Raw genomic sequence first — 49754 nt, 5'->3', positions numbered from 1 at the left:
GGCTTCCGTTCTAGTGGCAAGAGGTTTTTCAGTTTTTCCCATTGATCGTCACGTATCTCGTATCTTCTTCTCATGTGAGAAGTTTACCAAATTATAGGGCCTTTTGATAGTTTGAATACACGCCCTAACGAGACTCTTTGAATCCAGAAAATATAAAACAATGGGCGACTTGGGGAAATCGCTTTAGCATCAGTTCTTAAGCATGCTGGCGGATGTGGCTGAACAGGAACGGAAGAAAAACCGGCAGCGACAAGCGGAGGGAATTGAGGTTGCTAAGGCAGATGGGGTTAAGTTTGGACGCACGAAGGTCGAGATCGGTACATCTGAATGACCGCTTCCTCCAGCCAACCGTCACGTCGCTGGTACGGTTGAAACACTCGGTCTGAAACTCGCCGTTTCGGTCCCTCAGTACCTCCATATCCTCAATTGGACCGGGAGGGATCGATTGTAGTACCCGTTGCGACTGTTGTTTGCCGAGGAAGCGTTGTGTTCCAGAATGCTTTGGATTTCAGCTTTCATCATGCGTTCCAAGTGATCTCGGACAGATTGGGTGACAAGATTTTCAAATAGATCTTGTCAGCTTTCGTCCTCACCGGCTTCGCTCAATGGCGGCCTGGCGCAGCGCCGGGCTTGCCCCAAAACGTAAAAATAGCCGCGCAGGCAAGCAAACTGGCCCCGCCCGAGAAGCCTAGAATGATTGGAGCGTAGCCCAGATACCAGGTTCCGATCACGACGGTCAGCGCGCCCAGCCATACGGCCAAATGGACGAGCTCGCGGCCGAGACTCACGCCGACATATAAATAGAAGCCAGCCAGCAGCAAGGAACGCAGCAATTCGGTATACAAGGGAGGAATAAGTCCGAGCCTTACAAGCTGTACGATGATGACGAGCAGCACGATCGCCGCCGCCACCGCAGGAACGCCAGTTTTGACGCTCCAGCGTCTTTCCTTCGCCGCATAACTTCTGGCATCGCGGATCAAGTAAACTGCGCTCACCGCAGCCGCCGCGATCAGCAGCACCTTGCGGAACGCTCCGCTCGGGTCGATCATCCATATATATTGCAGCAGCGAATCGGCCATCCACTGAATGCCCCATATCGTCAAATAAGGAATCGTCCAATACGTTTCGGCCTTGGCCTGCTTCATGCGTTTCACCTCAAATCAACGCCTAGCTTACTATTCCTTCCGGGAGAAGTCAAACTTGCCTCAGGCCGCCCGCCCTCACTTGACGGGATCGCCCCGGTTGCGCTTGGCGTATTCGCGCGGCGAGAGGCCTACGACTTTTTTGAACATGCGGCTGAAATAAAACTCGTCCCCATAACCGACGCTTTGGGCGATTGATTTCAAGCGGTAATCGGATAAGACGAGCAGTTCTTTGGCGCGGTCCATGCGCAGATGAGTCAAATAATCGATCGGGCTGTAGCCGATCACCTTTTTGAACAGCCGGGAATAATGGCTGACGCTGAGGCCGGCCATCTGGGCCAGCGATTCGAGCGTCAGCGGCTCTTTGTAATGCTGCACCATGTAGTCCTGCGTCAGTTCGATGGCGGCCGTCGTATCGCCCGCCATTTTTTGGACGCGGAAATCGTGCAAAAGGGCAAGCCAAAACTCCTGCAGCAGCAGCTTGCGCCGCATGGCTGTCATATGTCCCCGGCGCTGCCATAGAACGAATAGCTGTTCCATATAGTAGATGAACTGCGGCGTATTTTGCAGCGAGTACATGCCTTGCAGCGGAAACGGGCTCTCCGCCGAGCTTCGGCAAATCCACTGTTCCTTCTCCTCGTACGTTTCCGTATAATGAAAACGTAAAAAGTAATATTCAAGGGACTGATCGGGGTCGCTTCTTCGTTCCACCAGCATACCTGGGGCGAAAAAAAACAGCTTGCCCGGCTCGGCTGGATAATGCGTGCCGCCGATCGTGAACGTTCCTTTTCCTTTTACGATCAGCCACAGCGAGTGATGCCGGATCGTGCGCAGCGGCTGAACCCAGGCCGGCTCGCACTTCCGGTGGCCGGTCAGGACGATCGAGAATACCAGTTTGTTGAGCTGGGCGGCAATTTGCCCCGGGGTCAGCATCGCTCGGATTCGCTCCTTTCACTACTCGGGTGCGATCCCTCAAAAAATGGACCGGCATTTTCTGGATCGCGCCTCATACATCATAACAGAAACGGGAAACGAAATGACAGATAGGGAGATGGCGATGGTGGGCGCGAACGAAGCCAAATTATATTTTTCCACAGAACTGCTCAACTGGTATAACACGCATAAACGGGATTTGCCTTGGCGGCGAAGCCGCAATCCTTATTATATATGGATATCCGAAGTGATGCTTCAGCAAACCCGCGTGGAGACGGTTATTCCGTATTATCATCGGTTTATCGAGCAGTTCCCGACGGTCGAGGCGCTGGCCGACGCGCCCGAGGAACAGGTGCTGAAGGCATGGGAAGGGCTTGGCTACTATTCTCGCGCGCGCAACCTGCAGGCAGCCGTGAGGGAGGTTAAGACAAGCTACGGCGGCCAGGTGCCCGATTCCAAGGAGGACATCTCGTCGCTGAAAGGAGTGGGGCCGTACACGGCCGGTGCGGTGCTGAGCATCGCCTATAACAAGCCCGAACCGGCGGTGGACGGCAATGTGATGCGGGTGCTGTCCCGCTATTTCCTGCTCCGAGACGATATTGCCAAGCCCTCGACCCGGATCGGTATGGAGAAGCTCGCCAAGGAGCTGATCCCGGAAGGGAAGGCCGGCGACTTCAATCAGGCGCTGATGGAGCTCGGAGCGACGGTATGCACGCCGAAATCGCCGCACTGCCTCACTTGCCCGGTGATGGAGCTGTGCGCCGGGAGACTGGAGGGGGCGGCGGACGAGCTGCCCGTGAAAACAAAGGCGAAGCCTCCTCGGCCGGAGCGGCGAGCTGTCGCTTATATCGAGGGCGCGGGAACGGAAAGCGGCCGCGTGCTTATCCGGCAGCGCCCGAAGGAAGGGCTGCTCGCCCGGATGTGGGAGCTGCCGCATGTGCAGCTGCCGGAGACGCTGCAGGCGTCTGCGGGACGGGCTGGTGCTGACGCTGATGCTGGCGCCGACGCGGCGGCAATGCGTTTCCTGCGCGAGAAGCTGGAGGCCGAATACGGCCTGCTTGTCGAGCCGGTGGAGCCGATGATGGATACCGAGCATACGTTCAGTCATATCGAGTGGCGTATGCGGGTATACCGGTGCCGCTTCGCCGGTTTTACGGAAGGTGCGGCGGCTGCGGGCGATCGTGGCGGTGACGCCGGGCAAGCGTCCGGGGAGCAGCAGGAGAAAACAACGTTTCTATGGTTTGGCGAGGAGGAGCTGCGGCAATATGCGCTCCCGAACGTTTTCGTGCGGATCTTGCAGCAGGCGCCGCCGGCCGATTCGCCGAAAAGCTAGGCGCCGGGGCGGCACCGTTTGCAAACTTTGGCTTTTACACCGTCCTCGAGCGTTCGGGTGTACAGCAGCTTAATGCGGGTCGAGCCGCAGACGGGACATGTTCCTCTTCCCCTGGAGGGCAGCTTCCATAGCGCTTTTCCGCGATTTGATTTCGACATGGCTCGTTCGTCCTTTCGTCGGTCGATTCGCTTCCATTGTATTCGCCTCTCCAGCGAAACATGCGAAGGGACGAGCTGCTTCCGAAAGGCGAACGGGACAAAAAAATCCCCGCCGAAATCGTCTTGAAGGACGGTCCCGGGCGGGGATTGTAGGTTTTTATTACTTGGCGGCGTCGTACAGCTTGCCGACTTCGTTCCAGTTGACTACGTTCCAGAAAGCGCCGATGTAGTCAGGGCGTTTGTTTTGATATTTCAGGTAGTAAGCATGCTCCCATACGTCCAGACCGAGGAGCGGCGTATCGCCTTCCATGATCGGGCTGTCTTGGTTAGGCAGGCTGTACACTTTCAGCTTGCCGTCCTTCGAAACGGCGAGCCATGCCCAGCCGCTGCCGAAGCGGGTTGTTGCCGCTGCCGCGAAAGCTTGCTTGAACGCGTCAAAACCGCCCAGCTCGCTGTCGATTGCCGCAGCAAGTGCGCCGGTAGGAGCGCCGCCGGCGTTAGGGCCGATCGTCGTCCAGAACAAGGAGTGGTTAGCGTGACCGCCACCGTTGTTGCGAACCGCGGTGCGGATATCTTCAGGGACGGCATTCAAGTCGGCGATCAAAGCTTCGAGCGACTTGTCGTGCAATTCCGGATGTTTGTCGAGCGCTGCGTTCAGGTTCGTCACGTACGTATTGTGGTGACGGTCGTGATGGATTTCCATCGTTTGAGCGTCGATATGAGGCTCAAGAGCGTTGTTGGCGTAGGCCAGTGGCGGAAGTTGATGTGCCATGAAAGAAATACCTCCCTAAATAATGGATTTGTACACGTCTATTATCCCTCATTTGCGGAGATAAATCAACATGTGCAATACTTATGTTTGAAAAGTTCCCCCGGCGTCAGCCGGAAGCGGGTTCGGGATCAGGATCGGACTTAAGTGAAAACGATCATAAACAGTATGCTTGATTTTTATCATCTTATACTTTCGTTACTCATAGAATGCAGGGAAGGCCTTTAGCAGGTAAACGGTGACGAAAAATGTTGTATGAAAATGTAAAATATTTTTTAGATTTCCTATTCAGGGGCTGAAACCGATTGCAATGAAGCGTTTTCAGGAGATAATTGAAAGTTTTTAAGGATTTATTAAGATTTAAGCAGGATTCCCTCGGTTTTTGTCGTATTTATTAACGTTAGGAAGATAGGAATCCGGGACTCCCCTCATATGCTTCGAAGGCGTGCGGGGAATATGACTTGCTAACAGTTAGAAACGACAGGGGATAGCTTATGGGGCCGAAGTCCTACCGAATAGAGGGACGATGGTCGCCATTTTGCTTTTTCCGCCAATCAGATGACCGGCCTGCCCGAGCGCGGGTATCCGGCCGGGAGCTGTAAAAACCAAAACGGGGAGAGACCAAGATGTTCGTTCGGCCCTTTCAATTGTCCGATTATGCGTCGATTACGAAACTTTTCCGCGAAGTGCTGTCCGAAGAATGCTACGAGGAAACGATCGAAGCGTTCGCCAAGCAGCTTACCCTGGACCCGGAGCTCGTGCTCGTATCCGTACTGAACGAGGAGATCGCCGGAATTATCATCGGCACCATCGACCAGCGCAATCAGGGGTATTATTACCGTATCGCCGTAGCGCCGGAATGTCAGCGGAAGGGGATCGGCAAGGCGCTGATCGCCAGCCTGAAGATGAAGTTTACGCAGCGCAAGGTAAGCAAAATTTTGGTCACTGTAGATGTGCATAATGAGCCTATTCTTCCCGTTTATGAAGCGGCGGGATATACCGACAACAATTTCTCCCGCTCGTTCCGTCATTTGCGAATTGTCAGCGGTCGCTGATTGGCGAAGCCGGCCGTTTATCTGAAGGGCATATCTTGAAGCTATTGCAATGAGCTACATTTGCAATTGGCGTAGAGGTATGCTTTTGTATTCTTGTAAGGGCTTTTTTGGGGCTTTACGCAGTCCCGGACAGGCAAGCACTTACTTCGATAATTATTTTTGTATATAATAGAACCAGTTGCCAGAAAGGGCCCCGCGTATGAACTCATTCACCAAATACCAAATCAAGAGTTTCAAGCATGACGGCCATCTTCATCGCATGTGGCTGAAAAATTGGCGCATTGCCGACGAACTGCTCGTCCCCGAGCATCGGCTGGAGTCGATGATTGTGCTCATTAACAGCCAGACGCCCATTCGGGAGCGGGACGGCAAGGAGTGGACGAGCAAAATTCCGTCGGTCACCTTTTTTATTCCGGGTGAATGGTTCAATGTCGTGTCGCTGCTGGAGGACCAGGGAATCCGCTACTATTGCAATATCGCCTCTCCTCCTTATGTGAACGGCGGCGTCATCACGTACATCGATTACGATCTCGACGTCATTCGCACGCCGGACGGCAGTACGCAGGTAGTCGACCAGGAGGAATACGAACAGCATAAGCATAATTATCATTACTCGGACATGGTCGATCGCAAGGTGAAGCGGGGGCTGGGTTCGCTGCTCGAGAGGCTTGGGCGGGGAGATTCGCCGTTTCGGAGCGAGCAGGTGCTCGCTTATTACGAGCTATGGAAAAAAGAAGGGCCGGAGGGCTGACATGGACACTTACAAAGGCCAGGACGACCGCCGCGCCGCTGCGGCCATGACCGCGGAGCCGGAGCAGCCGCCTAGCCGCAGCATGGCCGCAGAGCTGTGGGATTGGACGAAGTCGATTGCCGTGGCGCTTTTTATCGTCATATTGCTCAATATGTTTGTGTTCAATCTGTCTACGGTTAAAGGACACTCGATGGAGCCGACGCTCCGCGAGAAGGAATGGCTGTATGTGAACAAAATCGCCCTGCTGATCGGACATCCGAAGCGGGGAGACGTAGTGATCCTGAAGGACCCCGATATGCGCTCGGCCGAGCGGCAATATTTGGTCAAGCGGGTTGTGGCGATTCCGGGGGACAAGGTGGAAATCAAGGGCGGCAAGCTGTTCGTAAACGGAGAGCCGGTTGCCGAACCGTATACCGATATCAAAATCGAAGACGGCGACCGCAGCCCGGTCGTTGTCGAGGAAGGCCGCTATTTCGTCATGGGCGACAACCGGCATCAGGGGGCGAGCAAGGACAGCCGCATTTTCGGAACGGTCGAGGAGAAGCTGATACAAGGCCGGGCCGACTTCATTTTGTGGCCGCCTCGTCAAATGGGAGGATTGTAAGTGAAAGATGTGACGATCTACACGGACGGCGCCTGTTCGGGCAATCCCGGTCCCGGCGGCTGGGGAGCGATCCTGTTCTACGGCGGGAATCGCAAGGAGATGTCCGGCGGCGAGAAGCATACGACCAACAACCGGATGGAGCTGGTCGCGGCCATCGAAGCGCTGGGCGTGCTCAAGGAGCCGTGTCAGGTAAAGCTGCACAGCGATTCCGCCTATTTGGTCAATTGTTTCCAGCAAGGCTGGTTCCGGGGCTGGATGAGAAACGGCTGGAAAAACAGCAAAGGGCAGCCCGTCGAAAATCAGGATCTGTGGAAATCGCTGCTGCAGCTGATGGACAAGCACCGGGTCGAGTATGTAAAGGTTAAGGGACATAGCGACAACGAATTCAATAACCATTGCGACTTATTGGCCCGGGAAGCGATCAAGCGGCTGACCTGAGGTGATAGAGATGGAGAAGGCAGCGTACGACAGCAAGGACTATTATGCGCAGCTGAAGGAAGACATTCGCGCGGCCGCGCCGGAGCTGGGCATCGACAAGATTGGCTTCGCTTCAGCCGAGCCTTTCGTGGAATTAAAGCAAATCCTCATACAGCATCGGGAGCGAGGCTATGAATCCGGCTTCGAGGAGCCCGATCTCGAGAAGCGGACGGATCCGGCGCTCAGCCTGGAACGTCCGCAATCGCTTGTATCGATTGCGATCGCATACCCGTCGAAGCTGAAGGATGCGCCCAAGTCGGCGCCCGGCGCTTACAGGGGGATCATCTCTAGATCGTCCTGGGGCGAGGACTACCATAAGGTGCTGCGAAAACGAATCGCCGCCCTGGAAGAATACATCAAGGAGCGCGTACCGGAGGCAAGAATCGAAAGCATGGTCGACACCGGATCGCTGTCCGACCGTGCCGTCGCGCAGCGGGCGGGCATCGGCTGGAGCGGCAAAAATTGCGCGATTATTACTCCCGAATGGGGCTCGTGGGTATATTTGGGCGAGCTGATCACAAGCATTCCGTTTCCCCCGGATAGGCCGATTACCGACCAGTGCGGCGACTGCACGATATGCATCGACGCTTGTCCGACCGGCGCCCTCGTTGGGCCGGGCCAGCTCAACTCGAGCCGGTGCATCTCCTTCGTCACGCAAACGAAAGGGTTCGTCTCGGAGGAGATGATGCGCAAAATCGGCAACCGTTTGTACGGCTGCGATACGTGTCAGGTCGTATGTCCGGTTAACAAGGGGAAAAACTGGACGCACCAGCCCGACCTGCAGCCCGAGCCCGAGAAGGTGAAGCCGCTGCTGAAGCCGCTGCTGTCGCTGTCGAACAAGCAGTTTCGCGAATTGTACGGCCATCTAGCCGCCTCCTGGCGCGGCCGCAAGCCGATTCAGCGCAATGCGCTTATCGCGCTCGGCAACTTTCGGGACGAGACCGCCGTTCCGCTGCTGTCCGATGTGATGCGGACCGACGAGAGACCCGAACTGCGTGCGGCGGCCGCCTGGGCGCTGGGACGGATCGGCGGAGACGAAGCGCGGTCTGCTCTGGAGCAAGCGAAACGGACCGAGGCTCATCCCGTGGCGGCGGAGTACATGGAAACGGCGCTGAAGGCTATTGCCGGGGTGGACGGTGGCGCTTCGGACATGTATCCTTAAGGTACCGACAAATTATACTCATCCGATATGTTAAGGGGCGCCAGCTGCATGAAATATGTAAGCATCGAGCAGGTCGAGCCCGGACAATTTTTGGGCAAGACGATTTTTGCCAGCAACGGCACCGTGCTGCTGTCCGAAGGCGTGCAGCTTACCGTATACATGATCAACACGCTTAACCGGATCGGCGCCACGATGCTTTACATCAAGGACCCTCAGTTCGAAGACGTGGACATCCCCGAGGTGCTGTCGGAGGAAACGAAGCGTTCCGTCATGAAGCGGATGACCGAGACGTTCCAGACGATCAAATCCGGCAAGTCGTTCGATCCGCGGGCGGTGAGCATCAGCATCGATCAACTGTTGGATGACGTGATGCGGAACAAGGAAGTGCTGATCCAGTTGTCCGATATCCGGACGAAGGATAACGAGATGTACGTGCATGCTCTGAACGTATGCATGATGTCTACGATGATCGGCATCAATATGAATCTGAACCACGGGCAGATCAAGGAGCTCGCGATCGGATCGCTGCTGCACGACGTAGGCAAAGTCGAAAGGCTGACCGACGACGAATCGCCCGATCTGAAGCGCCATCATACTTGGCGCGGCTTCGATCTGCTGAAGCAGAAGCAGGAGCTGAACTTGCTGATCGCCCATGTGGCGCTTCAGCATCACGAGGCACCGAACGGGGAAGGGGTTCCGCGCGGGCTAAGCGGCGATCAGATCCATATCTACGCACAGATCGTAAGCGTGGCGAATATGTTCGACAATTTGCTAAGCGGCCTGGCCGGTGTCGGCAAGCCGATGCTGCCCCATGAAGCGTGCGAACATATGATGGCCCTCGCGGGGAACAAGCTCGACCGGGACGTGCTGATCCATTTTCTGCGAACCGTATCCATATATCCGAACGGGGCGTCGGTCCGGCTGTCGACGAAGGAAACCGGAGTCGTCGTTGGCCAGCATCGCGGCTTGCCGGGAAGGCCGGTCGTTCGCATCGTCCGCCAGGTCGGGGAAGAGATCGAGGTCAAGGAAGTCGACCTTGCGAAGCATACGACCGTATTTATCGAAAGCGTGCTTTTGTAACCGCGCTTTCGGACTGTCCCCCAAGACAACGGTCCAGTCATCGAGCGTCCTGTACCGGATTGGCGCGGTGGGGCTTTTTCCTATTTGAAGTCGAGTTGGCAAAATGCTATGATGAAATGGTTTCGACATCCATTTTCAAACAATTGCCAGAGGTGAATAACGAGAATGTGGAGCTGGATCATCCCTATACTGACACTGATCGCCGGTCTCGTAGGCGGCTTTTTTATCGGTGTCTTCTACTTGCGCAAGCAGCTCGAATCGATGCAATCGAATCCGGAAATGCTTCAACAGATGGCCAAGAAGATGGGGTACAATTTGAATAAGAAGCAGATGCAGCAAATGCAGAGCATGATGAAAAACCAGAAGTGGAAGTAAAGGCTGCATCTCCCTCGGCAGCGAGGAGGAGGGTAACGAATGGCTGGACTTAAAGACTACAGCAACGAACACGTAGGACGGAACCGGGATAAGATCGAAGAGCATATCCGGGAAATTTTGCGCCTGATGGGCGAAGACGTGGAGCGGGAAGGCTTGATCGAAACGCCGGCCAGGGTCACGCGCATGTACGAGGAAATTTTCGCGGGCTATTCAGTGGACCCGCGCGAAGTGCTGGGCGTCACGTTTGATGAGAGGCACGAAGAACTCGTCATCATTAAAGATATCGTCTATTACAGCCAGTGCGAGCATCATATGGCGCCCTTCTTCGGCAAAATCCACGTCGGCTACTTGCCCAGCGGCAAAATCGCCGGCCTCAGCAAATTCGCCCGGCTCGTCGAAGCGGTCACGCGCCGTCTTCAGGTGCAGGAGCGGATCACATCGGAAATCGCCGATATTCTCGTCGAAGTGCTGCACCCGCAAGGGGTGATGGTCATCGTCGAGGGCGAGCATCTGTGCATGTGCTCGCGCGGCGTGAAGAAGCCGGGAAGCAAGACGGTCACGTCCGCCGTTCGGGGGCGTTTTACTTCCGACTCCGCGCTGCGTGCGGAATTTTTATCGCTGGTGAAAGAGTGAACCGGACAGCGGGATATAAAACCTTCAAGTCACTTCGGTGGCCTTGAAGGTTTTTTTGTTAACGGTAGCGGTCGATTAACCTGTCGGCACAATTGGATTGATAATCATTATCAATATAATGAACGTGTGAAGATGGAAGGAGTGAAGTCCGATGGAAAATCCAGCATTTCGGCTATGGAATCGGATGTTTCCGTACGTATCGTCCGTTGCAGCCGGCTCCGATGGCATGTTATACGCTTCTTCGCTCGGACACGGGGTCTACCGGATCGGCCCGAATGGGGACTGGAAGGCAATGGACGAGATGTGGCCCGAAAACGTTACCGTCAATCGGCTCATTTGCAGCGGAAGCGAAGTAACGGCTTGTACGAATTCGGGCCTGTTTACATACAAGAGCGACACATGCTGAAAGGCGGCGGAAGTTGCGGTGCCCGCTTATCGGCTTCGCCAAGGGGAAAGCGGCCGGCTGCTGGCGGCGACCGAATACGGCATCTGGTGCAATATGGGCAGCGGCTGGTTCAATTGGGCTTATCCCGACTGCATCGTGTATGATATTTTATATTTGCCCGGGTATGTAGTGATCGGCTGCGATCGCGGAATCGCTTATTACGACAGGCTTACCGGCGAATGGGCCGAATTCGCGCTGAAGACGGCGGTAACGAGTCTCGCAGTATTTCGCGGGCGTCTGGTCGGCACGGGCGAATGCGGGCAGCTCGTGTACGGGAATGGACGGGGCGGCTTCAACGTGTGCCGGTTTGACGGCCTGTTCCTGGTGAGCGTCATTCAACGGGGGAGCGACATCTACCTTTGTTCCGACAGAGGGCTGTTCCGTCTCGCAGAGTGGCAGGGGCGCTTCATGGTGCTGCCGGTGCGGCTTGGATTTCCGGTTTCCGACGCGGCCTGGATCGGCGATACGATGATCGTGGCCACGTTATCCCGGGGCATCGAATTTGTGCGTTAAAAAAGAAGCGCCGGAAGTCAGGAAGATCCCGACCCCACGACGCTGTTTAGAAAAGCCATCGTCCGCCGCAAATACTCTTTTTTGTTCGCTTTATAGATCAGCTCGTGTCTGGCGTTCGGCAGCAGCCACAGCCTCGAGTTCGGATTGGATTGATTGCCGGCTATCTCTTGCGCGACCTCGTAAGGAGCCTTGACGTCCTTCTCGCCGTGAATGAAGAAGATCGGCATCGGATAGTCCGTCTCCTTGACGGTTCGATACGGAATCTGATCCATGCTGGTGCCGTTCAGAATCGGGAAAAACAGGCGGATCAGCGGCAGGGAAGGAAATTTCGGCAAATCGATCTGGTTCTTAATGTTATGAAACATCGTGTCCGGCTCAAGCAGGAACATGCTGTCCAGAATCATCGCCTCGATCTGTTTGTTTTGCAGCGCCGTTTGCAGGGCGGTTCCGGCCCCCATCGAGAAGCCCCATACGTACGTATGCTTCATGCCCTTCTCCTTGACAAACTTGAGCGCGCCTTCCAGCTCGAGCGACTCCCGCACCCCGCCGGTCACGGACAGATCCGGCTGCACGTAGCCGTAGTCGAACAGCAGCACATTGTAATGCTGCCTGTTCAGCTCCTGCGCCAGGGAGTAAAACGGCACCCACAGCTCTTCCCGGTTGCCGCCATAGCCGTGGGAGAATACGACGACCTTGTCGGAGTCCTCGGCGGGGATAAACCATCCTTCGAGCGAACTGGCGCCGTCGCTGCTGGCGAAACGGACATCCTCGTAAGCGAGTCCTGCGGCAAGCTGCGGATTGGAGCTGAGGGGAGCGATAGCCGGTCTGGCCAGCATCCAGGCGATATAGCCGTGGAAAGCGAGCACCGCGCATAAGGCCAGCGAGAGCAGACTGAGGACGGGGAGTAGGATCCACCATTTTTTGCGGGATATTACTGGATTGATAGCGCTTCCATAAGAGGTTGAAGCATAGGGGGCGGCCGAAGCTGGTGTTGGTTCCATAGCTGATCCCTCCAATCTCGTAGCTGTAATGAAACGTTGTGGAAAAGGGATATCGACAGGGCGGCGATTGTATCTGTATATGAAAGTTGTACAGTCAATGGGAAAACGAGAACGGGACCGGTAAGATTCCTTTATATTCATAATAGAGCGACAGGAGTATTTTGGTCAATAGCTGCGGGAAAGGTAAACAATAGCAAAAAACGATTTGCTCCAAACAACCCGCGGCACTTTACGTCGGCTCGAAGAATGGCTATACTAGAGTAAAACTGAGTTTCATATAATGAAACTATTGGGGCGAAACGAAGATGGACGATAGTAAGCTGACTGTACGCGCCGTCGAACGGGCGCTTGATATTTTATCCGTATTTACCGATGAAACGGAGCTCAGCCTGACTGAAATTTCCGTGAGGACGAAGCTGCACAAAAGCACGGTGCACCGGCTGCTCGCATCGCTCGAGGGCAAAGATTTCATTACCCGCAACGCGGAAACGGAAAAATACCGGCTCGGCTTCCGCATCTGGGAGCTTGCGGCCCATTTGTCTCAAAACGACGACCTGGGTCTCCTGCTCCAGCCGGAGATGGAGCGGCTGCGGGATGCCATCGGAGAAACGGTCAGTTTGTACGTCAGGGATGGCGGGGAACGGATTCGCATCCAGGCGGTGCAGAGCAATCAGGCGATCCGCAGAGTCGCTCCGATCGGTGCCCGGCTGCCGCTGAACGTGGGGGCGTCGAGCAAGGTGCTTATCGCCTTCGCAGGCGCCGATGTGCAGAAGGAAGTGCTGGAAACGCTCGAATGGTCCGGCCTTGCGGAGAAGGAGGCGTTTATACGCCAACTGGACGAAATCCGGCTGCTCGGCTATGCGACGAGCGTGGAGGAGCGAGAGCCCGGAGCGGCCGCGGTATCGGCGCCCATTTTCAACCGGTCACATAAGCTGGTTGCGGCTTTGGCCGCCTCGGGACCGTCGAACCGGCTTACGCTGGAGAGCATGAGAGACCATGCGGCGCTAGTGATCGAGTCCGCCGGGCGAATGGGCAAAATGCTGATGAAGTAATTGAAGCTTTAGAAACAGGGAAAGGACCTCAGCTTCCGCTTTGCGGTGGACCCCGAGGTCCTTTTGTTATGGCTGCCGTTTCAGGCCGGCCGGCGGAGGGTATATATTCCGTAAGGCGGCCTATCCAAGAAAGGAGGCGACCCGCGATGGGACTGCTAATCAGTATTCTGATGGCTGTGCTGATCGGATCGATCGGCGGCGCTCTTGTGAGAAACGGCATGCCCGGCGGATTTTTCGGTGCTATGCTCGCCGGTTTTGCCGGGGCGTGGCTCGGATCGCTCCTGTTCGGGAGCTTCGGACCGGTCATCGGCGGCTTTGCCGTCATTCCGGCCATTGTCGGCAGCGCCCTGTTCGTTTTTATGCTGGGGCTGTTGTCGCAAGCGTTGCGGAAGTCGGTCTAACCTTGGCATCGACGAGGCGGAAATGCCTGCATAATCGATACCGGTCAAGAAACCAAAAATAAGAGGTGGTAGCGATGAAAATAACAAGTGGATGGAAAGGCGTATTGCTCGGAGGGGCGGCAGGCGCTACGGCGGCTTTGCTGCTCTCCCCCGTATCCGGGAAGAAGCTGCGGCAGAGCTTGAGGAAACACGCAGATAGCGCTCTGGAGCGAGGCGCCAATGCGGTGCAGAGCGTACGGGACAAGACGGCTGAACTCGCAGGGGATCTGCGCGACAAAGCCGGGGAGCTTCAGCAGGAAGTCAAGGACAAGGCGGTTCAGCTCGCGGACGATGCGGCGGAGATGGCGCATAAGGCGGCAGGCAAGTAAACGCGGGCATTATGAGCGGTAACGATGGAAAAAACGGAGGAGGCGAACGAAAATGGAAAGCTGGAGAATGAACAGGACGATGCCGAACGATTTTTTTGCCCGGGCCATCATACGGCTCGGGTTCATCCCGGCGGAAGAAGGAGGGCGCAAGCTCGTTCAACTGTCGTTATTTTCACCCGAGCAAAATGACAGCTTCCTGTTCCGGGTTCCTTACGTTTCGGACGAATCCGAGCGAATCACGCTGCTTGCGCATGACGCTACGTTTTTCGGCGGAATCGACGGAAGCAAGCCGGTGCCGGACGAGATTCGGGAGGCGGGGCTGCGCAAGCTGGCCGAGCTGTGCGGCGACGAGCTCGTGCCGCTGAGCGGGTGGCCGGAAGAGGAAGCGGACGTATACACAGCAGCCGGTCAAGACCCGGAGGAGGAAGAGGAGGAGAGTCGTCCATTGAACGGAGTAATGGCCCCCGAGGAGGAGGACCTGGTTCGGCTTGGCAAAGAAATGAAGATGATGAAAACGAATTCGGAGCTGGAGCGGGAAGGATTGATACCCGATCCGATCCAAAATTGACGCCGCTTATGCGGCGTCCGTTTTTTTGTAAATCGTTTGTTGGGAACGAAAAGCACGCCCTCGGCCTGGCCTTCCCGGCCATGCTGAGGGCGTGCTTTTGGATTTTACACGGCCGCCGCGCGACTCGCGATCAGCTCGCACCACTCCTGCTCAGTGAAGCGCCTTTCGAGCAGCCATTGTACGGCTATAGGTTTCCCTTCATGCCGGACGAGCTCGTCATTTTTCAAGTAGTAGCCGTGCTCTTTCGCAATTCGGTAGACGAGGCAGAAGTGCTCCGCCCCTTCAATCGCTTCCTCCAGCGTATCGAACGTGCCTAGAGCTTGACCGAAGCCAAGCGGATTCGTAAGCGCCTGAATCGTAAGCTGATATGAACGGCCATCTTCGCAAACCAATACGTCGCTTCCGGAACAACGAATTTGATGTTTGATTTCCATAACGATCACCGCCTATCGAGGATTACTTATCATTACACGTTATATCGGCGTTTGAAACAAGCTGCCGAAACGAACGGCAAGCGCGCAGCCGATCGGAATCGGTGCGCGCTAGGGCTGGGTGCTATGGGCTGAGCTGCGCTTGAGAAGACGTTTAGGGCTCGTCCTCTACCAGCAGCGTTTTCAATTTGGCGGTCGCCCGTTTCAGGATGCGCGATACGCTCATCTGCGAGACGGATAGCTCGGCTGCAATTACGCGCTGGGACAAACCCTGCTCGAATACGAGAGAGAGCACCTGACGCTCCTCCGGCTTCAGCTTGTCCATGGCTTCGATCAGATCCATCCGTTCGACGATGGAGTCGTAGTCCTCGTTCGGAGCGCCGATCATGTCGCCGAGCGTCGAGGCGGAGTCCTCCTCCGACACCGGAGTATCCAGCGACACGTAATGGTACAGCTCCCGTCCGGCGAACACCTCCATCGTCTCCTCGTAGGACAGTCCGAGATGGCCGGCGATTTCCTCCACGTTTGGAGAACGCTCCAGCCGAACGGTAAGCTCGTCGATCGCCTGGCGGAGCGAAGCGCCTTTTTCCTTGATCCGCCTCGGCACCTGAATGTACCAGGACTTGTCCCGCAAAAAATTTTTCATATGCCCGATGATGCTTTTCATTGCGTAAGGCTCGAAAGGGCTGCCTTTCCCGGCATCGAACTGGTCGAATAAACGGAGCAGGGCCATATGGCCCACCTGGAGCAAATCTTCGTACAAGTCGGGACGGCTTCGGGCCATTTTGCCTGCAGCCATTTTGACCATAGGTTCGTACTGCCGGATCAGCTCTGTCGCCAAGTCATCCGTCGGGTTGCGCTGGTATTCGATAATACCGGCGACGGAATCGTTCGGAGAAGGCCATACCGGGTTTGTACTCATGCCGTTTCCTCATTCCTTGCAAGACGCTTCGTCATGACGACCTCCGTACCGATGCCGCCAAGCACGTCGACTTCGTCCATCAGCGCCTGCATCAAGTATAGGCCGAGCCCTCCGGCTTCGATCTGATCGATCGTTTTGCCGTGCAGGGACGGGACCGCCTGCTTATCGGGAGAGACCTCGAAGCTTTTGCCTTCGTCTTTGACGGCAATCGTCAGCGCGTCTCCCGCCATCGTAAACCGGATTTCCATCATGCCTGCTACATCATAGGCATGCAAAACCGCGTTGTTGCACGCTTCGGATACGGCTACTTTCATATCTTCGATATCTTCGTAGAGGAATCCTTGCTTCGAGGCGATTCCGTATAACGTCAGGCGGACGAGGTCGATATATTCCGCCGCAGCCGGGACACGAAGAGTTACAGTAGGATAAGTTGGTTTCATCTCGCTACTCTCTTTCCTTTCTCATTGTGCTTGTGCGGCCGATGGACCGGCAAGGTTCAAAAAAGGGGTAATGCCCGTCATGTCGAACAGCTTTCGGATATGCGCCGGTACCGCCTCGATCGTAAAGGGGCCGCCGCGGGCGTGGCGGGCTTTGAGCACCGAGATGAGAATGCCGATCCCCGTGCTGTCTATATATCGCAAATCTTGCAGATTCAAGGTGAGGATTCGGTCGCACAGCTCCACCAGAGGCTCCATGACGGCGCGCATCTGCGCGGCCGCTTCAAGATCAAGCTCACCGTTTATGTACACGGTGCACTGTCCCTCCTTCGTGTCGGTGCGCATGCGAAATTTGGAAGATTGCATAAACAGATCATCTCCTTTGCAGAGGGTCTACCTGCCATATAACCACAATCGGCGCATTTGAAACAGGCGGAATCATGGTTTGAAAAAAATTATATAACTCAAGCATTACGGTTCAGTGCCGTTCTCCAGGCCTGCAATGTCAAGGGAGGATACAGGACGGCAAACGGTTCGTTGTTGTCCGGGCCAGGAGCCATATTCTCTGCACAGTCGGCGGCAAGCACAACCATCGCGGTCGTGGCGGCCATGCTCAGCTCTTCGGCCGCGCTCTGCATGTCGGGAAGGGAGGCAGCTGTACACACATATAGCGCCAAGGGCTTGTCATTTGCGTCCGGCTGCAGCGGAAAAGCTTCGTCGCCGGATGCGAGACGCACGGCGTACCCGAGCTGACGCAGCTGAGCTGACGCGAGCCAAGCCCGATACGACTCGACTCCGGCTACGAGGGCTTGTCCGGAATGCTGTGCAGCGGAAGCATCCTGTGCCGCAGCCGAGCACTCGCTATAAGCCGGGTCGTCGTTCGGACAATCCGGGTCCGGCATCCCGACTTGTATGGTGAATACGAACATGGCCCCTTGTCCGTCTCCCGGCACGACCCGGATCGAGCCGCCCATTAATTGTACGAGCGATTTGCAGATGGCGAGGCCGAGGCCGGTGCCGCCATATTTGCGCGACATGGATGCGTCAAGCTGGGAGAACGGCTGGAACAGCATATTGCGCTTGTCTTCGGGAATGCCGATGCCGGTATCTTTCACGGCGAATTCCAGCTCAAGCATGCCCGCAGGAAGCGAAGCCGCTTCCGGGCGTTCCGCCTCGCGAACCAGCACGTACACGCCGCCGGTCTGCGTAAACTTGACAGCATTGCCGATCAGGTTGGCAAGCACTTGCCGCAGACGGGTCGGATCGCCGATGACGAGCGGAGGGATGCCGGGGGCGATGTCGGCTGTCAGCTCCAGCCCGCGCTTTGCCGCCTCGGCCCGAAACAGATCGGCGGCGTCAAGGATGCACGCTTCGAGCAGAAACGGCTGCTCCTCCAGTTCCATTCTGCCGGACTCCATCTTCGTAAAGTCGAGAATATCGTTCATGACTGTCAGCAGGGCGTCCATACTTTTGCGGATTACCGCGGCGTACTCCTTCTGCTCCGGGTTCAGCTCGGATTCGAGCAGCAGATCGGCCATGCCGGTGACACCGTTCATCGGCGTACGGATTTCGTGGCTCATAATCGCAAGAAATTCGCTTTTCGCCCGGGAAGCGAGCTCCGCCGCTTCCTTCGCCTCGAGCAGTTGCAGGCTTTGCTTCTGAAGCAGCTCCTCGGAGCGCTGAAGCTGCCGCGTATGTTCCTCCAGCAGCTCGTTGGCGCGCTGCCGATTGCGCGACTGTTCCTCCATCTCCGCCGCCAGCGCCTGCGACTCCTTCAGCAGCTGCTCGACGCGCATCCGGTCGTAGATCGTGTTCAGTATGGTGCCGAGCTTCTCGATCAGATGCTTCAGCAGCTCGCGCTGGATGTACGAGAACGGCTTCACGGCGGCCAGCTCGATCACGCCGACGACCTCGTCGCCGAACCGGATCGGATATACGATCAGCTGCGTGGGAGGCGCCTCGCCGATGCCGCTGCGGATGCGGACGTAGCCGGGCGGGACGTCGTCCACCGTCACGATGTTGCCGTCTTTGGCGCACTGGCCGACGAGTCCTTCGCCGAGGCGGAACGAGCTGGCAAAGGAGGCGTTCTCGTCTCCAGCCCCTTCGGCATAGACGCCGTACAGCCGGACCGAATCGGTCCGCTCCGGTTCGCTGCGCAAATAGATGGCTCCGTATTGGGCGCCGAGTACGGGAGCGAACTCACTGATGAACGTCTGCGCCACTTGCCTTACCGCGCCGAGGTCCTCGATCAGCTCGGTAATGCGGGCCATGTGGGTATTTACCCAGGCCTGCTCTTCCTTGGCCATGTTATACTTCGTTTCCATCTCGTTTTTGGCGTGCAGATCGAGCGCGACTTGCCGGAATACGCGCGCCAGCTCGGCCAGCTCGTCCTTCGAGGTGACCTCGATGCGCATGAGCGAGCGAAGCCGGTTTTGGCCGAATTTTTTGGCCATGCTGTCGAGCAGGTTCAGCCCCTTCGTAATGCTCGGGATGACCCACAGCATGACGCACAATCCGAGCAGCGTGCCGGCGACCGACAAGGCGGTGGTCATGCTGGCGGACTGCCGGTACAGCGCGCGCGCTTCGGCCATTTCCACATCCAGCGAACGCTGGTGATAGCGGGACAAGCTTTCAAGGCTGCCGAGAAAATCTTTTTGCGTCACGTTGCCTTCCGTGCGGCTGTATTCCAGCGCTTCCGCGGCTTTGCCCTCCTGAAGCTTCGTCAGCACGGCGCTCGTATAGTCGCGGAAATGCTCCGCCTCGCGGACGGCCGTATCGACCAACTGCTGCTCGCCGGGCTCCTGCACCCGGTTCTGCAATTCGCTGAGCTGCCGAATGACGGCGTCGACGGACCGGTTGATCGGGTCGATCCGATTCGGAAGGCTGTCGTTATCGAGCAGGACGTTCATAATCTCGCGTGCCGCCGTATTCACGTCGCCGTGAATGCTGGAGGTAATCTTCACTTTGGCGTAGCGCATTTCGTAAAATTGCGCCAAAGCGTCGTTCATCCGGGACATCCGCTCGTAGCCGATCGTCGTTATGACGATAAGCAGCGCGACAAGCAGCCCGTAGCCCATCACGAGCTTCGTTTTGATTTTCAACGCGGCAGCGCCTCCTTCTTCACCTCGGCTATAATGAGACAGCGGTCATCCTGCCGCATATGCGGCTCCGGCTCTTGAAACAGCAGTTTTTCGAGCTGTTCCGGACAAGCTCCGGTCCGCTCCAGGATGTCCAGCAGTTTCTCGACCTGCCACTTGTCCGCGGCATCCAGCGATTCGAGAACGCCGTCCGTGTACAGCAGCAGCCGGTCGCCTTCGCGAAGCTCCAGTACCCGCTTCTCGATCTGGATGCCGTCGAACAGGCCGAGGGCGACGCAACTCCGGTCCAGCTTTTGCGGGGCGGAGCCGTCTCCGCGCGTCAGCAGGCCGGGGGGATGCCCGGCATTGACGTATTCGAGCGTTCCCCGGGCGATATCCGCCACGGCGTACAGACAGGTGAAATAGTACTGAACGAGCGGATTGGAAAATTGCAGCTGGATCGCTCGGCGATTCAGCTCCCGCACGACGTATTCCGGATCGACCTGCGTCAGAATGGCGTCTCTCAGCGCGGAAGCGACGAACATGCAAACAAGCGACGATGCAATGCCGTGACCCATCGCATCGATAATGGCAATGCCGTAGCGGTTGCTGTCGATTTTGTACCAGGCGTACCAGTCCCCGGCGAGATGCTCGGCCGGTTTGTACAGGCCGCGAATCGACAAGCCGGGCTCATCGACCGGCGAAGGGAGCGCCGCCGCCTGCACTTGGCGCGCCAGCTCCAGCTCCTCGCGAAGCCTGCGGTCCCGCACCTTGTGCCAATCCTTTTCGGCTTTGAGCCGCAAGGCCGCGCGAATGCGCGCCAGCAGCTCGATGCGGTTGATAGGCTTCGTGACGAAGTCGCACGCTCCGGCGTCGAGCGCCTCGGCCAGCTTCAGCGAGTCGCCGACGGCCGTTACCATAATGACGGGAATGTCGCGCAGCCGCTCTGTTTGCTGCATGATGCGGCAAGCTTCGATACCGTCCATGCCCGGCATCATCATATCGAGCAGGACGAGATCGATAAGCGGCGCCTGGGGCGGAATGTCCGCATTGCCCAGCAGACGGAACATTTCGTCCGCCGACGCGGCCGTCCCGATCCGGTCGTAGCCGGCTTTCTTCAGCATTTCCCGAACGACCATCACATTCATCGGATTGTCGTCCACGATCAATATTCGCATCGTTCGTTCTCCTCGGATGTCTAATGTCTACCGCCTGCACTTGACGGATTTGCTTATTTCCATACTAGCTCGTCTTCCGGCTTCCGTCTACCCGCGCCGAAAACGGCAAGAAGGAATGGGAGCTGGCGCTCTCATTCCTTTGCCGCGGGCGTCTTCGGATGGAAGCTTATAAGAAGCGAGTCTATGCACGCAGCCGGTTTACAGTCCCCGGGTTGCCGGGACCCGGCTTTTCGCCATAACGATCAATTTGCCGCGATCCATATCGTATTCATAGGCATCCGCTTCCCGCTGCGTGCAGCCCATCGACATGAGCTTGGCGCGAAGCTCGTCTCCGCGGGAGCGGAACCAGTTGGCCATGCTTTGCATAATCCCTTCCTCTTCCACGCTAACGGTGCTGACATTCGCCGCTTCCGCCAGATCGTCCGTGCGGTTCCTGTCATGGGCGAGAATGTAAATATCCTCCGGCAAGTATCCTTGTCTGCGCAGCGAGTATACCTGTTCCATCGCTCTTGCTCCATTATCGACGACGGTGACGAAAACTTTCTCGTTCATATTGAACGCCTCCTTTTCGCTATTCCGCCTATGGTGGGGCGGTGTGCCGATCTATTCGTTTTATAACCGCGGCGGACCAAGCTGAAACAGGCTATGCGACTTTTTAACGCTGACGGGGGCTGGCAGGCAGGAACATTCGGAAGACGGAGAGAACAGTACATAACATGTAAGGTTCAGGACGAAACATGCAAGTGCTGCCACACAATTCCGATAGGGCCGGTGATAGAATGGAACGAGTTAGAGCGATAACGGACAGCGATTTCGAAGGCGGGACTCCCGCCTATATGGATCGTGTGTCCCGCTATGGAGCGAGAGGCGTCGTCATCGATGACCAGCGGAACGTGGCGATGATGTATATGTCGAAGCGCGGTTTGTACAAGCTGCCCGGCGGAGGCCTGGAGGAAGGCGAACCGGCGCAGGCCGCCTTCCTACGCGAAATCCGGGAGGAAACCGGGTACGAAGCGGATGTGATTCAGGAGCTGGGTTATATCGAGGAGCATAAGAAGACGAATAATTTCATGCAGCTTTCCTACTGTTATATAGCCAAGGAGCGCGGCAAAACCGGCAGCCCGACGCTGACCGAGAGCGAGAGCGAGCTTGGAATGGAGGTCCGCTGGATGCCGATCGGCCAAGCAATCGAGGTGATGAAGATGGGCATGAGCCAATGCGGAGAAAAATCCCGATTATTTATGCTTTTGCGTGACAAAACGATTCTCGAGCTGGCGAAGCGAGCGCTGGACGAGATGTGATTGCCAGCCAGCCGGCGGGATCCCCCTACCCGAAAAAATTGCACTCCGTGTCTATACGCTTCTGCTATAATGGCTAGGTAGAAAAGAACGGATACCGTAATCGGGGGGCTAACATGGGTTACGTATTTTTGCTGCTGGCTACGCTATCATGGAGCTTTGTCGGTGTGTTGGTTAAGGTTGCTTCGGCCATGCTCGACAGCTCTACCATTACTTTTTTGCGCTTTGCGCTCGGAGTCGTCTTTTTGGGGGCGTTCCTGCTTTTCCGCAGCGGGAAGCTGCCGGTGAGGTTCGATCTGACCTGGCTGTGGATCGGCGCGGCCGGCAAAGGCTGCAACTACTTTTTCGAAAATTTGGGGCTATCGCTTGGCTACTCTTACGGCAACATTCTGGTTGTCCCGATTCAGACGATCGTGCTGCTGCTTATATCGGTGCTCTGGTTCAAGGACCGATTAACCGTGCGCGGCTGGGCGGCCGCCGCTTTATGTTTGGCCGGAGTGCTGTGCATCAGCTGGAACGGGAGGCCGCTGTCGGGACTGTTCGGCGACGGAGGCTCGTTCATTACGCTGTTGTTCGCTATTTCGGCCTTTGGTTCGGCTTTTCACGTATTGGGACAAAAAATGCTCACCTCGAAAATGGAAGCGGGCGAAATGAATTTGTCGATGTTCGTGCTGAGCTCGGCGATCATGGCGCTCCCGCTGCCGTTTCAATTCGAGATGACGGGTGAACTGGCGATCGGTCCGGTAGCCGCGCTGCTGGCGCTGGGACTCATTACCGGCATGAGCTTTTATTGGTTTTCGCGGGCGCTGCGTCTTGTTTCGTTCCCGATCGCCATCATCGTCAGCAATACGTCGGTTCTGTTCGGCATATTGTGGTCGGGCGTCATCCGGCACGACCCGATTACCGTTTATTTGGTGGCGGGAGCGCTCGTGTTCGCCGGCGGTTTGGTCATCCTGAACTGGCCTTCGCGCAATCCGGCAGTTCGAAGCTCCGGAAAGGGAGCTTCGGCTTAGACTGAGGAGGGCGCGTTAAGCGAGGGGAAGCGGCCGGGCTTTTGCACAAGGAAGGGCGTGATTGTAACGGAAGCGTATGTAAGGGCGATTTCCGGACATGTTCCGGAATTTCCGATCAAGTCGGTCAAACGAAACGAAAACGGACAAAACAACGTGGTACTGGAAGTCAACGGCGAGTTTATATTCCGGTTTCCCAAGTACCGGGAAGGCATTGCGCAACTTAAGCGGGAACTGCGTTTGCTGGAATGGATTCAGGGTTATGTATCTTTGCCGATTCCTGCGCCAGTCTATGTGAACATCGCGAATAAAGCAGTCGGCGAGGCGTTTGCGGGATATAAGAAAATACGCGGCGAGCCTCTGTGGAAGGAGGCTTGGCTGGGTCTAAGCGGGAGCGGAAAAGAGAGGATGGCCGGACAACTGGCCCGTTTTTTGGCCGCTCTGCATCGGATTCCAGTTGAGCCCCCGGACCCGGGACAACCCTCCTTAGTCGATTGGAGCGAGTGGCATACTTTACACCAGAACATTCAAATGAAGCTGTTCCCTTATATGAGCTCCGCACGGCAAAGAGATGTCGACATGCACTTTGAATCGTTTTTCGAGACGTATGCGGGCATGAACATAAGGGCTGCTTGGGTACACGGCGATTTTGGGACAAGCAACATCCTGTTCGATCCCTCAGTTCCCGAAGTCACCGGAATTATCGACTTTGCGGAAGCGCATCCGGGCGATCCGGCCCTGGATATCGCTGGATTGATGGCATCGTACGGCCACGAGTTTGTGGAGCTGTTCCGCCGTTTTTACCCCGATCTGGAGGGGACGCTCGATCGAGCCTCGTTTTACGCAGGAACCTTTGCGCTTCAGGAAGCGTTGTTCGGCCTGGACAATGGCGACGAAGAGGCCTTTCGTAACGGCATTAAAGACTATGTGTAAATAGGAGATTGTTACATGACGGCAAGCCACTCGAATGTGAAAATTGCGCTCTATACCATGTGTCTCGTAAGAGACGGAGATAACGTGCTTCTGGTTAACCGCCCGGACAAGCTCGGTTTTCCCGGCTGGATCGGTCCAGGGGGAAAGGTCGATTTTCCCGAAAGCTTGACGGAGGGAGCCGTGCGCGAGGTTTGGGAAGAGACCGGGCTTACGGTTAAAGACCTCGTGTATAAAGGGCTCGATGAGTATGTAGATCCGAAAGCAAACTTCAGATACATGGTATTCAACTATGTGGCTACGTCCTTCGAAGGGGAACTGCTGCAAAACCCGCCCGAGGGCGAATTGAAATGGGTGCCGATTCGGGATGCGATGAACTATCCGATGCAGCCCTGGTTCAAGCGGAGATTTCCGCTGTTTTTTGAGGAAGGGACGTTCGAAATTTACGGAGTTTACGATCAAGCGGAGAAGGTCACGTTGAGAGAGACGGTTAAAAACATATAATGCGCTTAAATGTTAATGGGGCTGCCGAAGGGCAGCTTCTTTTCTTTTCTCGGCGTCCCATCCGGTTACGACGTGATCGGCGTCTTCGGAATCGGCTACCCGGCCGGAGTTCCGTCAGCTAAAGCTTTCCGGACAGTGGGAATATAATGGTAGAATAGACTGATGGAGCCCTGTACCCTGAGGAAGCTCCGTCGGTTTTATTTGTTTTTACCTTCATGAAAGAAGGAGGCGAAGCCGGTGGATGGCGCAGAGGTTTTTAGCAATTTTAGGCCGATCTATATGCTCTTTATCGTGATTCTGCTCTTGTCCGTTCTAATCACGATCTTTCAGAGAAAGCGCGTATATCTGATCGGCGGTTTTGCAAGGATAACCATTTCTTTGCTTTGCTCGGTGGTATCCGCCTTTTTGACTTATCAGATCGGCATTTTATCCGATGAATTGGGTGTCGGCGGCGACCCCGTTTCCTTTATGATGTTTCTAGCGGTTGTGATTCTCTCAATCGTGAATGTTATTGTTTTTCCGAGGGAAGCTATTGTCTGAGAAACGGGGGAGTAACAAAAGATGCAGGCTTCGGTAATATTCGATATGGACGGGACACTATTTCAAACCCATACCATTTTGGAACCATCGCTCGAGGACACGTTCGGCTACTTGAGGTCCCGCCGCGAATGGTCGGGCGACACGCCGATCCAAACGTATCGCGAGATCATGGGAGTTCCCTTGCCTGTCGTGTGGGAGACACTGATGCCCGCGCATTCGCCGGCCATCCGGGAAGCGGCCAATCGTTATTTTCACGAGCGGTTAATTGCGAACATCCGAAGCGGCCAAGGTGCGCTTTATCCGCATGTCGAAGAGCTTTTCGACTTTTTGAAGCAGTCCGGATATGCCCTGTTCATTGCCAGCAACGGGCAGATCGAGTATTTGCAGGCGATCGTTGAAGTTTACAGGTTGGATGCGTCGGTGACCGAAACGTTCAGTATTCAGCATATTGATACTTTGGATAAGGCGGACTTGGTTCGTCATATTATGGAGAAATACGGCATTCGCAGCGGTGCGGTTATCGGCGACAGGTTATCCGATATACACGCGGCGAAGCGTAACGGCTTGCTGGCGATCGGCTGCCGCTTCGATTTTGCCCAGGAGCATGAGCTGCGGCAAGCGGATGCGGTAGTGAACAATCTGCTCGAAGTCAAGGCGCACATAGGCCGCTGGAACGGATAATCTATAATTCATACACACTTTGTCAAAAATGCGCCATCCTTAGCAGCGAAGCAGACTCCAAGCAGAAAATGCTTGTTGCTTCTTTGCAGTCCATATGGTATGATCGTAAAAATTTACTCATAACTATGGAGGGTAGAGTCAGTGGCGTACTATTATACGGAACCATCCCGTACCTTTAGCGAGTATTTGTTGCTGCCGAATTTGACGAGCAAGGACTGCAATCCGGGGAACGTAAGCCTGAAAACACCGATCGTCAAGTTCAAGAAGGGCGAAAAGCCGGAAGTTGCGCTGAACATTCCGTTCTCATCCGCGGTTATGCAGGCGGTATCCGACCACAATATGGCGGTTGCCTTGGCGCGGTGCGGCGGAATTTCGTTTATTTTCGGGTCTCAGCCGGTTGAAGAGCAGGCGGACATGGTGCGCAAAGTCAAAGGGCACAAAGCTGGCTTTGTCGTGAGCCGCTCGAACCTGACCCCGCAGCATACGCTGAAGGATGTGCTGGAGCTGAAGGAAAGAACCGGCCATTCGACCGTGGCGATTACGGACGACGGGACGCCGACAGGCAAGCTGCTCGGCATCGTCACCAGCCGGGATTACCGGATCAGCCGTGATCCTCAGGACAAGCTGGTAGGTCAATTCATGACGCCGTTTTCCTCGCTGATATATGGGAAATCCGGAAGCACGCTGTCCGAAGCCAACGACTTGATTTGGGAGCATAAGCTGAACTGCTTGCCGATCGTGGGCGCGGAGCAGAACCTTGAATACCTTGTGTTCCGCAAAGACTATGACGCGCACAAGGAAAATCCGTATGAGCTGCTTGACGGGAATAAAAGCTACATCGTGGGCGCAGGCATCAATACGAAGGATTACGCCGAGCGGGTGCCTGCACTGGTAGCAGCAGGTGTCGACGTCCTCGTAATCGACTCTTCGGACGGTTACACGGAATGGCAGCGCGAGACGATCGAATATGTAAAAACGAACTTCCCGAAGGCGAAAATTGGGGCGGGTAACGTCGTAGACCGCGAAGGCTTCCTGTATTTGGTGGAATCCGGAGCCGATTTCATCAAGGTAGGTATCGGCGGCGGCTCCATCTGTATTACGCGCGAGCAAAAAGGGATCGGCCGCGGTCAGGCATCGGCCGTCATGGAAGTGGCGGCGGCTCGCGACGACTATTTCCGCGAGACCGGCATTTACGTGCCGATCTGCTCGGACGGCGGGATCGTGCACGATTACCACATTACGCTCGCTTTGGCCATGGGAGCCGATTTCGTCATGATGGGCCGCTACTTCGCCCGTTTCGACGAGAGCCCTACGCGCAAGCTGAAGGTCGGCAACAACTTCGTCAAGGAGTTTTGGGGCGAAGGCTCCAATCGGGCGCGCAACTGGCAGCGGTACGACACCGGCGGCAAACAGTCGCTCGTGTTCGAGGAAGGCGTCGACTCGTACGTGTCGTATGCGGGAAGCTTGCAGGAAAACATGGAAAAGACGATTCACAAAATCAAATCGACGATGTGCAACTGCGGCTCGCTGTCGATCGAAGAGCTTCAGCAAAAAGCGAGAATTACGCTCGTTTCGGCTACAAGTATCGTCGAAGGCGGCGCACATGATGTTATCTTGAAAGAGAACAGCTTGTCCGGCGAGTAAGCGGCCGGGGGCAGGATAAAATCCAACCCAGCGGAAAACAAAAAAAGGACAGTATCCACGTTTCACAACGCGGAGCTGTCCTTTTTCGACGTTCGCAGTCTATTAAGCTTTATCGGCTACCACTTGCATGGCGGCTCCGCTTTCTTTCGCTTCCGGAGCGCCCGAACCCGGTGTTTTGTTCGTAGTTCGGAGCGGAATCTCCTTCAGGAAGAAGACGAGCACGAAGGCGACTACGGTAACGATAGCCCCCGTCAGGAAGACGGTAGACAGCGTCTGGCCGAGCGCGTCGCGAATGTTGTCGATCAACTGCGTGAAGAGCGGCTGCACGTCCGCAGGCAGGCTCGCCTGCGTTTGTTCGAGCACCGGCTTGTTCATCAGCATTTGCGGATTCGCAAACGGGGCCATCTGCTCGGCCAGCTTCGGGTCGAGCTTGCTGAAGTCCGGAGCCGACGGCGACTGCATCGCTTCCTTTAAATGCTTCGCCAAATTGTTGGACATAACCGTCCCCATCACGGCGATCCCGATCGTGCCGCCGAGGTTCCGGAACAACTGGCTCGATGCGGTGACGACGCCGAGCTGCGTATGCGGAACGGCATTTTGCGTGGCCAGCGAGAACACCGGCATGCCAAGGCCGAGACCGATACCGAAGACGATCATGCTGAGCACCGCCAGGGCGACGCTGTTCATAAACACCATGATGACCATGCCTGCGATCATAATCGGCATACCGAGAATGGCAAACCGTTTGTATTTGCCGCTTCTGGCGATCATTTGACCGGTAATGGCGCTGGTGACGACCATGGCGATCGACATCGGCATCGTGACATAACCGGCGAGGGTAGGCGAGATGCCGAGAACGCCTTGCACGAAGAAGCTCAGGTAGATCAAGGCGCCCATCATGCCGAAGTTCATAATAAAGCCGATCGTATTCGAGATGGTGACGATGCCGTTGCGGAACAAATTAAGCGGCAAAATCGGGTTTTTCGCCCTCATTTCCACGAAAATAAAGATGATGGCGGACAAGACGGTGGCGGCGAGAAGCCCGAGAATTTGCGCCGATCCCCATTTGTATTCCGTGCCGGCCCACGAGAACGCCAGCAGCAGCGGTACGATCGTTGTCGTCAGGAATAGCGAGCCGATATAGTCGATGCTTTGCTTTGGCCCTCGTTCGACTTTCGGGAACAGTGCGACGATCATCGCGAACGCGACAATGCCGAGCGGCAGGAAGATCCAGAACAGCCAGTGCCAATCCATATGGTCGACGAGATAACCGCCGAGCGTCGGACCGAGTACGCTGGAAAAGCCGAATATCGCGGTCATGAAGCCCATCCATTTGCCGCGCTCGCGAGGAGCGAACAGGTCGCCTACGGCCGTAAACGCCGTCGATTGAATAATACCGGCGCCAATCCCCTGAATACCGCGATAAGTAATGAACTGGTACACGTTGTCGGACGTGCCGGTTAGAAATGCGCCGAGCATAAATAGCAAGATCCCGACTAGCAGGAATGGCTTGCGACCGAACATGTCGGACAGCTTGCCGACCAAGATCGTTGCGATCGTCGAGGTCAGCAGGTAAATGTTAATGGTCCAGGTGTAATAATCCATGCCGTCCAGTATGGCGATAATTCGCGGCATCGCTGTGCTCGTAATCGTCTGATTGATGGCGGCGAAAAACATCGCGGCCATAATGGCGATCATGATCGAGATTTTGCGTTTAGCGGTTAAATGCTCCATGTACCCTTTCTCTCCATCTCTTTTTAGTCTGTATGGTCCATTTTGAAAAGCATCTCGGCAAAAATGCGCCGAAGATGCTCGATATCTTCATCCGGAAGCATGGTGAAGATCATCTCGATCGTTTTTTTCTGAGTGTCCTTCGCTTCCCGGATCATGACCTCTCCCTTGTCTGTGAGCGTAATAACGACCACTCTGCGGTCCGATTCCGCCCGATCCCTCTGCACATAACCTTCCGCCAGCAGCTTGTCGGTAATGCCCGTTACGGCCGCCGGGGTAATGCAGAGCATCTCGGCAAGCTGCGATACCCGCTGGGGGCCAAGCTTATTCAACATATAGAGCACCTTGAACTGCGGAAAGCTAAGCGTACGGCCGCCGTTTTTATTCCATTCCTGCGAGATCCGTTTAATGAGGGTTCGGAACATCGAAGTGACTTCGAACAACGCTTCATTGTCAGCCAAACCCGTATCCCTCCTCTTGATGACGATAGCCACTTAGTTTTTTGTAAAATCCCTCCTTCGTATTCCTGAACTCAATTATTACTTTAGTAATAAATTAATTACTACTAAGATATTAAGAATGATAAATAATGTACCACTATTAAGCGAATGCGTCAAGAGAACATGGCAGGGAGATTCAGGATTTTTTTGGTGCACTACGGGGGACAGGCGAGAAGGAGAAGATACAACAAAAAAAGCCGGAGCCCGGGAAAACCCGAGTTCCGGCTTGGCTGCCGATCTTACTTGCTTTCCTTGATCAACTGGCGAAGCACCGTTTGCAGGATGCCGCCGTTGCGGTAGTAGTCGACGTCGACCATGCTGTCCAGACGAACGAGGGCGTCGAATTCAAACGTCGTGCCGTCTTCGCGGGTTGCATGAACGCGGACCGATTGGCCCGGCTGTACGCCGTTGTCGAGGCCTTGAATGTCGAACGTTTCGCGGCCGGTAATGCCGAGCGTACTCCAGCTTTGTCCGGCTTGGAATTGCAGCGGCAGAACGCCCATGCCGACCAGGTTGGAGCGGTGAATCCGCTCGAAGCTTTCGGCGATGACAGCCTTCACGCCGAGCAGGAACGTGCCTTTGGCCGCCCAGTCGCGGGAGCTGCCTGTGCCGTACTCTTTGCCGGCGATGACAACGAGGTTCGTGTTCTCGCCTTGGTACAGCATCGATGCGTCGTAGATGGACATCACTTCGCCGTTAGGCAAGTAGGTCGTTACGCCGCCCTCGGTGCCCGGAGCCACTTGGTTACGGATGCGGATGTTCGCGAACGTACCGCGCATCATGACTTCGTGGTTGCCGCGGCGGGAGCCGTACGAGTTGAAGTCTTCCTTCTTCACGCCGTTCGCAAGCAAATATTTGCCGGCCGGGCTGTCCGTCTTGATGTTGCCCGCAGGGGAGATATGGTCCGTCGTAACGGAATCGCCCATGAGCGCGAGCGTCTTGGCGCTGCGAATTTCGGCGATGTCGCCGACTTGCTCGCCGAGTTCCATGAAGAACGGAGGCTCCTGGATATAAGTCGATTTGGCATCCCACTCATACAGCTCGCCTTGCGGCACAGGGATTTGGTTCCAGCGTTCGTTTTGCGTAAATACGTTCTCGTATTTGTCGCGGAACATTTGCGGCGTAAGCGCCGTGCCGATCGCTTGTTTGATTTCTTCGTTTGTCGGCCAGATGTCTTTCAGGTATACCGGTTCATCGTTTCCGTCGTAGCCGATCGGATCGTTCGCCAGGTCGATATTGACCGTACCAGCCAGTGCGTAAGCAACGACGAGCGGTGGCGAAGCGAGATAGTTCGCTTTGACTTGAGCGTGAACGCGGCCTTCGAAGTTCCGGTTACCGGAGAGAACGGCGGCAACGGTCATATCGTTGTCGGCGATTGCGGCGCTTACTTCGTCCGGCAGCGGACCGCTGTTACCGATACAGGTTGCACAGCCATAGCCGGCAACGTGGAAGCCGAGAGCTTCAAGCGGCTCGATGAGGCCTGCTTTTTGCAAATATTCGGTAACGACGAGCGATCCCGGAGTCAAGCTGCTCTTGACGTAAGCCGGCTTTTTCAAACCGCGGGCTACCGCCTTTTTCGCTACGAGGCCTGCGCCCAGCATAACGCTCGGGTTCGACGTATTCGTACAGCTCGTGATGGCCGCGATAACGACGGCGCCCGTTCCGAGCTTTGTCGTTTCGCCGTTCGGATGGTTTACTTCGACGGTTTGATCGATTTTGTCCTCAGTCAATCCGTAACCGCCTTTGTCGATCGGCGTGCGGATAATGCTGTTGAACGATTCTTTCATGTTCGTCAGCTCGACGCGGTCTTGCGGGCGTTTCGGACCTGCAAGGCTCGGTACGATCGTGGACAAGTCCAGCTCGATCATATCGGAGAATACCGGGTCCGGCGTTTCGTCCGTACGGAACATGCCTTGCTCTTTATAATAAGCCTCGACGAGCGAAATTTGCTCCTCGGCGCGGCCGGTGCTGCGCAGGTAGTTCAGCGTCTCGTTGTCGACCGGGAAGAAGCCGACCGTTGCGCCGTATTCCGGCGCCATGTTGGCGACCGTCGCACGGTCCGCGAGGCTGATGTTGCTGAGGCCGGAGCCGTAAAACTCGACGAATTTGCCGACAACGCCTTTTTTACGCAAAATTTGCGTAACGGTCAGCGCCAGGTCGGTCGCCGTAGCGCCTTCCGCCAGCGAGCCCGTCAGCTTGAAGCCGATAACCTCAGGCGTTACGAAGTACAGCGGTTGTCCGAGCATGCCGGCTTCCGCTTCGATACCGCCTACGCCCCAGCCGACAACGCCGAGACCGTTGATCATCGTCGTGTGGGAGTCGGTGCCTACGAGCGAGTCCGGATACACTTCGGTTTCGCCGTCTACCGTTTTCGTTGCGGCTACGGATGCCAAATATTCAAGGTTAACCTGGTGAACGATACCCGTTGCCGGCGGAACGGCGCGGAAGTTGTCGAACGCCGTTTGCGCCCAGCGAAGGAAGCGGTAGCGCTCTTCGTTGCGCTCGAATTCGACGTTCATGTTGTATTCCAGCGCGTCCTTGCTGCCGAAAGCGTCAACCATGACGGAGTGGTCGATAACGAGGTCGACCGGTACGAGCGGGTTGATCCGCTTCGGATCGCCGCCGGAACGCTTCATCGTGGCGCGCATGGCCGCCAGATCGACTACAACCGGAACGCCGGTAAAGTCCTGCAGAACGATACGCGCAGGGATAAACGGAATTTCTTTATTATCGTCACGGCCTTCGGCCCAGCCGGCAATTTGCTTGACGTGTTCGTTCGTGATCGCATGGCCGTCGAATTGGCGGACGGCTGCTTCCAAAAGCACTTTGATCGAGAAAGGCAACCGCTCGATGTTCGCGAAGCCTTTGCCTTCCAGCGCCTTCAGGCTGTAGTAGTTGTACGGTTTTCCGCCTACGGAAAGCTGTTTGCGGACGCTGAAATGGTCTTTTCTGGACATAGGTACAAGCCTCCTTATACGTTAGGGTAGCCAGGTTTCCCTGGTTGCTAAGTTTCGCTATATGAAACTTGATTTCATAAATGCTGTACCTTTAGTATAGCGTTTCTGCCGGAGCGCGTAAAGTTTTTTTTGACAAATATTGCGGCTTATCCGCCTTTGCGGAGCGCGGCTTCGCGGTTGTTCGGGCGGAGCCCGGGAAGGTCCCCCGGCTTCGCGGCGAAATCATTTTCCACCCGGGTCAAACATACATTTGAGAATAGTGCTTGAATCGGGCATAACGCTCGTGACGTCGCCGTTATTCGCTTACGGTGCCCTATTCTCGGCATTCAGGGCAGGTTTCGTGAATGTTTACGCAGATAGTCACAAAACCCGCCAGGGGAGGGATTGTATGTTTGCCAATTGGAAATCGGCTGTATACGAATACGCACATCGCCGCAACCGTTTGGAGCTGGACGGCGACATACGCGAGCTTATGCCGGTCGTTCGCGACGAACGGTTTATCCGCAAGCTGGACACGCGAATCCGCCGTCTCCAGTCGAGCCGCAAAGCAAGAGGCGTAGAGCCGCTGCGCAGCGAAACCGGGCTCAAGCTGCTTTCGACCGACGATTCCGGCAGGACGGTTGCAGTCGAGCTGGAATTTCGCCGCAGTACCGAATACGGGCAGCTTGGAGAGACTTTCATCGAGAAGCGGCTGGAGCGGGAACGAATTACAGTGACGAATCTGAACGGCCATTGGCTCGTTACCGAGGCCCATCCGTCCTCCGGAGAGCGGCGGTTATCCTCTACGGCGCAGCTTCCTCCGTTTGTGCTGGAACCGGGGGAAGAAGAGACGGACGGCCGATTCCGCTCCGTGCCTTACCTCAACTACAAGGTTTTGCCTTCCGTTACGACCGATCCGGTCTACCGTTATACCGTATACGACCGCAGCAAAGCCCGCGATTACGCGGAGCGGTGGTGGAACGGCGCCAATCCGAAGTATCTCCAATTTGAAGTCGATTGCACCAACTTTGTCTCGCAATGCCTCTTTGCAGGCGGAGCCCCCATGAACTATACTGGAAAAAGGGAATCCGGGTGGTGGTACCAAGGCAGAGACGGCAGCCGGGAGCTATGGAGCTATAGCTGGGCTGTGGCGCACAGCTTGCAGCTGCTGCTGGCCGGGAGCAAGGGCGGTTTACGGGCGGAGGTAGTGGATGCCCCGCAAAAGCTGTCCATAGGCGACGTGATCTGCTACGACTGGGAGGGCGACGGCCGCTTCCAGCATAATACGATCGTTACGGGCTTCGACAAGGCTGGCATGCCGCTGGTCGACGCTCACACAACGAACAGTCATAGCCGGTATTGGGATTATCGCGACTCGTACGCTTATACTCCGAATACGCGCTACCGTTTTTTGCATATTGCGGACTATTTATAGAAGTTTGGCTGTTGTTGCAAAATGTTCTGCGTCCCCGCCAAGGAAAACGATCGCTTCGAAGCGCCGCCCTGGGCGGCGGCTTCGTTCGCGTCTTTATGCCGCGTTTCGCGGCATGAAGCGGTCCGAATAAATCCCTGATTTGGGCCGGCGTAGCTTTGGCGGGGATCTTTAGGCTTAGCATGCGGCAAGGAACCGGTTTACTATTCAGGCGCCATCAAAAAAAGGTCTATCATTTAATAAATCGTGCGAATCATATACGACGGAGGTAATCATGGACAGAAAAATTCGAATCGGGTTGGTGTACGGGGGGAAATCGGGAGAGCATGACGTTTCGCTGCAAACCGCCTTGGCCGTCATCCGGGCGATCGATCATACGAAATATGAAGTGTTTCCTTATTATATAACGAAGCTGGGCCAGTGGCGTCCGGGAGCCAGGCTGACCGGACCGGTCGACCGCGTCGAGCAGCTCCAGAACGAACCCGATGCCAGTGCGCAAAACGAGACGGCAGCCGGAATCGAGCATGGCGTTGCGATGCAGCCTTTTTTTGCGTCGATTGAGTCAGCCGCAGCGGGCGGATCGGGCGCGGCTCTCGACGTCGTGTTTCCGCTTCTTCACGGCACGTTTGGGGAGGACGGCACGATTCAAGGACTGCTAGAGATGGCCAATCTTCCTTATGTAGGAGCGGGCGTGCTCGCTTCGGCGGTCGGGATGGACAAAGTGACCATGAAGAAAGTATTTGCGCAGGAAGGGCTGCCGCAGTGCATCTTCCGTCACTTCACCCGTACCCAGTGGGAGAAGGACCGCGCCTTTTTTCTGATGGAGATCGAAGTGTCCGTCGGCTACCCGTGCTTCGTCAAGCCGGCCAATCTCGGGTCCAGCGTAGGCATCTCGAAGGCGAACAACCGCGACGAACTGATCGATGCCGTCCAAACCGCATTCCAGTACGACCGTAAGGTGGTTGTCGAGGAGTTCGTCGACGCGCGCGAGATCGAGGTCGCGGTGCTTGGAAACGACGAGCCGGAGGCGTCCGTTGCAGGGGAAATCGTCAGCTCGGGCGAATTTTACGACTACCGGGCAAAATATATCGACGGCAAATCGGCGATGATCATTCCGGCGGAGATCGCTCCGGAAAAAGCCGAGGAAATCCGGGACTGGGCGATCCGGGCGTTCCAGGCGATTGACGGCAGCGGCTTGTCGCGGGTCGACTTCTTCCTGCGCAAGTCTGACGGCGCCGTTTTGATCAACGAGATCAATACGATGCCGGGCTTTACTCCGTTCAGCATGTATCCGCTGCTGTGGAAAGAATCGGGCAAGCCTTACGGAGAGCTGCTGGACCGTCTGATTCAGCTCGCGATCGATCGTTATGCGGCGAAGCAAACTATCCGCTATACGTTTGATGCCGAATAAACCGAAGGAGGAATGAGGATGGGATTTCAAACCGAATTTAACTCCGTCTGCAAATTCAAGTCGGATCAGGAGCTGTACGAACTGCTGGAATACGGGCGGGGCAAAATGGTCAAAAAAGGCTTTCGCGTTTTTCCGACCGGGCAAAAAGTAATCGCCTATTCGCCGGACAATGTGGCGGTAGCCATCGTTAAAATCGTCGCTTCGATCGCCGAAATTAATTTTCAAAGCGAAGAAGTGACGGAAGTGGAGATGGAGCTGATCCGCAAGCTGACGGAGGAAGAATCGCGCGTACAAACGCAACTTGCTGACGAAATGTTTTTTGGCGGGAGAGCATAACTCGCCTTACATAGCGGTCCGCGAAGGACGGGAGAGGCAGGGGTTTCAAGCATGTCTATCGAACTATGGCCGGAAGGCGCACCTTATCAAGCAGGGAATACCGAGGAGGATCGTCCCCGGATCGACGCCTATCCGGTGAAGAGCGACAAGCCGGTAGGCTGTGTTATCATTTGTCCGGGCGGCGGATATGCTCGCCGCGCCGATCACGAGAAGGAGCCGGTGGCGAAGTGGCTTAACTCGATCGGAGTCGCAGCCTTCGTGCTGCATTACCGGGTTGCGCCGTATCGGCACCCGGCGCCGCTGGAGGATTGCCGCCGGGCGATCCGCTGGGTGCGGAGCCATGCCGAAGAATACGGCATTGATCCGGACAAGATCGGCATCTTGGGCTTTTCCGCAGGTGGACATGCCGCCGCTATGGCGGGCATTCATCACGAACCGGGCAATCCGGAAGCGGCCGATCCGATCGACCGGGTCAGCTCCAGACCGAATGCGCTCGTATTGTGTTATGCGGTTATTTCATTCGTAGAGCAGTATCACGAGGGCTCGATGATCAATCTGCTCGGCCAAAATCCATCCCAGGAGATGCGCGAGCTGCTGTCCGGCGAGCTGTCTGCGAATGCGGAGACGCCGCCTACGTTTATGTGGCACACGGGCAACGATGCTCCCGTGCCGGTTGCCAATTCCCTGATGCTGGCCGCAACGCTCAGCAAACATAAAGTTCCGTATGATCTGCATGTGTACGAAAACGGCCGTCACGGCCTCGGTCTCGCCGAGTCGCATCCCGAAGCGTATATGTGGACGCAGGAATGCGCCAACTGGCTGCGCAGGCAAGGCTTCGCGGCGGAAACGGAAGGCGAAGACGCACAAGGCGCACAAGGCGCGTAAGGAGACGCAACATCAACATGAAAAAGCTCCCGTTCGGGCAACTTACGTATATGAATACGTAGGGGACGGGAGAGGTTGAAAATGATGGTCAGACTCGGATACGTTGCGATGTCCACCGTGGTGGAGAATGCTTCACCTTCGAAAACGATGACGTTTACGAGTTTCTCGAAGCTGGGCGACCGCGAGGCCGCCATTCGCAAGCTGGAGCGGCTTGCCGAGCAAAACCTGCATAACACGCTGCGCCTACTGAAACATAACCGCGCTCACGATGTTCATATGTACCGTTTTTCCTCCAAGCTGATTCCGCTGTTCGGCCACGAGGCGCTTGAGGGCTGGGATCCGGTGTCTCTTCTGACCGATTCGTTTCGCGAAATCGGCGACTACGTCAAGGAGCACGGGATGAGAGTGAGCTTCCACCCCGATCATTTTACGGTGCTAAGCACGCCCCGCGAGATGGTGCTGCGCAATTCGATCGGCGATTTGCACCGTCATGCGCTAATGCTGGAAGCGATGGAGCTGGATGACCGGGCGAAGTGCAATATCCATATCGGCGGCATGTACGGCGACAAGGCGGCTGCCGGAGAGCGGTTTATCGTTCATTTTACCAGTCTGGACTCGCGGATTCGTCGGCGCATGACGCTGGAGAATGACGACAAGACGTTTACGGCTCGAGAAACGCTCGAGATTTGCGAGCGGGTCGGCGCACCGATGGTGTTCGACGTGCATCATCACGATGTTAATTCGGGGGATGAAACCGCGGAGGAGTTGTGGCCCCGCATAACGCGTACTTGGGCGGAAGAAGCCGTTCCGCCGAAGATCCATATGTCTAGTCCGAAGAGCGACAAAGATCGTCGCGGACATGCCGATTATGTGAGCGCGGACAAGCTGCTCTCCTTTTTGCGCATGGCAGCAGCTGCAGGAACGCCACAGCTCGACGTAATGCTGGAGGCGAAGATGAAGGATGGCGCCCTGTTCAAGCTGGTGGAGGAGCTGAGAAGCGTACAAGGCGTACGTACGATCGATCAGGCCTCGTTTGAGATAAACGCTTGAATAGTTTGGGAAAATAAGGTACGTTGGTAGCAGGCTCGGACAAGCCGTTTGGCCAATTCTCACTTGGAGGGGAATGCTAGCGATGAGTAAACTGCTGGAAGGGAAACATATATTGGTCATGGGAGTGGCCAACGACCGGAGTATCGCCTGGGCCATCGCCCAGTCGCTTGCCGCGCAAGGCGCGCGTCTCGCCTTTACGTACGAAAACGAACGCGTGGAGGAACGGGTTCGCAAGCTGGCGGAGACGATCCCCGGCTCGCTTATTCTTCCTTGCAACGTTACCGTGGATGCGGAGATTGATACGCTGGCGGAAGCTCTTAAGGAGCAGTTCGGCGTTCTGCACGGCTTCGTGCACAGCATCGCCTTCGCGCGTACCGAGGAGCTGGAAGGGCTGTTCGTTGACACGTCGCGTGACGGCTTCGCGCTGGCGCATGACATCAGCGCTTACTCTCTGACAGCTGTGGCGAAGCGGGTATACCCGCTGATGACCGAAGGCGGCAGCATCATGACGATGACGTATCTCGGCGCCGAACGGGCCATGAAGAACTACAACGTCATGGGCATCGCCAAAGCGGCCCTCGAGGCGAGCATCCGCTATTTGGCGAACGATCTCGGCCAGTTCGGTATCCGCGTCAACGGCATCTCCGCCGGACCGATTCGTACGCTGGCAGCTAAGGGCATTAAGGACTTCAACTCGATTTTGCGCCAGGTGGAGGAGAAAGCGCCGCTGCGCCGCACGACCGAAACCGCCGAAGTCGGCGACACCGCCATGTTCCTGATGAGCAATCTGTCGCGCGGCATTACGGGCGAAGTGATCCACGTGGATAACGGCTATCATATTATCGGGGTTTGATCTCTTACATTCATACATACGCAAGCAAGCGAGCCGCCTGACGGGTTACCGGGGCGGCTTTACTGTTTTTGTTAAACCTGTATCACTGACTGCCCTTGTCAGGGAAATCCTTTACAATGAAAATAAATAACATGGCTTAAAGGGGGCTTGGATCATGAAAGGAAATGAAACGTCACCGAAACCGGTTGGGAAAACGGCCTCGGCCGGCTTCCAGATCGGCGTGCGCCGCACGATCGACGTGACGCAGCAGCAAGCGTGGGAGTACCTGTTGTCGCCGGAGGGGCTGAAGCTTTGGATTGGGGACGTGGAGGCGATCGAGCTGAATCCTGGAGACAAGTACGAGTCGGCAAATGGCGCCTGCGGCGAAATGAGGGTCGTCAAGCATTATGAGCAGCTGCGGCTGACGTGGCAGCTCGCCAGGTGGGAGCGCCCCTCGACACTGCAAATTCGCTTTTTGCCCGCAGCCCGCGGCGGGACGACGCTCAGCTTTCACCAGGAGCATTTGGACGGGCCGAACACCCGGGAAGAGATGAAGCGACGCTGGGAGGAAGTGATAGCCCGAGTGGCCGAGTGCGCTGCCGATCGGCAGTTGTAGGCTTTCGGTGCGAAAGGGCAGACGTGAATGAAGGTGTCTTCTGCGTCGGCAGACAGCCAAGTCGTGACTTTAGCGTTGATATTGTTTCTGAACGTGAGAATGTAGGTTAAAGAAGAAGGAGAGGTTGGCTTTGGATAAAAAGGTAGATTATAAAAAAGACTTTAAGCAGCTCTATACGCCAAAAATTCATCCTGAAATTGTGGATGTGCCGAAGATGCCATTTTTTGCAGTTTGTGGTTCTGGAGATCCTAACGGTGAGGAATTCGCCAAGGCAACAGAGGCTTTGTACAGTATGAGTTATGCTGTGAAAATGTCCTACAAAAGTGAAGATATACCCACCGGATATTATGATTATACGGTTTTCCCTCTAGAGGGGGTATGGGACTTGATTGATTACTCAAAGCCCTCAACAGACAAAAGTAATTTTAAGTACACCATCATGATACGTCAACCTGACTTTTTAACAGAAAAGGGGTTCGAACGGTTTTTGGAGCAGACGAAGCGGAAAAAGTCAAATCCATACCTGGACAAAGTTCGCTTTGAATATGTTGAAGATGGTTTGAATTGTCAAATGATGCATATTGGCAGTTTCGATGACGAACCTGGAAGCTTCGCACGAATGGAAACATACTGTACAGATCAGGGCTATATCCGTTCAGGCAAAATTCATCGCGAAATATATTTGTCTGATCCTCGCAAGACTGAACAGTCCAAGTTGAAAACGGTGTTAAGGTTCCATGTAAAACCTAAGATTTAGGGACACAAGGAATTAAGCTCTAACGGATGCGATAGGGAATTAGACAGGGAGCAGATCGCCGCGGCAACTGCTCTCTTCTTTATTGTTTTACGCAACATTGTTGTCTTCAAAAAAATCAGATTTCCACTTGAACCTTACGTAACGTTATGATTTATGATGAACGTAACAGCAGGATGAACGCAGGCCAATGGCCCAAATAATTCAATAAAATAAATAGGAAATCGGAGGAGAAATAGACATGAGAAAACTCGTATTGTTCATGCATGTATCGCTCGACGGGTATGCGTCGGATTCGAACGGGGGTCTCGATTGGATTCCGTACAACGAGGAATTAGAGAAATACGCTGAGGAGGTCGTAGCCGAAGTCGGAGCTCCCGTTTACGGACGCACGACTTATCGCATGATGGAGAACTACTGGCCCACCGTGCTGGACAATCCGAATGCGTCGGGGCACAGAATGGAGCATGCCAAATGGCTGCAGGATGTGAAGAAGATCGTCATTTCCGGCACGATGGACAAGGTGGAATGGAACAATACGATGCTGATCAAGGACAATATCGCAGAGCAAATTAAGGTACTCAAGGAGCAGCCCGGTAAAAACCTCGTTATCTTCGGCAGCCCGGGAGCGGCGAAGACGCTGCTTAAGCTCGGCCTGATCGACGAATTCCTGCTTACCATTTGTCCGGTCGTCCTGGGCGGCGGAAAATCGGTATTCGACGGCAGCGAGAAAATCAGGCTCAACCTGCTCTCCAGCCGAACGTTCAAATCGGGCATTATCGCGACCCGCTACGAGTTGGAGAAATAACCGTACAAGGTTTCCGTAACGGAATACGATAGGGAATAAGACAGGGAGCAGATCGCTACGGCAACTGCTCCTTTTTTCATTAAAGTAACGGGTCAACGGTATGTAAAAAGTAGTGCTTTTGCAAATAGTATGGTATAGTAAATTCAATAACTGTTATCGTATGTATAACAGTTTAAACGCGAGGCTGATGAAACCAGAATTCATAACGGAGGTAATGCCAAAATGAATAATCATAAAATCCAACCTGCCTCCAAGCTAGGATCTTTATTCGAGTCCTTCAAGCTTGGTAATTTGAAGATAAAGAACCGGATCGTCATGGCTCCAATGACAAGAGCCTTCTCTCCCAGAGGAGTGCCGGGTCCTGATGTGGCTGGTTATTACCGTCGCCGTGCCGAGAACGGTGTAGGACTTATTATTACGGAGGGCACTCTGATCAACGATCCAGCTGCCACCAATAATCCGAATATTCCCAATTTCCATGGAGAGGAAGCACTGAAGGGCTGGGCTAACGTCGCCAAGGAAGTACATCAAGCCGGCGGGCTGATAATGCCGCAGTTGTGGCATATCGGTACAGACCGTAAGGTAGGAGCCATTCCAAACCCGGAGGAGCTGCCCATCGGACCTTCAGGTTTGGACCTCGCAACTGGGGAAAAAGTCAATGAGCCGATGAGCCAGGAAAGGATTGACGCCGTTGTTGCCGCTTATGCACAAGCTGCGGCTGATGCCAAACGGATCGGCTTTGACGGGATTGAGCTTCATGGTGCTCACGGCTATTTGATCGATCAGTTTTTCTGGGAGAAAACGAACCAACGCACCGACAGCTACGGCGGAGACCTTGTGAAAAGAACCCGTTTTGCGGCTGAAATTATTGCGGCTTGCCGTCGCGCCGTAGGACCCGATTTCCCTATCCTGCTGCGTATATCGCAATGGAAATCAAGTGATTACGAGGCGAAATTGGCAGCCAATCCGGATGAACTGGCCCAATTCCTTGCGCCGCTTGTAGAAGCGGGCGTTGATGTATTTCACTGCTCGACCCGCCGCTTCTGGGAACCGGAGTTCGCCGGTTCCGAGCTGAATTTCGCAGGCTGGGTCAAAAAATTAACCGGCAAGCCTACTATCACTGTTGGCTCCGTAGGTCTGGATAATGAGTTTTTATCTTCGTTTAGAGGGGAACATGCAGGTACGGCGAACGTGGATACCTTGATCGACAAGCTTAACGATCGAGAGTTCGATCTGGTTGCCGTCGGCCGTGCGCTGCTGGTTGATTCGGCGTGGGCGGCAAAGGTCCGCGATGGCCGGATTGACGAGCTGAAGCCTTTCACCCCGGAAGCGCTGCGTTCGCTATCTTGATTTTGCTGTAATTCTAAGTATTGGACTATGTGATCGGGCACTCCGAGTTAGTGGGAGAGCCCGTTTTTTTGTTCTATCAGAATTTATAAATCTTTCAATAATGTACTAGCGTGTACACAGTCGTTTGTGTATAATTGGAAAAATTAAACTATGGGGGAATGTATGTGGCAGCCATACAGGCAATTGTACTAGACTTGGACGGAACCTTACTTGATAGTGATAAATCCATATCTCCTCGAAATTATAGTGCTGTTAAAAGGTGTTTTGATTCGGGAATTCATATTATTGTTGCCACGGCACGACCCCCTAGAGCGGCTGAATCATTTATAAAGTCTATTCCTTTTGTGGACTACATAGTTTTCTACAATGGCGCGCTGGTAAGATGCAAATCCAAGCAGACTCAACATCACATTAGTATCCCTACAGAGGTTAGCCAACAGATTAACGAATTCATTAGGCTGAATGAGCCTGAGTCAACAATCCTATATGAAGTAAACGACTTATGGTATACTTGCACCCCGGTTCCCGATACAGAAAGTGCTCAGTCCGGTGCCCGTTCGAATGAGCCTAAACCGCAGGTAGTCGATTACGATTTCATCCGTTCCATCTCCCCGACCAAAATACTAGCTCCCGGTTATAGCGCATGGAGAGATGTGATCCGGAAATTCGGTGACCAGGTTAACGTAATCGCTACCGATGGAGGGATACTGGTTCAAATCATGCATAAATCGGCATCCAAAGAAAATGCCGTAAAGTCGGTATTAGATGAGATTGGTATACAGTCGGAGCATGTAATGGTATTCGGAGATGACTTTAACGATTTGGGACTTTTTCATATGTGCGGGTTCCCCATTGCAATGGGGAATGGGATAACGGAACTTAAGGATTGTGCAAAGTACATTACGGAATCCAATGATAACGATGGTGTTGCTGTTGCACTTGAGAAATTTGTGCTATTGAATAAGGAGTGAACTAGTCTCAACCAGAGTCGTTTTAGGAATATTTATCTAACATTTTTCGTAAATGATTTCGAAATTCTTCAACATATGATTTAGGCTCTATGACTTCTAGATTTGTACCGAAACTTGCTAAAAATTGAAATCCAATACTGTTTTGAGGAACATACTGCGTCGTCATCTCCGCCATCTCCGTCTGGAGCGGACCACCCAAGTTGACGAAACGGCTGCGGATTGCTACATTAAATGGAAATCCAATCTGACACGAGGGGAGCTTGACCGCTTTGACGGGATTTGTACTGCTTCTGATCATCGGCCTCGTATCTGCCACTTTCGGCAGCGTTGTCGGTCTTGGCGGTGGCATTATTATCGTGCCGGCACTGCTGTACATCGCCCCGATTTTTCTCGACCGGGATATTTCGACGGCTACGGCGGTCGGCACTTCGCTCACGGTCCTGATTTTTACCGCGCTTTCGTCGACGTTGACGTTTATGAAGGAGAAGAAGGTTGATTTCCGCAGCGCGTGGGTGTACTTCATCACGAGCGGTCCGGCGGCCATGATCGGCGCTTCGCTAACCGGCAGCTTCGCTCCGCGCCCGTTCGAGCTGGCTTTCGGCTTTTTCATGCTGTTTATGGCCATACTTCTTATGCTTCGCAGCAAGCTGAAGCCCTCGTCCATCGAATGGCGCATCACCCGCACGTTTACGGATGCCGGAGGGAATGAGCATACATACGGCTACAATATTCCGGCGGCCCTTGCGGTCGGCTTCGGCGTCGGTTTCATTTCCGGCTTGTTCGGCATCGGCGGCGGCTCGTTATTTGTGCCCGTCATGGTGCTGCTGTTCCGCTATCCTCCGCATGTGGCGACGGCGACCTCGATGTTCGTCATTTTCCTGTCCTCCATTCTCGGCAGCATTACGCATGGCCTGCATCAGGAAGTCGATCTGCCGAGCGTTCTGGCGCTCGCTCCCGGGGCATGGGTAGGCGGCTGGCTCGGGGCCCGCATCGTCCGTAAAATGAGCGGCGGCGCCCTGCTATGGGTGCTGCGCCTTACGCTTATAGTGCTGGCGGTGAAGATGATTTGGGGGTGATTCGTCTCTCCAGGGCGAAGAGGGCTTTGCCGCATCCGCCCTTCCTGTCACATTTTTGTCGAAAGCGACTACCCGATTTGGGTGAAACTCCGAAGAAATCGAAGCGTATATGTAATATACTAATCTCGTAATTCGTATTGAGAGAGCCAGCTTTCGAGGAAATGAGTGAGAGACGTGACGAATGAAGAAAACACGATATACACGGTAAGCGGCAAAAGCTTCACCGCCGTCGCCATCAACACGGCCGCCAAAGCGGGGGAATGGATCAAGCTGAAGCTGGGGGCGCACGCGTCGCTGGCGCTGAAAAGCAGCGCGCAGGATTTGGTTACCGAGGTGGATAAAGGCTCGGAGACGATGATCCGCAATCTGATCAAGACGCACTTTCCGCACCATTCGATACTCGGCGAGGAGGGCGTGGCTCCCGGCGCCGAAGCTTCCGCCAAGGCGCTTCGGGAGATGCAGGATGAAGAATATTTGTGGATCGTCGATCCGATCGACGGTACGACCAATTTCGTTCACGGCTTCCCGTTTTTCTCCGTTTCGATAGCGCTTGCGCACCGCGGGGAAGTGATCGTGGGAGTCGTCTATGATCCGAACCGAGACGAGCTGTTCGTTGCGGAGAAGGGGAAGGGCGCGTACGTGAAGGGCAAGAAGATGTCCGTATCCAAAGAGGACAAGTTGGCGAGCTCGCTCGTGGCGACCGGTTTTCCGGCCGACGGCCGGTTTGCGCTGCCGACGAACCTCAAAGGCATAGAGGCGGTTGCGCCGAAGGTAAGAAATATTCGCACCGCCGGCTCGGCGGCGCTCCACATGGCTTATGTGGCAGCCGGACGGCTTAGCGGTTTTTGGGAGATCGGGCTGAACAGCTGGGATCTGGCGGCAGGCGCCCTGCTGGTCAGCGAGGCCGGCGGCCGGGTCACCGATACGTCGGGACAGCCGTACCAGCTCGCCGTCCGCCATGTCCTCGCTTCGAACGGAGCGATTCATGACGAGCTGCGCGATACGCTGGTCGGAGCCGGAGCGACCGGATTATAGAAGCATTGCCGCTTACCGTATGACGGTGGCGGCAATGCCTTTTTTAGGTGCTCTTGGCGGCGGGAGCATGGAAGCGGAAGAGCCGCTAAGGCGTCAGCGGCTTCCCGACATACGCTTCGGCCAGCTTCCGGAGCCGTTCCTTGGACACGTTTCCGCTCAAATGCAGCATCCGCTCATTCGTTTCATCGACCACCATCCATACATCCATACCCCGGTTTGCGTCTGTTCCGTAGGATGCGCTCAGGATGCGCTCATCCACTTTGACGACTTCCCAGTCTTCCGGATAAAAGATCTGCATGCTCGTCGGCTCCTTGGGCTGCGCCTCCTTCTGAACGACGACGATCCATTCCTCGCCTTGCTCGTAGAAGTCGTAGAAGCCGTCAAGATGCAGCTCGTCGGCGGCCAGCGGCTTCTCGAACGGTCCTGTCCGGGTAATCCCGAACGTCCGCGACGGAGCCGGGCTTACGGAGCCGGGCCTTAAAACGGGGAGCTTGTACAGGTGGCCTGCCTCCTCGAGCGTGAACGACTTCCACTCCTTTCGGGCTTTCATCTCTCTTTCGATACGCGTGATGTCGCTCTCCGGTTTGTCGCCGGCAGCGGAGCTGCCCGGTACAGGTTCGTCGGGCCGATAAGTCGAAATGTCGATGCCGTTCCAGGAGAACGACATGGAGACAGCGGCGCTGACCGAAACGGCGGTAAAAAGAAGCAGGACGGCCGTCACGATCCATAACCGTTTCCGGTAAGCGACCCTGCGCTGCCTGCCGCGGCTTTCCGGCCGCCCGGCGGCTGCCCGAATGCGCTCCATCACCTGCGGGGCGCTGTCGATTTCGGGCCAGCGGACGTTTTTCATCGCCCGCCCCATGTTATCGAAGCTCGTATTGTTGTTCATGTCGGATAACCTCCTTCTGCTCGTCATACAAGTGCCGATGCTGCCGGACTAGCTTGCGCCGCAGCCTTTCGAACCGTTTGCGGATCGTGGTCGGCTTTTCGTTCATCATGCGGCCGATCTCTTCGAACGTACACTCCTCGACTACTCTTAACACTAGCAGGTGTTTCTCCTGTGCCGACAGTCCTTGCATCCAGCGGGCGATCTCGCCGAATTCCCCGTCAAACCGTTCCGCCGCAACCTGCTCTGCACTTTTGGCGGGGGGATCGCCGGAGCGGAACAGCGGCAGCAAGCTGAGCCATCTTTTTCGTTTTTTCAGCATGTTGTAGCAATGGTTTTGTGCAATTGTGTACAGCCAAGGTCGAAGCGGCTTCGTGCTGTCTACCTTGTGCATGTGCCGGTACGCCTGGAACAAGATGTCCTGCACCGCATCCTCGGCTTCCTGCTTGTTGCCGAGCAAGAAGCAGCAGTACCGGAACAGGCTTTGCTCGTAAAGACGTATGATCGGCTCGAAGGAGTCCGTATCCCCGTTCTGGACCCGTTCGATGAGCGCTTGAATGTCCACGTCGCACCTCCTCTCTGATTTGGAATCTACTGTTTATACAATCGGGGGAGCTGGAATGTGACAGGCCGTTCACGACAAATAGCCGCAAGACGTAATCTTGCGGCGGAGTGCTGCTGAAGCTTCCGTTTCGGGACTCATCCCGATGCGAAAAGCTGCGGTTAGGCCGGTTGACCTTAGCCTGCCATATGTTAGCGGAAAGCAGTTCCGCTAACACGATATTTCCCGACTATTTCCCGCAGATAGCGGAACGCAATTCCGCTAAACAAGCGGTTCTCGCCTCCAATCGGCCTTTTATAAGCCGATAGCGGAATTTTATTCCGTTAATAGGCGGAACTCCGACTGAAGTCCGGACTTAACGGAATTAAATTCCGCTAAGATCATGAAGCCGGCAAAAGAAGCAAAGCGGCGCACCGAAGACACGCCGCTTTGCGAAGCCGGGCACGCCCCTACATGGACGCGGTAGTCACCATGACGACATGGATCTCGTCGATCGTGCGCCGGGTTTGCCGGATAACGCCGAAACGGTCGCGATTGCGCTCGTGGAGCAGCTTCAGCCCGGCGCGGAGCCGATCCAGCTCGTCTGCGAAAAAGTACGCTTTCAGCAGCTTGGAGGAATCGAGCAGCATGACGAGCAGAGCGGTTTTGTCGTCTGCTTCAGTCCCCTGATCCAGCAGCTCGGCGCGAATGCGCTGAACGATCCGGGCGATGGCTCCCGGATGGGGCGTGTAGCGGGTGGAGGCGAACACGAACAGCAGCTTCCGCTGCTCGGCGCTCATTAGATCCCCCTCGAGCAAAGGCCGCAGGGACGCCTCGAATAACAGGTCGCGCAGGCGGCGGCGCGAGTAGATGCTGTGTATCCATTTGCGAATGGTCGTCCCGCTCGCTCCGGCCGTCAGCTCGGCGAGCAGCAGATCGGTACCGGCATAGCCGGTGGGGGTCGCATCCACGACTTCGAGCCGGCCGTCCTCATGCAGACGGAGCCGCTTAAGCAGCATCAGCTCGGCGACGGCTGCGCCGCAGGCGAACGTTTGCATGACCTGCCGGGCAGGCAAACCGAACTTATGCGCGGAGGCATCGAGGGCCAGCAGCAAATATTGTTCGGATAAGGATAATTCGGTCATCGGCATCCCTCCTGGCTGCGGGGGTTGGCATGCTTCGAACACCGCGATGCCGCGGTTCGAAAAACGTTAGTATTCGTACCCTAACTATAGAAGAAAAGTCGCCCCAAGGCAATTTCTGGATGAGCTGAAAGCTGCAATTTCGGGACATCTTGCCCGAAGGAGTCAAATCGTGTACAATCATCTCCAGTTCTATTGTCAACCTGACATTGCGTATTTTTGGTTGACAATTCATTTGTAGAGAAATAAGGAGGAGATGCACGTGATCGAACTGCGTTCCGAGTGGGATGTATATGCGGAGAAGGCGCTGCGCGGCGAACGGCTGACGACGGGGGAAGGACTCGCTGTACTTGGAGCGGACGACGGGGAGCTGCTCCCGCTGCTGCATGCAGCTTACAAGGTGCGGAAGACGTACTTCGGCCGCAAAGTGAAGCTGAATCTGATCATCAACGCCAAAAGCGGCTTATGTCCGGAGGACTGCGGGTACTGCTCGCAGTCGATCGTGTCTAAGGCGGGCATAGCCAAATACCCGCTGCTGGAGAAAGACGTGCTTGTGGACGGCGCCCGCAAGGCGATGGAGCTGAAGGCGGGGACGTACTGCATCGTGGCTAGCGGCAGAGGGCCGACGAACCGGGAACTGGATCAGGTTGTCGAGGCTGTCAAGGAAATCAAGGCGACGATGCCGATGAAGTTGTGCGCCTGCCTCGGGCTGTTGTCGGACGAGCAGGCGGCGCGGCTGAAGGAAGCCGGAGTCGACCGTTACAACCATAATCTGAATACGAGCGCCGGCCATTTCGCTACTATTACATCCACCCACACGTATGACGACCGGGTACATACGGTGGAGAAAGCCAAAGCGGCAGGCATGTCTCCCTGTTCCGGCTGCATCGTCGGGATGGGCGAATCGGATACGGAAATCGTCGAGATTGCTTATGCGCTTCGGGAGCTGGACGCGGACTCGATCCCGATCAACTTTCTGAACCCGATCCCCGGCACGCCGCTGGAACACAGCTATACGCTTAACCCGCGCAAATGTCTGAAAGTATTGGCGCTTTTCCGTTTCCTGTGTCCGACAAAGGAAATTCGCATCTCCGGCGGTCGAGAGCTCAATCTGCGCTCGCTTCAGCCGTTCGGGCTGTATGCGGCGAATTCGATTTTCGTTGGCGATTACTTGACGACGGAAGGGCAAGAGGCGAGCGCCGACCATCGGATGATCGAGGATCTGGGGTTCGAGATCGAACGCTGCGCGCTCTAGCGGCCGAGCGGCAAGGTTGTAACGGCAGAACGGAGCGGCCTCCGGCTTGATGACATCCCGGCCGTATCTTGCAATGGAAGCAGTTGAAATGTTTGCGGGAGGAGGATGGCGATGAAATATGCGCCACGAAGAGACGTCTGGCTGTCGGCCGTCATATGGTCGTGTGTGCTTCTATTAGTGTTAGCCGGCCTATCCCCGTTAGCAGTGGAAGGTGCAGGACTTATCGGGGGTACTCTCATCTGTCTGTTTTGCTTGGCTTGCGCCGGATTTATCGCCTGGCTCTGGATCGGGATCGGCTACGTGCTGCGCCAATCCGAGCTGATCGTACGGACCGGCCCGTTCGCCAAAACGATCTCGCTGGACGGCATTACGAAGGTGCGGCGCATCCGTTCATGGATGTCGTCGGCAGCTACTTCGTCGCGAAGGCTGGAGCTGACATACGGCCGTTATGACTTCATTCATCTTTCTCCGCTGCAGGAGGAGAAGTTTCTCGCAGAGCTGAAAAGCCGCTGCCCGCAAGCCCGTTTCGAATGAGAGCGGGCTTGCCGTTCGTTTGATTTGGGCGGATGATCTTGTTAGAATGAAACGAAAAGGTAACGTATGGCGATAACGACGACTTTCCTGTTGTCAAGCGAATATGGGGGCTCAACTAACATGTTGCACGAGCAAACGAGCAGTATTCCTGCCGCTGCGTCGCCTGATGTGGTGACGTTCGGCGAGTCGATGGGACTGATG

At 55.5% G+C, this 49754-nt stretch carries 56 protein-coding genes and 2 pseudogenes (1 of these 58 only partly in view); 38 read left to right on the top strand and 20 right to left on the bottom strand.

Going from position 1 to position 49754, the window contains the following annotated elements; translation table 11 throughout:
- Positions 1 to 311: 311 nt before the first annotated feature.
- The 3 genes and pseudogenes from D7M11_RS38185 to D7M11_RS29720 form a co-directional block, all read right to left on the bottom strand.
- Positions 312 to 573 (bottom strand): annotated as a pseudogene (locus tag D7M11_RS38185) (transposase); the annotation flags it as partial.
- Positions 574 to 602: 29 nt separating this feature from the next.
- A complete protein-coding gene (locus D7M11_RS29725; RefSeq protein ID WP_120750909.1) occupies positions 603 to 1145 on the bottom strand; it encodes a hypothetical protein in 543 nt (180 codons plus the stop codon).
- Between the two features lie 75 nt (positions 1146 to 1220).
- Positions 1221 to 2075, bottom strand: a complete 855-nt coding sequence (locus D7M11_RS29720) for an AraC family transcriptional regulator (protein WP_120750908.1) — start codon at positions 2073 to 2075, stop codon at positions 1221 to 1223.
- 103 nt (positions 2076 to 2178) lie between these two features.
- Between D7M11_RS29720 and mutY the strand changes: the two genes are divergently transcribed.
- Positions 2179 to 3408: an A/G-specific adenine glycosylase gene (gene mutY / locus D7M11_RS29715; protein ID WP_240041362.1), complete on the top strand. Its 1230-nt coding sequence runs from the start codon at positions 2179 to 2181 to the stop codon at positions 3406 to 3408.
- Here mutY and D7M11_RS36805 read toward each other — a convergent pair.
- Positions 3405 to 3566: a hypothetical protein gene (locus tag D7M11_RS36805; protein WP_168928332.1), complete on the bottom strand. Its 162-nt coding sequence runs from the start codon at positions 3564 to 3566 to the stop codon at positions 3405 to 3407. The two genes, mutY and D7M11_RS36805, sit on opposite strands and share 4 nt — an antisense overlap.
- 160 nt (positions 3567 to 3726) lie before the next feature.
- The gene (locus tag D7M11_RS29710) at positions 3727 to 4338 is read right to left on the bottom strand and encodes a superoxide dismutase (RefSeq protein ID WP_120750907.1); all 612 of its coding nucleotides are present in this window, start codon (positions 4336 to 4338) and stop codon (positions 3727 to 3729) included.
- A 623-nt stretch (positions 4339 to 4961) separates the two neighbouring features.
- On the opposite strand from D7M11_RS29710, the gene D7M11_RS29705 reads away from it, so the two are divergent.
- The 10 genes from D7M11_RS29705 to D7M11_RS29660 all read left to right on the top strand — a co-directional run bounded on the left by D7M11_RS29705 (position 4962) and on the right by D7M11_RS29660 (position 11430).
- On the top strand, positions 4962 to 5390 hold the full coding sequence (locus tag D7M11_RS29705; protein ID WP_120750906.1) for a GNAT family N-acetyltransferase: 429 nt from the start codon (positions 4962 to 4964) through the stop codon (positions 5388 to 5390).
- 199 nt (positions 5391 to 5589) lie between these two features.
- Complete coding sequence (locus D7M11_RS29700) at positions 5590 to 6141, top strand: DUF402 domain-containing protein (RefSeq protein ID WP_120750905.1); 552 nt, start codon at positions 5590 to 5592, stop codon at positions 6139 to 6141.
- A 1-nt stretch (position 6142) separates the two neighbouring features.
- Positions 6143 to 6745 carry a signal peptidase I gene (gene lepB, locus D7M11_RS29695; protein WP_240041361.1) on the top strand — a complete coding sequence of 201 codons (603 nt, stop codon included), beginning with the start codon at positions 6143 to 6145 and terminating at the stop codon, positions 6743 to 6745.
- Positions 6746 to 7183: a ribonuclease HI gene (gene rnhA / locus D7M11_RS29690; RefSeq protein ID WP_120750904.1), complete on the top strand. Its 438-nt coding sequence runs from the start codon at positions 6746 to 6748 to the stop codon at positions 7181 to 7183.
- A 10-nt stretch (positions 7184 to 7193) separates the two neighbouring features.
- The gene (queG, locus tag D7M11_RS29685) at positions 7194 to 8384 is read left to right on the top strand and encodes a tRNA epoxyqueuosine(34) reductase QueG (protein ID WP_120750903.1); all 1191 of its coding nucleotides are present in this window, start codon (positions 7194 to 7196) and stop codon (positions 8382 to 8384) included.
- A gap of 48 nt (positions 8385 to 8432) precedes the next feature.
- Complete coding sequence (locus D7M11_RS29680) at positions 8433 to 9464, top strand: HD-GYP domain-containing protein (protein ID WP_120750902.1); 1032 nt, start codon at positions 8433 to 8435, stop codon at positions 9462 to 9464.
- 165 nt (positions 9465 to 9629) lie between these two features.
- Entirely contained in the window at positions 9630 to 9839 is a 210-nt protein-coding gene (locus D7M11_RS29675; RefSeq protein ID WP_120750901.1) for a YneF family protein, read from the top strand.
- Positions 9840 to 9878: 39 nt separating this feature from the next.
- The gene (folE, locus tag D7M11_RS29670) at positions 9879 to 10472 is read left to right on the top strand and encodes a GTP cyclohydrolase I FolE (RefSeq protein ID WP_120750900.1); all 594 of its coding nucleotides are present in this window, start codon (positions 9879 to 9881) and stop codon (positions 10470 to 10472) included.
- A 151-nt stretch (positions 10473 to 10623) separates the two neighbouring features.
- Positions 10624 to 10878 (top strand): hypothetical protein, encoded by a 255-nt coding sequence (locus D7M11_RS29665; protein ID WP_120750899.1) that lies wholly within the window; start codon positions 10624 to 10626, stop codon positions 10876 to 10878.
- Positions 10879 to 10896: 18 nt separating this feature from the next.
- Entirely contained in the window at positions 10897 to 11430 is a 534-nt protein-coding gene (locus tag D7M11_RS29660; protein WP_120750898.1) for a hypothetical protein, read from the top strand.
- A 17-nt stretch (positions 11431 to 11447) separates the two neighbouring features.
- On the opposite strand, the gene D7M11_RS29655 is transcribed toward D7M11_RS29660, so the two are convergent.
- Entirely contained in the window at positions 11448 to 12431 is a 984-nt protein-coding gene (locus tag D7M11_RS29655) for an alpha/beta hydrolase (protein WP_120750897.1), read from the bottom strand.
- A gap of 305 nt (positions 12432 to 12736) precedes the next feature.
- On the opposite strand from D7M11_RS29655, the gene D7M11_RS29650 reads away from it, so the two are divergent.
- The 4 genes from D7M11_RS29650 (at position 12737) to D7M11_RS29635 (ending at position 14820) form a co-directional block, all read left to right on the top strand.
- Positions 12737 to 13483: an IclR family transcriptional regulator gene (locus tag D7M11_RS29650; RefSeq protein WP_120750896.1), complete on the top strand. Its 747-nt coding sequence runs from the start codon at positions 12737 to 12739 to the stop codon at positions 13481 to 13483.
- A gap of 146 nt (positions 13484 to 13629) precedes the next feature.
- Positions 13630 to 13884, top strand: a complete 255-nt coding sequence (locus D7M11_RS29645; protein ID WP_120750895.1) for a GlsB/YeaQ/YmgE family stress response membrane protein — start codon at positions 13630 to 13632, stop codon at positions 13882 to 13884.
- Between the two features lie 74 nt (positions 13885 to 13958).
- On the top strand, positions 13959 to 14252 hold the full coding sequence (locus D7M11_RS29640) for a YtxH domain-containing protein (RefSeq protein WP_120750894.1): 294 nt from the start codon (positions 13959 to 13961) through the stop codon (positions 14250 to 14252).
- A gap of 52 nt (positions 14253 to 14304) precedes the next feature.
- Entirely contained in the window at positions 14305 to 14820 is a 516-nt protein-coding gene (locus tag D7M11_RS29635) for a hypothetical protein (RefSeq protein WP_120750893.1), read from the top strand.
- A gap of 104 nt (positions 14821 to 14924) precedes the next feature.
- On the opposite strand, the gene D7M11_RS29630 is transcribed toward D7M11_RS29635, so the two are convergent.
- From D7M11_RS29630 to D7M11_RS29600, 7 genes are all read right to left on the bottom strand, one after another.
- Complete coding sequence (locus tag D7M11_RS29630) at positions 14925 to 15254, bottom strand: hypothetical protein (protein ID WP_120750892.1); 330 nt, start codon at positions 15252 to 15254, stop codon at positions 14925 to 14927.
- A 151-nt stretch (positions 15255 to 15405) separates the two neighbouring features.
- Positions 15406 to 16173: a sigma-70 family RNA polymerase sigma factor gene (locus D7M11_RS29625; RefSeq protein ID WP_120750891.1), complete on the bottom strand. Its 768-nt coding sequence runs from the start codon at positions 16171 to 16173 to the stop codon at positions 15406 to 15408.
- Positions 16170 to 16613, bottom strand: coding sequence for an anti-sigma B factor RsbW (gene rsbW, locus D7M11_RS29620; RefSeq protein WP_120750890.1), 444 nt, complete (start codon positions 16611 to 16613; stop codon positions 16170 to 16172). The genes D7M11_RS29625 and rsbW overlap by 4 nt, the downstream gene beginning before the upstream one ends.
- 21 nt (positions 16614 to 16634) lie before the next feature.
- Positions 16635 to 16976: an STAS domain-containing protein gene (locus D7M11_RS29615; protein ID WP_120750889.1), complete on the bottom strand. Its 342-nt coding sequence runs from the start codon at positions 16974 to 16976 to the stop codon at positions 16635 to 16637.
- A gap of 98 nt (positions 16977 to 17074) precedes the next feature.
- Entirely contained in the window at positions 17075 to 19711 is a 2637-nt protein-coding gene (locus tag D7M11_RS29610) for an ATP-binding protein (RefSeq protein ID WP_120750888.1), read from the bottom strand.
- Complete coding sequence (locus D7M11_RS29605; protein WP_120750887.1) at positions 19708 to 20865, bottom strand: PP2C family protein-serine/threonine phosphatase; 1158 nt, start codon at positions 20863 to 20865, stop codon at positions 19708 to 19710. Before D7M11_RS29605 ends, D7M11_RS29610 begins: the two co-directional genes overlap by 4 nt.
- Positions 20866 to 21063: 198 nt before the next feature.
- Positions 21064 to 21417, bottom strand: coding sequence for a YflT domain-containing protein (locus D7M11_RS29600; RefSeq protein ID WP_120750886.1), 354 nt, complete (start codon positions 21415 to 21417; stop codon positions 21064 to 21066).
- Between the two features lie 227 nt (positions 21418 to 21644).
- On the opposite strand from D7M11_RS29600, the gene D7M11_RS29595 reads away from it, so the two are divergent.
- From D7M11_RS29595 to D7M11_RS29565, 7 genes are all read left to right on the top strand, one after another.
- Positions 21645 to 22166, top strand: a complete 522-nt coding sequence (locus tag D7M11_RS29595) for an NUDIX hydrolase (protein WP_120750885.1) — start codon at positions 21645 to 21647, stop codon at positions 22164 to 22166.
- Positions 22167 to 22279: 113 nt separating this feature from the next.
- Positions 22280 to 23176, top strand: coding sequence for a DMT family transporter (locus D7M11_RS29590; protein WP_120750884.1), 897 nt, complete (start codon positions 22280 to 22282; stop codon positions 23174 to 23176).
- A gap of 57 nt (positions 23177 to 23233) precedes the next feature.
- Positions 23234 to 24106: a phosphotransferase family protein gene (locus tag D7M11_RS29585; RefSeq protein ID WP_120750883.1), complete on the top strand. Its 873-nt coding sequence runs from the start codon at positions 23234 to 23236 to the stop codon at positions 24104 to 24106.
- 15 nt (positions 24107 to 24121) lie between these two features.
- Positions 24122 to 24607 carry an 8-oxo-dGTP diphosphatase gene (locus D7M11_RS29580; protein ID WP_120750882.1) on the top strand — a complete coding sequence of 162 codons (486 nt, stop codon included), beginning with the start codon at positions 24122 to 24124 and terminating at the stop codon, positions 24605 to 24607.
- 237 nt (positions 24608 to 24844) lie between these two features.
- Positions 24845 to 25147, top strand: coding sequence for a hypothetical protein (locus tag D7M11_RS29575; RefSeq protein ID WP_120750881.1), 303 nt, complete (start codon positions 24845 to 24847; stop codon positions 25145 to 25147).
- Positions 25148 to 25168: 21 nt separating this feature from the next.
- Positions 25169 to 25828 (top strand): HAD family hydrolase, encoded by a 660-nt coding sequence (locus D7M11_RS29570; protein ID WP_120750880.1) that lies wholly within the window; start codon positions 25169 to 25171, stop codon positions 25826 to 25828.
- 141 nt (positions 25829 to 25969) lie between these two features.
- The gene (locus D7M11_RS29565; protein WP_120750879.1) at positions 25970 to 27472 is read left to right on the top strand and encodes an IMP dehydrogenase; all 1503 of its coding nucleotides are present in this window, start codon (positions 25970 to 25972) and stop codon (positions 27470 to 27472) included.
- Positions 27473 to 27574: 102 nt separating this feature from the next.
- On the opposite strand, the gene D7M11_RS29560 is transcribed toward D7M11_RS29565, so the two are convergent.
- The 3 genes from D7M11_RS29560 to acnA form a co-directional block, all read right to left on the bottom strand.
- The gene (locus D7M11_RS29560; protein ID WP_120750878.1) at positions 27575 to 29206 is read right to left on the bottom strand and encodes a DHA2 family efflux MFS transporter permease subunit; all 1632 of its coding nucleotides are present in this window, start codon (positions 29204 to 29206) and stop codon (positions 27575 to 27577) included.
- A gap of 23 nt (positions 29207 to 29229) precedes the next feature.
- Positions 29230 to 29664 (bottom strand): MarR family winged helix-turn-helix transcriptional regulator, encoded by a 435-nt coding sequence (locus D7M11_RS29555; RefSeq protein WP_120750877.1) that lies wholly within the window; start codon positions 29662 to 29664, stop codon positions 29230 to 29232.
- Positions 29665 to 29942: 278 nt separating this feature from the next.
- Entirely contained in the window at positions 29943 to 32660 is a 2718-nt protein-coding gene (gene acnA / locus D7M11_RS29550; RefSeq protein ID WP_120750876.1) for an aconitate hydratase AcnA, read from the bottom strand.
- A 388-nt stretch (positions 32661 to 33048) separates the two neighbouring features.
- On the opposite strand from acnA, the gene D7M11_RS29545 reads away from it, so the two are divergent.
- The 11 genes from D7M11_RS29545 (at position 33049) to D7M11_RS29495 (ending at position 43084) form a co-directional block, all read left to right on the top strand.
- Positions 33049 to 34074 (top strand): amidase domain-containing protein, encoded by a 1026-nt coding sequence (locus tag D7M11_RS29545; protein ID WP_120750875.1) that lies wholly within the window; start codon positions 33049 to 33051, stop codon positions 34072 to 34074.
- A gap of 271 nt (positions 34075 to 34345) precedes the next feature.
- Positions 34346 to 35482, top strand: a complete 1137-nt coding sequence (locus tag D7M11_RS29540) for a D-alanine--D-alanine ligase (protein ID WP_120750874.1) — start codon at positions 34346 to 34348, stop codon at positions 35480 to 35482.
- A gap of 18 nt (positions 35483 to 35500) precedes the next feature.
- Positions 35501 to 35818, top strand: coding sequence for a hypothetical protein (locus tag D7M11_RS29535; RefSeq protein WP_120750873.1), 318 nt, complete (start codon positions 35501 to 35503; stop codon positions 35816 to 35818).
- A 51-nt stretch (positions 35819 to 35869) separates the two neighbouring features.
- Positions 35870 to 36703 carry an alpha/beta hydrolase gene (locus D7M11_RS29530; protein WP_120750872.1) on the top strand — a complete coding sequence of 278 codons (834 nt, stop codon included), beginning with the start codon at positions 35870 to 35872 and terminating at the stop codon, positions 36701 to 36703.
- 81 nt (positions 36704 to 36784) lie between these two features.
- Positions 36785 to 37753 (top strand): UV DNA damage repair endonuclease UvsE, encoded by a 969-nt coding sequence (gene uvsE / locus D7M11_RS29525; protein WP_120750871.1) that lies wholly within the window; start codon positions 36785 to 36787, stop codon positions 37751 to 37753.
- A gap of 82 nt (positions 37754 to 37835) precedes the next feature.
- Entirely contained in the window at positions 37836 to 38606 is a 771-nt protein-coding gene (gene fabI / locus D7M11_RS29520; protein ID WP_120750870.1) for an enoyl-ACP reductase FabI, read from the top strand.
- A gap of 154 nt (positions 38607 to 38760) precedes the next feature.
- Positions 38761 to 39201 carry an SRPBCC family protein gene (locus D7M11_RS29515; RefSeq protein WP_120750869.1) on the top strand — a complete coding sequence of 147 codons (441 nt, stop codon included), beginning with the start codon at positions 38761 to 38763 and terminating at the stop codon, positions 39199 to 39201.
- Positions 39202 to 39331: 130 nt separating this feature from the next.
- Positions 39332 to 39958, top strand: a complete 627-nt coding sequence (locus D7M11_RS29510; protein ID WP_120750868.1) for a GyrI-like domain-containing protein — start codon at positions 39332 to 39334, stop codon at positions 39956 to 39958.
- Between the two features lie 238 nt (positions 39959 to 40196).
- On the top strand, positions 40197 to 40763 hold the full coding sequence (locus D7M11_RS29505; RefSeq protein ID WP_120750867.1) for a dihydrofolate reductase family protein: 567 nt from the start codon (positions 40197 to 40199) through the stop codon (positions 40761 to 40763).
- A gap of 222 nt (positions 40764 to 40985) precedes the next feature.
- Positions 40986 to 42113 carry an NADH:flavin oxidoreductase gene (locus D7M11_RS29500; RefSeq protein ID WP_120750866.1) on the top strand — a complete coding sequence of 376 codons (1128 nt, stop codon included), beginning with the start codon at positions 40986 to 40988 and terminating at the stop codon, positions 42111 to 42113.
- Positions 42114 to 42277: 164 nt separating this feature from the next.
- Positions 42278 to 43084 (top strand): Cof-type HAD-IIB family hydrolase, encoded by an 807-nt coding sequence (locus D7M11_RS29495; RefSeq protein WP_158606895.1) that lies wholly within the window; start codon positions 42278 to 42280, stop codon positions 43082 to 43084.
- A gap of 22 nt (positions 43085 to 43106) precedes the next feature.
- Here D7M11_RS29495 and D7M11_RS37550 read toward each other — a convergent pair.
- Positions 43107 to 43244 (bottom strand): annotated as a pseudogene (locus D7M11_RS37550) (WCX domain-containing protein); the annotation flags it as partial.
- Between the two features lie 109 nt (positions 43245 to 43353).
- Between D7M11_RS37550 and D7M11_RS29485 the strand changes: the two are divergent.
- Positions 43354 to 44160 carry a sulfite exporter TauE/SafE family protein gene (locus D7M11_RS29485; RefSeq protein ID WP_120750864.1) on the top strand — a complete coding sequence of 269 codons (807 nt, stop codon included), beginning with the start codon at positions 43354 to 43356 and terminating at the stop codon, positions 44158 to 44160.
- A 174-nt stretch (positions 44161 to 44334) separates the two neighbouring features.
- Positions 44335 to 45195, top strand: a complete 861-nt coding sequence (locus D7M11_RS29480) for an inositol monophosphatase family protein (RefSeq protein WP_120750863.1) — start codon at positions 44335 to 44337, stop codon at positions 45193 to 45195.
- Positions 45196 to 45280: 85 nt separating this feature from the next.
- On the opposite strand, the gene D7M11_RS29475 is transcribed toward D7M11_RS29480, so the two are convergent.
- From D7M11_RS29475 to D7M11_RS29465, 3 genes are all read right to left on the bottom strand, one after another.
- Positions 45281 to 46084, bottom strand: a complete 804-nt coding sequence (locus D7M11_RS29475; protein WP_120750862.1) for a hypothetical protein — start codon at positions 46082 to 46084, stop codon at positions 45281 to 45283.
- Positions 46059 to 46646 carry an RNA polymerase sigma factor gene (locus D7M11_RS29470; protein ID WP_120750861.1) on the bottom strand — a complete coding sequence of 196 codons (588 nt, stop codon included), beginning with the start codon at positions 46644 to 46646 and terminating at the stop codon, positions 46059 to 46061. Before D7M11_RS29470 ends, D7M11_RS29475 begins: the two co-directional genes overlap by 26 nt.
- Before the next feature lie 446 nt (positions 46647 to 47092).
- A complete protein-coding gene (locus D7M11_RS29465; protein ID WP_158606894.1) occupies positions 47093 to 47767 on the bottom strand; it encodes a GOLPH3/VPS74 family protein in 675 nt (224 codons plus the stop codon).
- 253 nt (positions 47768 to 48020) lie between these two features.
- Here D7M11_RS29465 and bioB point away from each other — a divergent pair, with 253 nt between their 5' ends.
- The 3 genes from bioB to D7M11_RS29450 all read left to right on the top strand — a co-directional run.
- Positions 48021 to 49019, top strand: a complete 999-nt coding sequence (bioB, locus tag D7M11_RS29460) for a biotin synthase BioB (protein ID WP_120750859.1) — start codon at positions 48021 to 48023, stop codon at positions 49017 to 49019.
- A 111-nt stretch (positions 49020 to 49130) separates the two neighbouring features.
- Positions 49131 to 49553 carry a PH domain-containing protein gene (locus D7M11_RS29455; RefSeq protein WP_158606893.1) on the top strand — a complete coding sequence of 141 codons (423 nt, stop codon included), beginning with the start codon at positions 49131 to 49133 and terminating at the stop codon, positions 49551 to 49553.
- Between the two features lie 120 nt (positions 49554 to 49673).
- Positions 49674 to 49754 carry the start of a sugar kinase gene (locus tag D7M11_RS29450; RefSeq protein ID WP_120750857.1) on the top strand. Its footprint extends 903 nt past the window's final position, so 81 of the gene's 984 nt are visible here — the first part of the coding sequence; it begins with the start codon at positions 49674 to 49676; its stop codon lies beyond the right edge, outside the window.

This window comes from Paenibacillus ginsengarvi, from assembly GCF_003626695.1.
GTDB lineage: Bacteria > Bacillota > Bacilli > Paenibacillales > NBRC-103111 > Paenibacillus_AB > Paenibacillus_AB ginsengarvi.
This window is presented reverse-complemented; position numbering and strand designations above follow the sequence as displayed.

What these genes read in the sequence shown, in the direction of transcription:
- mutY (WP_240041362.1), top strand. Translation starts at nt 2,179, where the DNA reads ATGACAGATAGGGAGATGGCGATGGTGGGCGCGAACGAAGCCAAATTA.
- fabI (WP_120750870.1), top strand. Translation starts at nt 37,836, where the DNA reads ATGAGTAAACTGCTGGAAGGGAAACATATATTGGTCATGGGAGTGGCC.
- D7M11_RS29710 (WP_120750907.1), bottom strand. Translation starts at nt 4,338, where the DNA reads ATGGCACATCAACTTCCGCCACTGGCCTACGCCAACAACGCTCTTGAG.
- D7M11_RS29625 (WP_120750891.1), bottom strand. Translation starts at nt 16,173, where the DNA reads ATGAGTACAAACCCGGTATGGCCTTCTCCGAACGATTCCGTCGCCGGT.
- lepB (WP_240041361.1), top strand. Translation starts at nt 6,143, where the DNA reads ATGGACACTTACAAAGGCCAGGACGACCGCCGCGCCGCTGCGGCCATG.
- rsbW (WP_120750890.1), bottom strand. Translation starts at nt 16,613, where the DNA reads ATGAAACCAACTTATCCTACTGTAACTCTTCGTGTCCCGGCTGCGGCG.
- D7M11_RS29605 (WP_120750887.1), bottom strand. Translation starts at nt 20,865, where the DNA reads ATGCGAATATTGATCGTGGACGACAATCCGATGAATGTGATGGTCGTT.
- D7M11_RS29705 (WP_120750906.1), top strand. Translation starts at nt 4,962, where the DNA reads ATGTTCGTTCGGCCCTTTCAATTGTCCGATTATGCGTCGATTACGAAA.
- bioB (WP_120750859.1), top strand. Translation starts at nt 48,021, where the DNA reads ATGCACGTGATCGAACTGCGTTCCGAGTGGGATGTATATGCGGAGAAG.
- D7M11_RS36805 (WP_168928332.1), bottom strand. Translation starts at nt 3,566, where the DNA reads ATGTCGAAATCAAATCGCGGAAAAGCGCTATGGAAGCTGCCCTCCAGG.
- D7M11_RS29515 (WP_120750869.1), top strand. Translation starts at nt 38,761, where the DNA reads ATGAAAGGAAATGAAACGTCACCGAAACCGGTTGGGAAAACGGCCTCG.
- uvsE (WP_120750871.1), top strand. Translation starts at nt 36,785, where the DNA reads ATGATGGTCAGACTCGGATACGTTGCGATGTCCACCGTGGTGGAGAAT.
- D7M11_RS29500 (WP_120750866.1), top strand. Translation starts at nt 40,986, where the DNA reads ATGAATAATCATAAAATCCAACCTGCCTCCAAGCTAGGATCTTTATTC.
- D7M11_RS29655 (WP_120750897.1), bottom strand. Translation starts at nt 12,431, where the DNA reads ATGGAACCAACACCAGCTTCGGCCGCCCCCTATGCTTCAACCTCTTAT.
- D7M11_RS29665 (WP_120750899.1), top strand. Translation starts at nt 10,624, where the DNA reads ATGGAAAATCCAGCATTTCGGCTATGGAATCGGATGTTTCCGTACGTA.
- D7M11_RS29570 (WP_120750880.1), top strand. Translation starts at nt 25,169, where the DNA reads ATGCAGGCTTCGGTAATATTCGATATGGACGGGACACTATTTCAAACC.
- D7M11_RS29535 (WP_120750873.1), top strand. Translation starts at nt 35,501, where the DNA reads ATGGGATTTCAAACCGAATTTAACTCCGTCTGCAAATTCAAGTCGGAT.
- D7M11_RS29640 (WP_120750894.1), top strand. Translation starts at nt 13,959, where the DNA reads ATGAAAATAACAAGTGGATGGAAAGGCGTATTGCTCGGAGGGGCGGCA.
- D7M11_RS29635 (WP_120750893.1), top strand. Translation starts at nt 14,305, where the DNA reads ATGGAAAGCTGGAGAATGAACAGGACGATGCCGAACGATTTTTTTGCC.
- D7M11_RS29720 (WP_120750908.1), bottom strand. Translation starts at nt 2,075, where the DNA reads ATGCTGACCCCGGGGCAAATTGCCGCCCAGCTCAACAAACTGGTATTC.
- D7M11_RS29615 (WP_120750889.1), bottom strand. Translation starts at nt 16,976, where the DNA reads ATGCAATCTTCCAAATTTCGCATGCGCACCGACACGAAGGAGGGACAG.
- D7M11_RS29700 (WP_120750905.1), top strand. Translation starts at nt 5,590, where the DNA reads ATGAACTCATTCACCAAATACCAAATCAAGAGTTTCAAGCATGACGGC.
- D7M11_RS29600 (WP_120750886.1), bottom strand. Translation starts at nt 21,417, where the DNA reads ATGAACGAGAAAGTTTTCGTCACCGTCGTCGATAATGGAGCAAGAGCG.
- D7M11_RS29540 (WP_120750874.1), top strand. Translation starts at nt 34,346, where the DNA reads ATGGACAGAAAAATTCGAATCGGGTTGGTGTACGGGGGGAAATCGGGA.
- D7M11_RS29630 (WP_120750892.1), bottom strand. Translation starts at nt 15,254, where the DNA reads ATGGAAATCAAACATCAAATTCGTTGTTCCGGAAGCGACGTATTGGTT.
- D7M11_RS29560 (WP_120750878.1), bottom strand. Translation starts at nt 29,206, where the DNA reads ATGGAGCATTTAACCGCTAAACGCAAAATCTCGATCATGATCGCCATT.
- folE (WP_120750900.1), top strand. Translation starts at nt 9,879, where the DNA reads ATGGCTGGACTTAAAGACTACAGCAACGAACACGTAGGACGGAACCGG.
- D7M11_RS29590 (WP_120750884.1), top strand. Translation starts at nt 22,280, where the DNA reads ATGGGTTACGTATTTTTGCTGCTGGCTACGCTATCATGGAGCTTTGTC.
- queG (WP_120750903.1), top strand. Translation starts at nt 7,194, where the DNA reads ATGGAGAAGGCAGCGTACGACAGCAAGGACTATTATGCGCAGCTGAAG.
- D7M11_RS29530 (WP_120750872.1), top strand. Translation starts at nt 35,870, where the DNA reads ATGTCTATCGAACTATGGCCGGAAGGCGCACCTTATCAAGCAGGGAAT.
- D7M11_RS29475 (WP_120750862.1), bottom strand. Translation starts at nt 46,084, where the DNA reads ATGAACAACAATACGAGCTTCGATAACATGGGGCGGGCGATGAAAAAC.
- D7M11_RS29675 (WP_120750901.1), top strand. Translation starts at nt 9,630, where the DNA reads ATGTGGAGCTGGATCATCCCTATACTGACACTGATCGCCGGTCTCGTA.
- D7M11_RS29645 (WP_120750895.1), top strand. Translation starts at nt 13,630, where the DNA reads ATGGGACTGCTAATCAGTATTCTGATGGCTGTGCTGATCGGATCGATC.
- D7M11_RS29465 (WP_158606894.1), bottom strand. Translation starts at nt 47,767, where the DNA reads ATGACCGAATTATCCTTATCCGAACAATATTTGCTGCTGGCCCTCGAT.
- D7M11_RS29580 (WP_120750882.1), top strand. Translation starts at nt 24,122, where the DNA reads ATGACGGCAAGCCACTCGAATGTGAAAATTGCGCTCTATACCATGTGT.
- D7M11_RS29725 (WP_120750909.1), bottom strand. Translation starts at nt 1,145, where the DNA reads ATGAAGCAGGCCAAGGCCGAAACGTATTGGACGATTCCTTATTTGACG.
- D7M11_RS29545 (WP_120750875.1), top strand. Translation starts at nt 33,049, where the DNA reads ATGTTTGCCAATTGGAAATCGGCTGTATACGAATACGCACATCGCCGC.
- D7M11_RS29595 (WP_120750885.1), top strand. Translation starts at nt 21,645, where the DNA reads ATGGAACGAGTTAGAGCGATAACGGACAGCGATTTCGAAGGCGGGACT.
- D7M11_RS29680 (WP_120750902.1), top strand. Translation starts at nt 8,433, where the DNA reads ATGAAATATGTAAGCATCGAGCAGGTCGAGCCCGGACAATTTTTGGGC.
- D7M11_RS29650 (WP_120750896.1), top strand. Translation starts at nt 12,737, where the DNA reads ATGGACGATAGTAAGCTGACTGTACGCGCCGTCGAACGGGCGCTTGAT.
- D7M11_RS29455 (WP_158606893.1), top strand. Translation starts at nt 49,131, where the DNA reads ATGAAATATGCGCCACGAAGAGACGTCTGGCTGTCGGCCGTCATATGG.
- acnA (WP_120750876.1), bottom strand. Translation starts at nt 32,660, where the DNA reads ATGTCCAGAAAAGACCATTTCAGCGTCCGCAAACAGCTTTCCGTAGGC.
- D7M11_RS29505 (WP_120750867.1), top strand. Translation starts at nt 40,197, where the DNA reads ATGAGAAAACTCGTATTGTTCATGCATGTATCGCTCGACGGGTATGCG.